Origin of the sequence: Ureaplasma urealyticum serovar 8 str. ATCC 27618 (assembly GCF_000169535.1) — a bacterium.
Classification (GTDB): Bacteria; Bacillota_I; Bacilli_A; order Mycoplasmatales; family Mycoplasmoidaceae; genus Ureaplasma; species Ureaplasma urealyticum.
This window is the reverse complement of sequence record NZ_AAYN02000002.1, coordinates 576,712-634,382: the sequence shown is the minus strand read 5'-3', so window position 1 is coordinate 634,382 and position 57,671 is coordinate 576,712. Positions and strand designations below refer to the sequence as shown.

Here is a 57,671-nt window from a genome sequence, read left to right as displayed (position 1 = left end):
ACAATAAAAACGTAATTAATTTTACTTTAGATAATTTAAAATCAAATCAATTATATAGATTAGTTGATGTTTATTATATTGATGATAATAATGATACTATTAATGACAAAAACAAAGTACCAAAAGCAAATAATGTTACTCGAATAATTGACATTGCACCTGGTAAAACAACAATTAGCAAATCAAATAATACTTGAAATACTACATCAACAAGTTCACAATTTGAGTTTGTAATTAATAGTGATGATGGTAATGAAGTTTTAGATAATTTAGAAGCAACAATTAGTTTTAAAAAAGGTCAAACTCTACTAACACCAATTAAAGTTAATATTACTAAAGAAAATGATAAATATTTAATTAAAGGCCAAATTAGTGATTTAGAACCAGAAAACAAGTATGTGCTTGAATCAATTCTATTAGCTAAACCAAACAAAACAAACAAGCCATTAGTAGTTGAAATATTAAATAAAGACGATATTTCATTTCAAACACAAGCTGGTAATTATAAAGTTATTCAAATTAAATCACAAAATCCATCAACAGTAGATACAAAACAAAGAATTAAGTTAAAACTTGATGGTATACAAAATGCATGAAATCAAAAACAATTAGAAATAACTTATAGTGCAAACGATAACTCAACAAAAACCGCTATAATTAAATTAGAAAAAAATAAATTAGAATATGAGTTTGAATTAACTAATTTAGATAAAAACCGAACTTATACATTTACTAAAATTGAATTAATTAATGATAATAGCACTAAAACACCATTTAATAAAAGTGATTCGATTCAAGATAAATTTATTGTTTTAAGTAATAATCAAGTTGGGGTTGGTAATATTATTGAAATTCAAGATAGAGATGTAAATCATTTAAATAGTGCAAAAATTCGGTTTGAATTAAATGATTTAGATAATGTTTTAAGTAATGATGAACAAGCAACTATTACTTATAATAATAATCAAACTACTAGTGCAAAAGTAATTACTGATCAAAATCAAAAATATTTAGAAGCAACTTTTAGTAATTTAGTCTTAAACAAAGATACTATCATTAATAAAATTGAATTTAATACAAAACCTAAAAATGCAAGTAAGAATATTGGTATTAATGATACTAATGTTATTTATGATGCTACTAATTTAATAATTAATAACGATTTAAAAATCACTGGCCCACTTCATACACTAAAAGAGTTTGAAGCTAATAATAAAACAAATATTTCAGTTTCATTAGAATTAAATACAAATAATCATATTAGTAAAAACTTATATTTTATTGCAAAATTTGACAGTAATGATGGTCAAAGCGTTTTAACAAGTCCAATTGCTGCAGATAACATTGTTACAAATAATAACAATAATAAAAAAGAATTAACATTTAATTTAACTAATTTAACATCAAATCGTCAATATATTTTCAAAGGACTATATTATGTAAATTCATCAAATCAAACTAATATTGATGAAAATAATAAATTTGAGAAGAATTCAAACGTTGATTATAAAATAACTGTTAAACCAACGATTACTACGATTCAAAAAAATGGTAATTGAACATTCCCACAACCAAATGCTCAAAAATTTAAGTTTAATATTAATTCAGATGAAAATGTTGATTTTAGTACTGATTTAGAGGCAACTATCACTTTTAGTGACCAACATGATACTAAAAAAACAATTACAACAAAACTAAAACAAAAAGATAATCAATGGTATATTGAAGATACTATTAGTGATTTAGCTTATAATGATACATACAAATTAGATGACATCTCAATTACTAAACCAATGAATGCTTTTGCTAATTTAAAAATCCAAATTGAAAATAAAGAACAAATTAGTTTTACAACTCAAAGTGGACCAACACAATTAGTTAGCATTACGTCTCATGATTTAACGTGAAATGATCAACCTAATGCATCAAATCAACAAATAATTACTGCTAAAGTATCAGGAGTTAATGATCTATATAATAATCGTAAGATTAAGTTAGTCTATGAATATAGAAGTAATAATCAAAAAAGCTTAGTTGAATCAAATGAACTAACTCTTCAAAAAGATCAAACACAATATACTTTCACACTGCCAATTAGTGTTGCTAATCGTCAATATTCTTTTAAAGAAATAAAAATAAAAACTTCTAATAATAATTTTGAAACACTTAATAATTCAACAAATGTTACGAATAACTTTAATGTAAGTGCATCAAAGACACAAATAGTCATTGAAAATAATAATTTAGCAACAAATATAACAAGTACAAGTGCAACAATTACATATAAATTAAAATCTAAAGATCACGTATTTCAAATGGGTGATAGTATTATTACTTATTTTAAATCTAATGATGATGAACGTCAACAAATACCATATACAAAAACGATCACAAGTGTAAGTAGTGATGGAAGTGAGGCAACAGTTAGTTTTAATACTGATCAAACACTAAAAGAAGAAGCAAATTATAAACTAATAAAAGTAAGCTTTGTTAGAAAACCAACATTAGCTTACACTAATATTAATAATGATGCTAATAATATCGTTTTTGAAAACAACAATTCAAATTATAATTTTAAAACCTTAATTGTTGATCATAAAGTAACAAATGTTAGTTCTAATGATTCTATAAATACTACAACACAAACAGTTAATATTGATATTGATGGAATTCAACGAACTTGAATTAATAAAAAAATTCAATTGGTATATACTTCAAATGACGGTGAAGAAATTTTAAGTGATCAAAAAACATTGCTTTGAGCCAATAATCATTATAGTTTCGAATTGTCTAATTTAAAACATAATCGTAAATATACACTAAAAGAAGTAAGAATTATTGATGATGATAATAAAACACCAATAATTTTCCATTTAAAAAATGGAATAGCTGATTGATTTATTGTTAATAAAACACAATCGATTAGTATAAGTTCAATAATTGAGCCAATTGCAAGAGCAAAAAATAATTTACAATCAACACAAATTAGATTTATATTAAATGATCCTGATAATGTTTTAAGTAATGAAGAAGAAGCAATCATTAATTATGGTGAGAATTTATCTGTAAAAGCAAAAGTTAAAATTGTAGGGAGTCAAAAATATTTAGAAACAACATTCAATAATCTAGCATTAAACCAAGATACTATTATTAACAGTATTACTTTTATTAATAAACCAATAAAAGCTGCTACGAATATTGGAATAGATAATAGCAATAAAATATATAACAATACAAACAATATAAATCCATTAAAAATTGATAATAATTTTAGTGTCATTGGTCCTGTTCAAAGTGATACTAATAAACGTATTACTTTAGAATATAATAATAAAACTAATGTAAAAGTTAATTTAGAATTAAAAGCTAATGATAATATTTTGCAAAATTTATACTTTATAGCAACATTTAAAGATCAAAATAATGAAACCGTAAAATCAAGTATTGTTTCTTATAGTTCAATCAAAAAAGAAGGTAAAAAACAAATTATTGAACTTAGAATTCCAAATCTAAAATCAAATCGTTTATATCACTTTGATAATTTATATTATTTATTAAATCAAGACGATCAAGATCTTATAGATAATAATAAATTAATAAGATCTAATAATGTTGTTAATGAAATTGAAGTTAAACCCGGTAATACAACTTTTAAAAAAAATAATGTTGAATGACAGATCAATTCAAACAGTGTAAATTTTAAATTACAAGTTGAATCTGATGATGAAGACATATTTGATAATAATGTTATGGCTGATGTTATCTTTTCATCAAAATCAAATCAAAATGATACAAAATTTGTTAACAATGTAAAATTAAAAAAAGAAGGAAACATTTGGTTTATTGAAGGTATAGTAAATAATTTAAAACCAGAAACAGAGTATGAGTTAAAGTCTATTGTATTAACTAAGCCACTAAATGCTAACTCTAATCTTAAAACTATTAATCCAACTAATATTTCATTTAAAACAAAACCTGGTAATTATGGAATTATAAATATTGAATCAAATGAAACACTAACAAATTCGCAAAATGTTAATGTTACAATTGATGGAATTCGTAGTGAATGATTTAACAAAGAAGCTAAATTAGTATATATATCTAATACAAATGATGAAGTAGAGGCGAAAGTTAATTTAGAAGAAGATAAATTAAATTATGTTTTTAATTTTAATAATTTAAAATACAATCGCAAATATACTTTGAAATCCATAAAATGATTTGATGGTCAAAATTGAATTGATTTTCCAAATAAGCAAAATCTTCAAAATTCATTTATTATTAAAGGAAAAACACCAATTAGTGTCAATAAGTTAGATGAGATTAGTGATCGAGTAATAAATAATTTAAATGTAGCAAAAATTCAATTTTCATTAAATGATCCTGAGGATGTATTAAGTAACAACGAAATTGCTGAAATAACATATGATACAAATAAAAAAACAAATGCAAAAGTTATTACAGTAAATAATGAGAAATACCTAGAAGTTAGTTTGTCTAATCTTGAATTTAATCATGATACAATTATCAATAAAATTGAATTTATAACTCGTCCTAATAAGGCAGTTGATAGTGTTGGTATTAATAATTCGAATAAAATTTATGAATTAACAAATTTAACAGAAGAAACTAGAAAATTAAAAATTAACAATGATTTTAGAATAAGTGGTCCATTATCATCTAATAATTTACATCTTGAAATTAAAAATTATAATGATAAAGAAAGTATTAATTCATCAATTGAATTTACAATAAACAAACATATAGCTAAAAATCTTAAATTTAAGCTTAAATTTAGAAATGAATTTGGTCATGAAGTATATAGCGAATTAATTGATGGTAATGATATTAATAAAACAGGCAAACAAGAAGTTCTTTTTAGTGTTAAGGGGTTAAAATCAAATCAATTATATAAATTAGTTGATGTTTATTACTTAGATAATATTCATCAAAATATTGATGAAACAAGAAAAATATTTAAGGACCATAATGTATCTAAGGAAATTGAAATTAATCCAGGTGTTACGATGATTAGTAAACATGGAAATTGAAAATCACCTACAGATACAACAGCTAATTTTGAATTTAAAATTGAAACTCAAGATGATAATGATGTTTTAGATAACATTGATGCAACTGTTAAATTTAAAGATGAACATAATAATATTAAGCAAAAAATAGTTCGTATAATTAAAGAAAATAATGATTGATTAATCAAAGGTCAAATCGATAATTTAAATCCAGAAACTAAATATAAATTAGAAAATATTGAATTAAGTAAACCATTAAAAACTCACACTAATTTATCTGTATCGATTAATGATAAAGAAAATATAAGTTTAATTACTGAAACTGGAAATCCGGTTTTAAAAGTTATTCAAACTCAAAATGATGCTATTAATGATACTCAACAAACTATTAATGTAACGTTATCAGGAGTTAACTCTAAATATAATGGACGTCAGATTAAAGTAGTTTATAAAGATAATAATAATGTTATTTATGAAAGTTCTTTAATTACATTACAAAAAGGTAAAAATGACTATCAATTATTGTTATCAAATTTAAATTCAAATCGAGAATATAGGTTTGAAAAAATTGAAATAAATCATATTTCTAATACTAATAATTTTGAAGATCTTCAAAAATTAAATGGTGTGTCAAATACATTTATTACTCAAACAAAAAATACTACAGTTCAATGAAATGATAGTAGTGCTACAATTGTTGGGACACGTGGTGTTAATTTTAATTTCAAAATTAAATCAGAAGATAAAATTTTAGAAAATAATCAACAAGTAGTTGCATGATTTGCTCCTAAAGAAACAATTAGAGATACTAATACATGGTTACAATACACAAGACCATTAAAAGATGTAACTAGTGATTTCAAAGAAGGAACTTGAGCGCATGATTTAAGTAATAGTGTTAATTTTAAAGAAGAAACAACTTATAAATTAGTTAAAATCCAATTTGTTAACAAACCAACAAAAGCCAAAAATAATATCAATAATAGTGAAAATAATGTTATTTTAGATAACACAAATTCTATTAATTCAAATTATGAATTTACAACGAAAGTTGGCGACCACAAATTAATAAATATTACATCAAGTAATAGCGTTAACACAAATTCGCAAACAATTAATTTTACACTTAGTGGAGTTAAAAAATCATGAGTTGGAAAGAAAATAAAACTAAGTTATAAATCAAATGATACTAACGAATCAATTTATACTAATGAGGTATTAATTGAATCTAATAAAACACAATATAATATATTGTTAAATAATTTAAAACGTAATCGGACATATACCTTAATTGATGTAAAATTGATTGATAATAATAATGTTTCAGATTTCCCAAAAGAAGGTAATTTAACAAATAGTTTTATTACAACAAGAACAAGCGCCATAAATGCATTAAATATTGAAGAAATTAATAATCGAGTCTCAACTAATTTAAAATCTACTATTATTAAAATTAATTTAAATGATCCAGATAATGTACTTAGAGATAAAGATCAAGCTACTATTGTTTATGGTAATAATAAACAAGCAATGGGATTTATTACTGTAAGTGGTAATATCAAATATTTAACTGCTACTTTAGTTGATTTAAATTTTAATGATAAAGTAAATATAGTAAATATTAGTTTTAATAATAAACCAAGTATAGCAGCTGAAAATATTGGAATTGATAAATCTAATAATATCATTTATAATAATGATTCAATGCCTAAATTAGAAATTAATAACGATATTATTGTTAATGGTCCAATAAATAAAGAAATAGTTGTTAAAAACGCTAATCAAAAAAACAATATCGATGTAGATCTTGGATTGCAAATTAATCCTAAAATAGCACATAATTTAAGATTTATAGCTAAATTCAAATCAACAAATAATGATATTATTGAAACTAATGTTATTAATGGGTCATCTTTAGTAAATAATGACGGAAAGACATCAATTAGATTTACTTTAAATAATTTAAAAGCTAATAAGTTATATTCATTAGTTGATGTGTATTATTTAGTAAATAATAATTCAAATACAATTGTTGAAAGTAATAAATTACCAAAATTAAATAACATTAATTATCAAATTAAAATAAACAAATCACACACTATAATTTCTAAAAATGGCGAATGATTAAATCCTTCAGATACAAGTGCTGAATTTAATTTTCTTCTAAAAACAGATGATAATGATGGAGAATTAGATGCAAATGCAACAGCTACGGTAACATTTAATAAAAATGGTGGTACTTTAAAACAAGTAAATGTTAACTTATTAAAAGAAAATGGGAAATGATTAATTAAAGGTAAAATAAATAATTTAGAACCAAATTCAACATACGTATTAAATTCAATTAATATTACAAAACCAAGCAATGTTTATGAAGATTTAGATGTTTCTATCGAAAATAAAAGAAATATTTCATTTACAACCCAATTTGGACCTACAATTTTAAATGAATTGTTATCAACGAATGAAATTAGTGTTGATTCTCAAACGATTAATGCAACATTTTCTGGAGTAAATGATCAATATAATGGGCGCCAAGTAAAATTAATTTATCGTGATCAAAATAACGAATTATATGAAAGCAATATAGTTAATTTAAAAAAAGGTATGCAAAAATATAGTTTTACTCTAAGTGGTCTGATAGCTAATAGAAATTATACTTTTGTTAAAATACAAATTAATGATGATAAAAATAATTCTCAATATATTGATTTAAAAAAACAAAATACTGTAAATAATAGTTTTAAACGAAACCCATCAACAACAAGCATCGAATGGAGTGCTCCATTAAATATTACGTATAATAGTGCTGAGTTAAATATAAAATTAAAATCTGTTGATCAAATATTTGAAACTAATCAATCAGTTATCGTATATCTTGAAAATAAAAATAATGGTCAAATAAGTCAATGGACTAGAAAAATTAGTGAAGTTAATTCTAATAAAACTGTAGCTACAATCAATGTTGAAACAGGGGCCACATTAAATGAGCAAACTGAATATAAATTATTAAAAGTTGAATTTGTTCAAAAACCACGTTTAGCATATGAAAATTTATTACCTGGAAATATTATTATTAATAATAATGAAAATTATAAATTCAGAACGATATCAGGACCAACAACTATTGTAAATATTACTTCAAACGATAATATTAATAATACAACCCAAACAATTAAATTAACTGTTTCTGGTGTTAATGATAATTATGCTGGTAGAAAAATTAAATTAGCTTATAAGGATAATAATGAGGAAATTGTTTGAACAAAAGAAGTTACATTGGAAAATAATAAAAAGATTTACGATTTAGTTCTTGATAAGGATTTGATTACTAATCGTGAATATAAATTATTTAAAGCTCAAATTACTGATTCAAAAGATACTAATACAGTGTTTAATGATTTAAGTATTAATGGTGTTAGTCATAAATTTGGTATTAATCCTTATAATACAAATTTATCTATCGATTATTCTAATTGGGTAACAAATTTAACTGAGAATAGTGCTACTATAAATGTAAAAGTTAATTCAACTGATCAAGTTTTTGAAAATAATCAAATTGTTGAAGCCACATTTGTATCTACATCAAATCCATCAGAAATTAAAAAAATTGATGGTGTATTAAGCGAAGTAAGTGCAAATAAAAATAGTGCTAAAATTAAATGAAATTTAACTGATTTAAAACCAGAAACAGAATATAGATTCACATCAGCTAAATTTAAAAATAAGCCAGATTTAGCTAAATGAATGTTAACAATAAATAAAAATAATGTAATATATGGAGGTAACTTAGATACTAAATTCAAAACATTAATTGATAAACTAAAATTATTGAAATTAGAATCAAATAATGATATTTATTACAATATACAAGAAAATGCTGTTAATCCTAATAGAGTGATAGGAACAATAAAAGCAGAATTTTCAAGAATTAATTCTAATTACATTAACAAAAAAATTAAATTAGTATATGAAGATAATAATCATCAAGAATGAGAAACTAATGAACTAACTTTATCAAACAATAAAACTAGTTATAATTTTGATATTAGTAAACTAACTCCTAATAGAAAATATTCTTTCAAAAAGATTTTAATTTCAAATAATAATATCTTTGAAGAATTGCTAAATTCAAATAATATTGCTGATTCATTTATATATCATCATGCACCAACTGCAGTAACATTTAAAACAGAAGGCGATGAAAATCAATTGTGAAAATCAAATATTGGCATAACTACTGCTAAATTTAGATTAGGTTTAGAATCATTAGATAAAATTTTAGAAAATGGTGATAAGATAAGTGTAACTTTTGCTAATAAAAAATATCCAAACAATCAAGATAAAATGAAAGTTTATACAATGTCAATCATTGATTCAAGAAATGATGGATTATACGCAAATATTAAACATGATTTAGTAAATCTTGATGAAGGAAATGAATATTACATAAAAGAAATAAGAATGATTAAAAAACCAAACAAAGCTTATGAAGATGTAAATGGTAATAAAATTATTTCACCAATTAATGATGCACAAAGAAGAACGTTAGAGAATATTAATTTTAAAACAAATTGAGCAATATATAATGCAAAAAAATACGGAAATTGGGATCAACCAACAATTAATAGTGCAAAGTATGCTTTTGAAATTACAACTACTAATGATGGAACAATGTTAAATACAAATTCTAAATTCCAATTGGTATTTAAAAAAGTTAGTGATAGTACCAAGACATTTATACAAACAATTAATTTAGTAAGAAAAGATAATAAATGGATTCTTGAAGGAGAAATATCTAATTTAGAGCCAAATACAGAATACATTTTATCTTCAATAAAATTATCAAGACCAACAGGCAATGATCTATTTGATACAGAATTAAACACAAACATTAACATTATTGAACAAAATCAAAATAAAATTTTAACTAAAGGTATTGATCCATATATCGAATCAATTACTTATGAAAAAACTAATGATTTAAGAAGAAGAATTATTAAATTAAAAATTAAGGATATAAAAGATTACAATGATGGTGATAGATTAGTATTAGAGTATAGATACAATAATTCAACTTCTAAAAAAGAAGTAAGCTTAACTTTAAATAAAAATCAAGAAGATTATAGCGTTAATATTGAAAATTTAACTTATAATCGTGAATATACTTTAAAAAATATTATTAAAATAAATCATAATACTAATAATATTACTTCAATAGATATTAGTAAATTAAATGGTAAAACATTTGTTGTTGAACCAAGTGTGACAAAATTAACTAATTTTAAAAATATTACAAATTTTGATGAAAAAAAACAAATTTGATCAAGAATAATGGAATTTAATATTACTAATGATGATGAGTGATTTTCTCAATCATTATTAAATTCATATAAAATTCGTGCTATTGTGGAAAATTTATCAACCAATAAAATTGATGATAACCCAATAATTAAAATTGTAAATGACAATGGTAAACCTAAATTACAAATTCATATTAACAATATTGATATAAATGATCAAAATAATGAATATAAATTAAGAATTGTAAAATTTGAAAATAAACCAAATTCTTACCTATATAAAGACATAAATAATGATTGAGAAAATATTTTTTATGATACTAATAAAAATGGTTCAGTTATATACAAAAGTTCTAATACAAGTAATTATGCTGGAATAGTAGATATTACGAATGTTGATCATAACATTTATACTACAAATAATGCAAGTTATACTTATGTTAGTTTTAGTGGAAGTGTTAGAAAACTTATTTTTAATAATATGAATAATCAAAATGATTCTATTTTTGGTGAAGTTATGTACAAAAATTTAGATAATGGTCAAATTTATAATACAACAGTTGGAATAATTGAAAATAATGTTAACAAAAATTATAATACTCCTGGACAATTTCAACTACCTTTAGATAAAATGCCAAGATCTTCAAGATATCAATTTTATGGTATTAAATATTGAAGAGCAAATGATAAAAAAGATAATGCAAAAATTGCATTAGTCCCAAATAATAAAAAAACAAAAATAATTTGATTGTAACAATTATTCAAAAATAAACATTAAAAAAAACATAAATTAAATTGTCTACCTTTTATAAAAAGAAGGTAGACTTTTTATTTATAAATTATAAAATCTGTTTTAATTAAAAATTAAATTTGTTCTTTATTGAAGTGCTACAAACATTTTAAATACGCTTTTATATAGTATTTTAAATGCTTATTTACTAAAAATGGATTTATATAACACAAAAATCCAATACCTTAAGTATAAAGGTATTGGATTTTATAAAAATTAAAAATGATTTATTTATACTGAATATATTTTGTTAATAGAATAATTTTATTAAAATTATATATAAATGTTAGATGATTATAATTTTGGAATTTTAATACCATGTTTTGCATAAAAACCTAACATCCCATCATAACTAATTTCAGAATATCCTCCATCTTTAACATTTGCGCCTGCGAAGGATAAAATTAAACCAACTAAACGACGTTTGTCATCATCATTTTTAGCTTTATCTCATATTTCTTTAAAAATAGTTGAGGCATTTTGTGCAGTATATGTTGATTTAGCAACAGGATAGTAATAATATGAACCATTTGCTGCTTTATAAATGGTTCCCCCATTTACTTCTGGACTAATTGTTTTTCCATTTATTAATTCACCTTCATTACCCCTAGCGTTAGCAAGATTTTTAGGGTTTATATATCCATCAATTTTAGGATCTTGGTTTAAACTTTTAAATAAAGGATCTTGGATCATTTTTTGAACTAATTGGTCATATGTACTTACTTTATTAGTTTCATCTGTTTGTGCTAGATTAAAAGCATCAATTAAATAGTGATAAGCAGATTCTGAGATTCCTACTACACCATCAACTAGTGAACCTACAGTGTTTACACCTAATTTATATTTATCATGAACATCAATTTCATCACCAATTTTGTTAACATGTCCTTGAAATTGAGCACCATTTACAGCGTTTTCTAGTAATTTTTCAATTGCTACTCCTAATCGTTTAACAATTGAAAAACGAATAACACCGTTTTTATTTCCGCTTATATTAGTATTTTTAAAAGTATTTGCTTCTTTATTAATTGTCTTATCGTTTTCTTGTTCAGTATCTACGCCTATTATTGCTACTTTGTGTGAAGTTGTACTAATTGCTTCATTAACTGCTAAACTCATTTGGGTAATTGCTACTGGTAAAATTAAATCAGCTTTTTTAGAAATTAGTTCCTTAAGGATTTTTTTAGCATTTTCATTGTTTTCATCAAATCCTCCAGCACTACTTTGTGAAGCTTGAACCTCATTTACTTTGATCCATGTTTTAGATTCACTACTTCCTTCTTGTAATACTTTTTTGTTTGCTAAATGCTTGTTTGCTCATTCAATACCCAAGGCAAATCCTGCTAAATAATTAGTAGTGTTTTTAGCATTTAAAGCAACATATCCTCCCCAGTTAAGTTGGCCATCTGTTGCAAAAATGTTTTGGTTTGTATTTAGCATATAAGCGGCAGCAATTCCACCTAAAAAAGCAGCATCATCAACTTTAAAATAAACACTTGCAACACGATTTGCACCATCAAATAAAGAAGGATCATTATTTGCATTATAAACTGTATCTAATAAAAAACCAACAGCATTTTTATCAAATTTAGCGTTTTTTATTGCGTCTTGTAGATAATTGCTTTGTGAAAACCCTGGTAATAAAAATGCACGTTTTCCATCTTCGACCATACTTTTATGGATTGTTTGAAAACCTTCGCTTGTATCAGATTTAGGCGCTTTTCAATAATAATGTGAATCATTTAATTCACTATTAGAAGAACTTATTTCATTTTTAACATTAACATTTGGTTCATTATTTTTAGTAACAGAATTATTGTGTTTTGCACAAGCTGTTGTTACAACTGTTGTTGTGATGAACGCTAGTGTACTTAAAGCTCCAATTACTATTTTTTTAATATGTTTTTTTATCATATTTCTACTCTCCCTTTATTTATTTTTAAATTCCAACAATTTTACTTTTTTTTAAATTGTCCAAAAATACTGTATAAATGATATCATATTTTAAATTTTTAACTTCCCAACACAATTTAAAATATTAGATTAGCACTATTATTTAAGCTGAATTATTGTTTACTATGCTTTTGCTTAATATTTTTTTATAAAAGGGTTTTAGTGTAGCAATTTATGAAATATTGGTATTTACACAAAATAAATTCAAAAAAAAAAAAAAAAATGTGTTTTAATTAAATTATGTTAAATCGTTTTAGAAAATAAATATTAATATGAAAATGAAAAATAATAAGAAAATACATTGAAAAAAGCATATTAAAATTGCTTCTTTTTTAATATGCTTAAATCTATGTTGATCAGCTGTCATAGTCGGAATTGTTTTAAGATTTTATGATAAGGAGAATTCAATTATTTTTGTAGATCAAAATAATGATTCTTATTGATTAAAAATTCATGATAAAAAAGATCTTAAAACTGAGATTAATAACCATTTACCACAAGGTAATGTTTATCGATTACAAAAAAATAAATTGTCTAATTCCATAATTGGTTTAACTTTATCTAAAATAGATAAAACCAATGAATATTCAAATACTGGTGATATTGTTATTAAAGTTAATTTAAAAAACAAAGCTAAAAAGAATCCGCAAATTATGGGTGTTTTTGTTGATGAAAAGTATCAATATCATTACATACAACCAACTATTAAAGATAAAGTTGCTTATTTTAATACATCAAAATTAGTAAATAATCATGATTATCGTTTAGTAAAAATTCTTGACAAAACTGATTACAATCACGTTTTAATTCAACAAAATGAGTTAGCGATTGAACATCAAATTATGATTAGTAAACCACCTAAAACAGCTTCTTTTATTAACCAAAATAATCAAAAAATATACCGAATAAATGTAGGAAAGTGATTATTTAATTCTTCTCTTAGTTTGCAACTAAAAGATTTAAATAATCAAATTTATAGTATTAATGCTAAAGTAGATGCAGAAGGAAATGTTGATTTTGATGTAAGTAAATTAGCAAATAATAACTTCTATGAATTAGTTAACATTTATAAAAATAACACGCATCCTTTAGTTAAAGTTATTAATCCAATTAATATTTCATATCATAATAAAACTATTAACAATTTAAATGTTAATAGTTTAAATCAACCATATCAATATACAAAAAATGGTGATATCAATTTAATTGCTAAAGTAGCGCCATATTATGTTAACCAACAAGTATATGGGATATTTAAAGATGAAAATAATAAATTGCATAAATTATTAGCTAAAGTTGATAATGATGGTCAGATTTGTTTTGATATTGGAAAATTAGTAAAACCAAACCAGTATCGATTAGAAAAAATTGTTTCTGCTAGTGATGAAAATATTGAATTAGTACACAATTTTGATTTATCTAATAATCAAAAACAAACTCTTAATAGACCAAATATAGTGGTTAATTATTTAAAAAACGGGGATTATACAATAAATTTTAACGATGCAAATTTAATTAATAAAAAGATTGAACTTAAATTCAAAATTGATAATACTAATGAAATAAAAACAATACAAGCAATAGTAGATGTTAGCAAAAAAATAACACTAAAGACAAATGATAATACTTTATTTGCGCCAAATCATAAATATACATTAATTGGAATTGTTGATAATAAACTAACAGTCAATAACAATATTGCGAATTTAGATGATATTTTAGAAATTAACAAAGTGATTATTAGAAAACCCTTAGTTAAAGTTTTAACAAGTTCACTAGTTGAAGAACCGCGATCAGCAAATAGTATTAATTCAACAAATATAAAGTTTGAAATTAGTGATGAAGCCAATGTTTTAAATACAAATATGAGTGCAACTATTAATTATGATAATAATAAAATTGCAAAAGCTTATGTAGTGGTTGAAAATAATAAAAAATATTTAACAGCTCGATTAGATAATTTAGAATTAAATAAAACATCTTTTATTAATAAAATTGAATTTGATCAAAAGCCACCTAAAGCAATTGTAAATATTGGTTATTTAGATACTAATATTATTTATGATGATACAAAAGAAGAAAAAAATCAACCTTTAACAATCAATAATGATTTTGCATTATTACCATTAGAAAACCAAGAAGATTATTTTCAACGTAAAAATGAAGCTAATATTAAATTAAAAGTTGAATTAAAAGCCAATCCTAATATTCTAAAAAACCTTACATTTGCTGCAACTTTTAAATACAAAGACAACAAGATTGTCAAAAAAATTAAAACTAACGCTATTAGTTGTACACCAATTAAAAATGAAATAAATAAGTGAATGATCGAATTTAATTTAAAGTTTGATGACATTAAAACTGCTACATTATATGAACTAGATAATATTTATTATTTAGATAAAAATAATCCAAATAATTTAGATGAAAAACATAAATTAAATCAAATTACTTATAATTTTGAATTACAAAATCCTTTATCAATAGCTTTGATGGAAAAATATCCAAAAAACACACTTGATGTTGATAAAAAAACTAATCATCCAGTTTGTGAAGTGAAATTATTTATTTTAAATGTTAAATATCCTTGATTAGTAAATAAAAAAGCACGTTTTGTTTTTTCTTATACAACAGTTGATGGCACAAAAAAAGAGTTTATGGCTTATAGCAATGATATTGGTAGTATTGATCAAATAATTAATAGAGAAAATCTTTTATTTAAATTAAAAAACCGTATGTATGTTAAAATTCCATTACCAATTGCTAATCGAGAATATAATTTTGAACGAATAGAAGTTTTAAACGATGATAATACTTGAACAATTTTTAATCAAAGCTCTATAACAATTCGTTGTCGTCCAAGTCAAAACACGATTTTAACAACTGCAAGTGATTTTAATGAAAATAAAGAAAATAAGTATATTAGAAACATTTCACCAACCCAAGTTAATCTTAATTTAGAATTAATTTCCCACGACCAAGCTTTTCATGATGGTTTAGTTGCTAATTTAGAATTAATTGATGATAAAGGAAATATTAAAGGACCTTATCAAATCACACTTTCGAAAACAGATAAAGAATTTGATGGATTAATTAAAAATCATGTTGACCCTAATAAACATCAAGAATTACAAACAGGTTTAACATCATGATTAATATCAGAAAATAAAATTAATAATTTAGAACCGAATACAAAATACTATATCAATCGTATTTACTTTAGTGAAAAGCCAAATTATTTAACTTATAAATGAAATTTTGCTAATAACAATAACGAAATTTATAATCGTAATCAAGCAAAAAAAGATAATCCTCAACACAATGATTATTCATTTACAACAACTAATTAATATAAATTCAAAAACTTTTAGTGATTATAAATTTACTAAAAGTTTTTTTTAATTGTTAAAATAACTAAATTTTGGTTAATAATGATATTTAAGTTTATCTCAGCATCATTTATAATATAAATTAGATTATATATTTAATTTATAAAGAGGATTTATGATTAAAGATTTAGATAGTTATTTAAAAGATATTGATGAAATGAGCAAGAGTTCATTAAATGAGGATCAAAAACAATTAATTAAAAAAATTTTAGAAAAAACTGATCCCCAGGATTTAGATAATGTGTTTCAATTATTAATTCAACGTGTTAAGATAGGATTTAGTTTTGATGTTGCTCCAAGCGTGCACCAAACTCAAATTGCGATATTAGCTAAAAATGAGCAATTATCATTCATGAATGATGCACATAATTTATTTAAAAATGATACTAATAGTTTAATCATTGGTGAAAACTATGATGTACTAAAGAATTTATTAGTGTTAGAGAGAGAGAGAGAGACTAGTGGGCGCGACGCTTACTATGATGTAATCTATATCGATCCTCCTTATAATACTGAAGCAAGCAAGACTGATGGCAATAATTTTAGCGAAAAAGATGATGTAGCTGCATCTAAGTTTGTTTATCGTGATAAATTCAGTCGCAATGGGTGACTAAATATGATGAATGAACGTTTAAAATTAGCGAAAAACTTACTTAAAAATGATGGTGTAATTTTTGTATCTATTGACGATAACGAACAAGCATACTTAAAAGTTTTGATGGATGAAATTTTTGGTGAAGAGAATTTTACTTGCAATTTTGTTTGAGAAAAGAATTATGCACCAAAAAATAATAATAAATTTGTTTCTGTAAATCACGATTACATATTGTGTTATTGTAAGAACAAAATACTTAAAAATAAATTTAATCGAAATCAACGAACAGAAAAAAATAATAGACTTTATTTTTATAAAGATGATAGAGGTTTTTATAAATCGTCAGATTTAACTAAAAAAGGTTCAAACAATATTTATGATATTATTTGAGATGGCAAAAAATACTTATGTCCTAAAAATTCTAGTTGATTATATAACGAAGAAAAAATGTATGAATTAATAAAACAAAATAGAATTTTTTTACCTGAAAATGAAAATAATAGACCCTTTTTAAAAAAATATTTAAACGAGGTAGATGATGTTATTTCGTTATCAATATTAAAATATGAAGTTGTCAATCATACAGATGGATCAAAAAAACAATTAGATTCAATATTAGATAATCATAATTTTAATACACCAAAACCTATAGAACTTATAAAATATCTTATTAATATAGCTTCAACAAACAACGCTCGCATTCTTGATTTCTTTGCAGGCTCTGGAACAACTGGACATGCAGTATTAGCATTAAATAAAGAAGATGGTGGAAATCGAACATTTACAATAGTGACAAATAATGAAAATGAAATTGGCACTAATGTTTGTTATGAACGTTTATATCGTATTAATAATGGTTTTGGTACTAAAAATGAAACTGATTTTGATTGAATCAACAAAAATAAACCATATTTAAATAATCTAAATGTCTATGATCTAAAATACTTTGATACAAATCCAATCAAAATTGATAATAATGAAATTAAAGAAGCATTTACTAAAATGCTAGTTGATTTTAATGACGCAAGTCAATCAAATTTATTTGACAGTAATCAACGTGAATTATTAATTAATTTAAGTACACTAAAGTCAATTAATAATAAATAATAATTTACAAAATTTAAATAACTTTAAAATAAAATCATTAACTAAAGTATATACTTTTATATTAAAAACAGTTTAATTGTATTAAATGATTTATATAGCATCATTTATAATATAAATTAGATTATATATTTAATTTATAAAGAGGATTTATGATTAAAGATTTAGATAGTTATTTAAAAGATATTGATGAAATGAGTAAGAGTTCATTAAATGAGGATCAAAAACAATTAATTAAAAAAATTTTAGAAAAAACTGATCCCCAAGATTTAGATAATGTGTTTCAATTATTAATTCAACGTGTTAAGATAGGATTTAGTTTTGATGTTGCTCCAAGCGTGCACCAAACTCAAATTGCGATATTAGCTAAAAATGAGCAATTATCTTTCATGAATGATGCACATAATTTATTTAAAAATGATACTAATAGTTTAATCATTGGTGAAAACTATGATGTACTAAAGAATTTATTAGTGTTAGAGAGAGAGAGAGAGAGACTAGCGGGCGCGACGCTTACTATGATGTAATCTATATCGATCCTCCTTATAATACTGAAGCAAGTAAAACTGATGGTAATAATTTTAGCGAAAAAGATGATATAACTGCATCTAAGTTTATTTATCGTGATAAATTCAGTCGCAATGGTTGATTAAATATGATGAACGAACGTTTAAAATTAGCGAAAAACTTACTTAAAAATGATGGTGTAATTTTTGTTTCTATTGATGATAGTGAACAAGCGTATTTAAAAGTCTTAATGGATGAAATTTTTGGCGAAGAGAATTTTATATGTAGCTTTATTTGAGAAAGAACAAATCATACAAATCAAGGAAATAATGGAAAGAAGATTTTTAGAAATTCAGAATATATTCATACTTATTCTAAAAATATAAATAGCATAAATTATATTAATGAAGGCGATAAAAAAGAATTTGATACAGCACCTTTAAAAAATAATTCAAATAAAGAAATTTTAATTAAATTTGATAAAAATCAAATTTTTGTTAAAGAAAAAAATCAATTAAATGATAAACCTCTTGAATTTTTTATTAGAAGTAGATGAACACAAAACAGAATAGATCAAGAATTATTTTTAGGAACAAAATTCATATTAACAAATCAAAAAGATCAAATTATTAGAGTTAAATATAGTGATAATAAAAAAGGATTTTTAATACCAAAAGCACTTTTGAATACTTCTAAACTATATTTAGAAAAATATTTTAAATCAACAACAGAACACGGAACAAAAGAGCTTAATGATATTTTAGAAAATAATAATTTTAGTTATCCAAAACCCAAAGAGTTAATATGTTATTTATTAGAAATAATTCAAAATAAAAATGCTCGTGTTTTAGATTTTTTTGCAGGATCTGGAACAACTGGGCATGCAGTATTAGAATTGAATAAAGAAGATGGTGGAAATAGAACATTTACACTAGTAACAAATAATGAAAACCAAATTGGTACTAATGTTTGTTATGAACGCTTATATCGTATTAACAATGGTGTTGGTACTAAAAACGAAGCTGATTTTGATTGAATCAACAAAAATGAAGCTTATTTAAATAATCTAAATGTCTATGATCTAAAATACTTTGATACAAATCCAATCAAGATTGATAATAATGAAATTAAAGAAGCATTTACTAAAATGCTAGTTGATTTTAATAATACAAGTCAATCAAGTTTATTTGAAAATAAGCAACGCGAATTATTAATTAATTTAAGTACACTAAAGCCAATTGAAAAAAAGGAATAAAATCTATGAAATTAACCAAATCACAACAAAAAGCTTTTAGTCAATTAGTTAATTGTTATTTAGAAAGCGTGAATAACAATAAAAAAGAAATTATTGATTTTCAAGCACCAACAGGATCTGGTAAAACCTTTATTATTACCAATACTATTAATGAAATTATTAAGACAAACAAAGCTAATGGTAGTCCTCAAAAATTAATTTTTGTAATTGCGACTTTATCATCAGCTGATTTACCATTTCAATTAGAACAAAATATGAATGAGTATAAATATTATATTAATGGTTTATTTGATGTCGAACTTAAAGAATCACCATCTTCTAAAAGTGCTAAAAAAGATAGTTCTTACAATATTTTAGCTGAAGAAAATAAAGTAATTATTTTTGGGTCTTCTTCATTTGGTAAAGGAAGAATCATTACAGAAGAAGGAATTTTAGATGCTTTTTTAGATGAAATTAAATCACAAGGATATACATTAGTTTATATCCGTGATGAAGCTCATCATGGCGGTAATGTTAATAAAACAAAAATATTTGAAGATTTTGATGAAAAAATACACAAAAATTCTTTTAAAAAAGAAGAAACACGATTTGAATATAAAATTCAAGAAGCAGCATCTTTTATTATTAAAATGACAGCAACTCCTAAAGGAATTCATAAATTAGTATTCATTGATGAAAAAGATTTAATGGATGATGATACAAAATTGTTAAAAGATGAACATGTTTATAATCTAGAAATTAAAGAACTAAAAGAAGAAAACATTGATGATGAACTATTATTAACAACTGCTTGTGAGCAATTTTTAAAAATCAAAGAGCAATATCCAAAAGCAAAAGAGTTAAAAAATATTCGTCCAGCCATGTTAATTCAAGTTGAAAATGAACCTAATAAAGAACCACAAAAAAGCGAATTTTTAGATAAAATTGAAAAAATTATTAAAATTTTGGAAAAACATAATTTATCATGAGTTAAATACTTTTCTAATGATAAAGAGGTTCAAACTAATATTTTAATTAATAAAAAAAATAATAAAATTTCTCTAAAAGAAATTTCTAAAAAGACTTCAAATGTGGATGTAATTTTGTTTAAAATTGGTCCTGCAACTGGTTGAAATATTCCGCGTGCTTGCATGTTAGTACAATTGCGAAACGTTTCTTCAAAAAATTTATCAGTACAAACAATTGGAAGAATTAAGCGTTTTCCAAATCCTAGCTTTGACAAAAACGAAATTAGCTATAATTCCATATCAAATCAATATTTTATTTATTCTAATATTATTTCAGAAGATAAAATTCGTCAAACTTTGATTTTAAAAGACAAATATAAAAATGACAGATTTTTTTATGGCGAAATTAATCAAGAGAAAGTTAATAACTATTTAAATGGAGAAACTTATAGAGAAGAAATAGTAGAGGAGTTTGAAGATTCAATTAGTAATTTTGAATACCATGTTAATAAGATTTATGAGAAATATGAAAAAAATAAATACTTAGAAGGCGAAACTTCAAAAATTGAAGGTAAAACACGTGTTTATACTAAAATTAAAAATTCAATCGAACTTGAACTTTATATTATTGAACAATTAAGAAAATACAAACATCTATTTCCTCAAAAAATTATTGATTTTCTTGAAACGAAGTTTAATGAGTGAGAAAAAAGATGAAAATTAAACATAAGAATCAACATGTATTGATATGTTATCATTAAAGAATATCTTGATCAAATTGAAAAAATATATAAAAATTCATTAGAACAAATGAAAAAAGATAATCATGAATTACTTTTTAAATTGCAAAATAATAAAAATTTACCTAATCAAAATGAAATTTTTATTCCCATTGAAAAATATAAAAAATGTGAAAACATGTTAGATTTAAATGTTTGTGATAAGTATGCATATAAAGATCTTAAAGAACAAAATCACTATTTTGATTCTTTAACTGAATCTAAATTTGCAAATCGTTTCCTTTCATTATCAAATGATAATGATAAAATTAAAAATAATGTTGAACTTTGGACTAAAAATCCTGTTTTTCATGGATTAAAATATCAATATTTTAATGAAGATGGTCAAATAAGTAATTCATACCCTGATTTTATTTTAAAAATAAAAACACATGATCAAAAAGATCATTATTTATATATTGAAGTAAAAAATTTATATAGTGATTATGATTATGAAAAAACAAAATTATTAATTGAATCATATCAACGATATATTGAAAATAAAAACAATAACGATAATTTAATATTAGATGAATTAGACAAAGCAGAAATTACGATTTTAGTTTGTTATATTAATATGAAAAATCAAAAAGATTTTTATTTTTATGGAGCTAGTTCAAATGATGTTTTAAATAAAAAAGTTAATTTTGATCTTTTAAAAAACACAAGTATTAACAAAACTCCAGAACAACTAGTTGCGAATAAAGCAAAATTTATTATTGACATTAAACATTTATTAGATTTCTTACTTTAAGAATATCTAACTTTAGATCAATCTACTTTAGGATAAAACTAGAGTAGATTTTTATTTTAATAATGTTAAAATATTTAAGCGTTTAATTCGAATAATACTTAAATAACTAATAAGTTAAGCTAGTAATTGAATAATTAATTCTTGGAGTTTTAAATATGAAACACAAAAAATACAAATCAATTTGATTGAAACTAAGTATGATTAGTGCTATACCTTTGTTAGCAACAATAATTACAGCTTGTGCAAAAGTTGATACAAAACAAAAAGCTAAAGAAGAATTACAATCAAGTTTAAATAAAGCTGTTTTATTAAAAGAAATTGTTGATCAATCTTCTTATGAAGATTTTAAAAAAATATATAATCAAACTCTTAAATCAAATTTAGAAAACATTAATAAATTATCAGAGCAAAAATTAAAACAAGAACAACAAACAATTAAAAATTTAATTACACAAGTTAGTGTTTTAAATGAATTAGATTCAATCAAAAACATGAGTGATTTAATAGATGTTGTTGAATTAGAAAACACTAAAAAACAATTACAAGATTTTTTAAATCAATATGAAAAATTACTTAATCAAGCAAGTGTTGATACTACAATAATTGATAAACTAAAATCTGATGCTCATCAAAAAAGATTAGACACCAAAGCTTTAATTCAAAAAACAATTTTAGATTTAGCTAATAAAATTAAAAGCCTAATTAAAACATCTGGATTAAATAAAAACATTGTTGAGCTTGAAAATGATATTCAAAAATTAGTTAATAATGACACAAAAGCTAATTTTAAAAAACTATATGAAGATTTTAAATTAATTTACACTAAATTAAATGATATTAATGACTTAATTAACAAAGAACTAAAAGCTTTACCTTTTATTAAAAAATTAGATGATATAGTTAATGTTATTAATACTATTTATGAACAAAATCATCATTTTTTATGATTTGATCAAACTAAGTTAACAAATTTAAGACAAATTTTAATAAAGAATATAAATCATGTATTAAATGCTAAAAAGACATTAGAGATCAAAGAAATTAAAACTTTAACTAATCAACTTTTATTTGACCTTCAAAATTACTTAGAAGGTTTAAAAATGATTGCGTTAGAAAGTGAAAATAGTGTTAACAAATTAATCAGTATTATTGAATCATTACAACCAGATGATTATAATCCTTACTATAGTATTGAAAAACAAGAAAATAAGCAAAAAGATGAAAACAATTCTCAAGCAACATATAATGGTTTAGAACACCAAATTAAAAGTTTAAAATCAATCATTAACTTATTTGATTTTAACATTACTAATTTATCAATTGATGCAATCTATAATCTTAATGATGAATTAATTAAAAAATTTCAAAAAGCTAATTCACAAATTAATGAAGTTGTGATTCAAATTAAACAAACCATTTTATCAAATTTTAAACAAACTTATTTATTTAAGGACTTCATTAAACATTTAAAAGAGTTTAATATTGAATTAAATAATGAAAATGATCCAATAAAAAAAGCTAATCGAATTCAAACCATTCAAGAAGTCTTAAAAAGTTATGAAAAGGATTTATTTTTAAATACTAAAATTAATTTAAAACTTGCTCCAAACGAAGTATTAACAGTAAATAATCTTGAAAAAATTGATTTAACATATGCTTCTGATTCGCTGCAAAAACCACAAGAATTAATCGCTTATTTAGAATTAAATAATAATCAAGAAAGAGAATTTAGCAAAGAACTTGAAAATCTTAGTGTTAGAGTTTTTACTATCATTGATAAAAAACTCTATATTCCCAAAGCTAAAGAATTAATTGATGAAAGCAAAAAAATTATTCAAACAAAAGATGAGCACGCAAATAATAAAACAAAATTACAACGATTAGAAAAATTCACTAGTTTTGTTGAACAAGGAATAAGTAATGAAAATGTTTCTTCTTATACTCTTAATCTTTATATTCAAAGATTAACAAAACTAATTGAAGAAATTAAAAAACGATAGCATTAAAATGCTAAATAATATCAAAACTCCTCTACTAGAAAAAGTTCTTTAGAGGAGTTTTGATATCTTACTATATTAATAAAAATTAATGATTACGAAGCGTAAATAACTCATTTTCAAGAATAATTTTTATCGATAATAATATTGTTATCATCATTAAAAGGTTTAATTACCTTATGTGGTTTTGCACTTTGTTGTTCATTTGAGTTAGCAAGAAATTTAATTTCTTTTAATGTGTATGCAGTGTTTGGTGTTAAGTTATCAAAATGGCATTTTAATATTCCAATATTACCATCTTTATAATCTGATTTAACATCAGAAAGTAAAAATTCCTTAGAAATTTCGGTTTGGAGTGCGTCTACTGACACTAGTGTAACACGATATTTTTGCTTATTTTCAAATGCACAGTCTCTTGAACCTAAATGAAGTTCAAAATCTACATTATTATTATTTCTTTCTTGTTTATCAATATATTTTACAGAAGTTTGAGCTGGTTTAAGTTTGAACTTAGATATTATCTTGTTTTGAGAATGTCAAATTTCATATTTATTGCTATTAGGACTAGTTTCAATTTCAGCATGATCAAAAGTATATTCACGATTGTTAGGAATGTTTCATAAAGAAAAATGAAGACTTGTTTCTGATCTGCTTAACGGAAAACCATCAGTTTCATAAGCAACATTGTTATTGTCATGATATATGAATTTAACTTTTCGGTTAGCAAAATCATCATTAACTTTGTTTGTTGTCATTGAAAATTCTGCAATACCTTCGTCTCCACTATTAATTACACCATCAGCATCACAATGATCAAATTTTATTGATTCTAAAACTGTTGGTGCACTTTTGGTTGTAAACTTATATTCTTTAGTATCATTGGCTTTTCATTCATAAATTACTTTATTATCATTTGCTTGCGCATTTCCATATTGTAAATTATCGACAAATGCAATTTTATAAAGATAGTATTGGGTCCCTGCTTTAAATCCACTTAAGTTATTTAATTGATTAATAATCGCTTCTGATCCATCACTATTAACCTCCCAAGTTCCCCGTGTTCATTTAAGTGCATCATTTGAATCTGTATGGGATTTAAATCACACAATAACCTTAACATTATTATCAAGCGTTTTATCTTCTGAAAGAATTTTAATTTTTAATGATTTTAGGGTTGTTTGACTAATTTGATCACTAGTTGGTTGTGTTCATTCAAATGTTGTTTTTCCAGGGCTAACTACAAATGAATCTGTTAAGTTTATCTTTTTATTTAAATCCACATAGTTATTTAAATTATTGCGTTCTTGAATTAGAATTTTTTTGAAAATATATTTTCGGTTAGGAACGCTAATTGGTAAATTTATTTGATAAATATTTTGGTCTTTTTTAAGAGTAACTAAATCAGATTCAACTGTTTTGATATCACCCCGATAATTATATTCATAAACCAATTTAACATTAAGGTTATCATAATTAGCACTTACATGAGAAAAAGTTGCTTGAATTGTTTGGTGATTGTTTTTACCATTGTTAGTAGAATCCCATTTTAAAACTGCACTTGTGGCTTTTAAATCATGCAAGATTAAATTAGGCAATTGCGTTTTAATATCCACTTGTGGAAGTGATTGAATTTTTAAATTAGTATATGCTTTATTTGGTTTTGCTATTGTTATTGATTTTAGATGGTAAGTGGTTTGTGGTTTCAAATTGTTTAAATTAAAATCAATCACCCAATCATTGTTAACTTTTTTTAGTTTTGTAGTGTATGATTGTATATCATGAGGATCATTAGATTCATAAACAAGTGTAGCACTTAAATCCTCACTTAAAATATCACCATCATTACAATTAATTTTAAAAATGGCCTTTGATCCATTAGTAATTGAATCTTGATCTCAATTACCATATTTTACAATCGTACTATCATTAGGGGCGACAATAATTTCGGATTTAACATTTGGTTTGATCATTACAACGTTATGATCATCTAAAGGTGCTGTTTTTGAGGTTAAATAATAAATTGTTTTTAATTTATATTTACGATTAGTTTGTAAATTACCTAAACTAAATTGGATTCTATTAGCAACTATATTAGTTGCACTTAAAATATCACTATAAATTGCTTCTGATGCGTTATAAATATTTTCATTACCTTGATTGTCAATAGGGACATATTTTAGTTTAAAAAATAAATTTTTATAAATATGTTCATTGGTATTAAAGTCAAGGGTTAAATTAATTGCATTTACCTTTTTAGCATCAGATGCATTAATACTTTTTAAACTTTCATGACTTGATGCTAATGGCCCATTAATTTCAAAATTATTATTAATTACTAAAGGAATTGCTGTTTCATGTGTATTTTTATAAATAATGTTATTTGTTTTATCTAACCCAATATTTTCAATAGCACATGTTGGTTTTTGTTCAAATGTAATGGATTTAATTATTGTAGGCGTATTTAATGTTAATTTAGTTAAGGTTGCTATTAGATACTTAACACCATTGTTAACAATAACAGTTGCTTCACTTTTTTGATTATTATCATAGTTAATAATCGCTTTTTGATTAGCTAATAAAACATCATCTGTATCTTTTAAAGTGATTTTAACTTGCGCATTTGTTAAAGCAGTTCCCAAACGATTACTTATTTCACTAATACTTGTTGCTAATACAGCACTAGTTCTTTCAACCATAAAATTATTAGTTAAGTTAGTATCTAATGGTAAATTAGTTTTGCTATTGTTATTTATTAATTCAACCGCCTTTAGTTTATATAAACGATTTGCTTTTAAATTATTTAGTTTTAATACATAGTTTGTTTGATTTTTTTCTAAAACTAAAGGTTGAGTTTGAACATCTGAACCATCTGAACTTGAATAAATAACTTTAATTTGCTTATTAACTCAGTCGTTTTTTATGTTAGATAGTTTTAAATTGATTTCTCTTTTAGTTTTATCAGCATCATTTTCTAGATCACTAATACTAATAACTTTATATTCTTTTAAGAAGATATCTTGTTTTTGATTACTTACTAAATCAAAATTATGTATTAAAATTTGATTTTGATTTTTTGCTAAAACAACTTTTTGTAAATGATATTTTTTATTGGGATCTTTAGTTAAAACTTGAGTATCAAACATTATTGTTCCATCATTTTTATTTACGGCAGAAATTAAATGCTTTTGCTTATTTTGGTCCTCAAAAACACCATAGACTTGTTCATTAGCATAGCGTACTGGTATTTTAGCAATTAAGTTAAGATCACCATTTTTGCTATATTGGTATGGTGTATTTAGTTCATCAATATTTAAATTATTTATGATCTTATTGTTGTATTCAATTTCATTAACATTGACGATTTTAGTTTGGTCTTGTGTTTGTAAAGCAATTACCTCATATAAATTATTATTTTTTAATTGTGAAACATCAAAACTAACTTCTCCCATATCATTTGATTTGGCTGTAATTTTATATACGTTATGCTCTAAGTCTTTTAGTGTTAATTGAATTAAAGTGTTTTTTAATAACGTGTTTAGTTTAACTTGATAAACTTTTTTATTATTAATAAAGTTAACTTTTGCATCAACTGGCTTACTAAAACAAATTTTTTGTTGACTAACTAAAGCATCATTTGTTAATAAAACATGGTTATAGTCATTAGTACTTATAACTTTTTTAAGTTTGTAACTATGGTTTAGTGGTAATAATTTGGTGTTAAATTCAAATTCTTTTTTATCATCAACAAGTGCTTGAATTTTATGTTCTTGATTGCTTTCATCATTAAAAATTCCAAAAACATAATTAGTATTATCATGTGGTTTTAAATAACCTTTAAGAATTAAATTACCGTTTTTATCAAATGAATAATATTCTTTTAAAATAGTATGTTTTGAGTAATTTTTGCTTTTTAGTCTTAAAACAATTCCTGTAATAACGCCTGCTCACACTAAATTTAAAGTAGCTAGCAAAATAAACATATGGTGTTTATATATTTTATTAACTCTTTTTTTCATAATTGTTTTATTCACTTTCATATATATATATATATATAATTAAGAATTTAAGGATTAAACTAGTTTTTTAAAGTTGTAAAGTCATAGGGATCATTTATTCGTAGATTCAAACTATAAATAACATTATCATTATTAAATGGTCTAGCAGCTCTAGTAGGTTTAGCACTAATTTCTTCATTTGGATTAGCAATAAATCGAACTTCTTTTAATAGGTATTTAGTTCCTTTTTTTAGTTTGTTTTCAAAATTACAGCTTAAAGTTGCTATATCTTTGTTCTTATCATTATTATCACCAATTGGGCTATCATCTTTATTAATAGAAGTACCAGCAAGTAAAAAGTCACCAACAACAGCATTGTTTTGATTTTCAGCTTCAACTAATGTCACTCGATATTTTTGCTTATCTTCAAATGCCCGATCTTTTGATTGTAATTGAATATCTAAAATTGCCCCATTATTAGTTATTTTCATAGGATTTTTTCATTGTATTTCTGTTTTACTTGGTGGTGTATAAAATTTGAAAGTCAATCCTCTTTTAATTTCTAAATCGTTTGTTTCGCCACCATATTCAGGATCATCAGGATATGTTGTTTGTATTTCAGCATGATCAAAAACATATTCGCGATTTCATTTTAAATCATGAATTCAAGAATGATATACAAGATCAGAATTTATTTCTTGATTATCAGAAGTATATAATTCATTGTTATTATCACGGCAATATATAGTAACTTTCTTGATTGAACTAGGATCATCACTAGCTTTATTTAGATAAAAATAAAAATTTTGTCCTCCAACGCTGCCATTATCATCTTTTTCTATTTTTTCTAAAATTAAAGGGGCAGTTTTAGTTCTGAATGTATAATTACGTGCAATATTTTTATTATATTCATAAACAATGTTATTACGATTTGGTGGTAATTTTGAATATTCTAATTCATCTATAAACTGAATTTTATAGATGTAATACTCTGTTTGCTCTTTCATACCGTATAAATTATTTAAGTTATTAATGACAGCAGCTGTTCCATTGGCGTTAGTTTGAGATAATTGACCTATAAATTTAAGTGAATTATTATTTGGTTCGGCATCTGATTTAAATCAAACCATAACTTTTTTACCATTTTGTAATGCATAATCTTCAGAAGTAATTTCAATATTTAATCTCTTTAAACCATCATATGTAATTTGACCATCATTTGGTTTTTTTCATACAAAATCTGTTTTACCAGGACCAACAATAAAAAAAGATTTTAAATTTGGATCATGATCTAAATCAATAGATTTATTTGGTTGATTTAATTTTTGAATTACTACTTTTTTAAAATGATATAAGCGATTTGGAATACTAATTGGTAAAAGAATATTGTTATATGTTGTTTTGTTTTTTTCTAATTTGAAAGGTTGTGATGCAATTTCTTTCATTTCTCCACGATAATTGTATTCATAAATTAATTTAACAATATAATCATCAAAATCGTCATTTATATTTTTAAAAGTAGCAGTTATGAATTGGTTTTGATTTGTATTATTTCAAAGAATTAAATCTTTAGCAACTTTTAGTTGTGTTAAGTTAATTCTTTTAATTGGATTTTTATCAACGATTTTATTTTTTAATGGAATTTCATTAATATTAGCAACTTTTTTGTTATTAGCTTCAATTTTTGTTAGTGTATATTTATGATCTGGTGCAAAAATTGTATTATCACTTGTTTTAAAAATAGCCTTTCCATCTAATCCAATGATAGCTTCAATGGTTTTTGTATGATCATCTTGATCATCAACTTTAAATGTTAATTTAATTTTCTTGTTAACTAAATTAGGATTCGTAAAATGCATTATATAATCATTGTTATCATTAATTTGGGCAACCACTGTTGGTTTTTTAAATGAAATATGATTATCACCACTTAATTGCTCTTCACTAATTAGATCAATATTTGGTTGATCATGTTGCTTTAAAACAACTTTTTTAAGTGTGTATATATTAGGTTTAGTTGGGTCATTATTTACTAAATCTTTTGTTGGAATAATAACCTTGCCATTAGCATCAATACTTATATCTATCTCATGTTCTACACCATTTTGGTCAACAACAATTCCTTTGACATTTGCATTATTTAAAGCTTTTTGTTTTAAATCATCATTTAAATCATTTGCTAATTTAGTGTGAATTTCTAAATTTCCATCATTATCATACTCTCAAGTCGGACGAGCAATTTTATGGTCATCTTTACCAAATTGTTTATTAACATTTTTTAAACGCAGAACAATAGCTATAATAACGCCTGCTCATATTAAATTTAAAGAACACAACATAAAAAAAATGCGATATTTCCGTTTTTTTATGTTCAAAAATTTGTAATTTTTATTATTTGATTTCATATAATTTTTCCCACATTTTTATAAAATAAACAGATAAAAACAAAACATTTGTTTACTCATATTTTTCAAAAAAAAAAAAAAAAATACAATAATGTTTTAATAAAATAACACAAACATTTTAACATAAAAACTAAAAATTTACACAAAACAAAACCCATAATAATTGAAATTATTATTAAAGTGATTTTATTTATTTTTTATTTTCATAAAATAAATAACATAATAAATACTTAATTTTTTACAAATAAAAATCTTGCTTAAAACCTACTGGTGTGTTTAAGCAAGATTTCTTAAATTAATATTTTTTACTTTTTATTTACTTTCATCAAAGTATAAAGCAACAAGTGAATGATTATCATCAATAATGCAATCACCATCAACTAACAAGTCAACAAATACAGATAAATCAACAGTATATTCTTTGCCATTTTCTGCAACTAAACTAACTTCACCCTTACGTAATTCATCTTTTGAAGTTAGAATTTTATGTAAATGGTAATGTTTTCCTTCTGGTAAGATTAATGGATGCTTGATAATATTACGAACAATTTCTTTATAAATCATAAATAAACTACTCCTTATTTAACTAACTTTTTATATACGTAAATTATAAAACAATTTAAAAAATAATAGTAGATTTTGTAATTTTAATATTTTTTTACAAAAATAAATTAGTAGATCTCTAAAATTGCTTCAATAATGGATGTTAAATGCTCATTAAATCATTTATCAATTAGTGATAAGTTTTTATTGAACTGTTCTTGATTGGAATTGGGAAGAGTAATATGATCACTAACTAATTTAATACTTACTAGTGGTGTTAGCATCCTTGTGCATACATGAGCAATAGCTGCTAATTCCATATCAACTAAGTCGATTTGTTGATCATAAAAAAATGAGATGTTATCATGGTTAATAAATGTGTCACTGCTTCCAACATTTGCAATTCAACATTTTAGTTTTTTCTTAATTAATTGGTTTTTGATTTGTTGGTTATAATTTTTATCTAAAATAAAAAATTTATCTAAACGTGGTATCTGGTTTTTTAAATAACCAAAAGCGCTAACGTTAACATCTAAATATTGGCATTGATCAATAATAGCAATATCTAAAACTTTTAACTGATCATTTAGTGCACCACAACTACCAACGTTTAAAATCACTTTAGGTTTAAAATTATTAATTAATAATGCAGTAATAAAACTCGCATTAGTTTTTCCTACATCCGTAAAAACTAAAACAAATTCTATATTTTGATGAGTGCACAAGTAAAAATCAATGTTATTGATTTGATAAACTTTCTTTTTAATTTGTTTAAAAAAAGTTTTAATTTCACTATTTAATGCCACAATTAAACTGATCATATTTCTACCTTATTTTCTTTGTCTTTGTTGATATTGATAAACTTCAATAAATGCCTTATCTAGATCTTCAAAAACTAATTTTCGATAATAATCAATGTTAATTTGATCAATTTCTTCCCTACGGTTAGGCTCTAATTTATCAGCACAATATAGAATTTTATCTAAAGTAGTTAATTCACTATAATCTTTAATAAAATCAAAAGGTCTTGTATGACGACGAATAGCATTTAAAATTAATTGATTTTTAAAACCATATTGGGTTTGTAATAAATGTGCACCAAGATATGAATGTAAGATTCTTCAAGAGATAAAATCATCACCAATATTTAATTCACTTTTATGTTCATTAAAATATGCAATACTTTCTTGTTCATCTAAACATTTTAGTATGTCATGATAAATTCCCGCACAATAAGCTTGATCAATTAGTTTTTTATCATAGACATTCATTAAATCAACACACATTTGAGCAACGCGGCGACAATGATTGATGCGTGCAATTTTTTTTTCTAAATTATTAAAATTATCATATGAAATTAAATGTTTTTCTAATAATCACAAAGCATATAAACCATGTTCATTAATATAATCAAGGACTGCTGGATCTATTCCTGATGCTAAATTATGCTGTTTTTTAATTTCAGTAGAACTAATGTTGTAATTAAAATCATTAACTAAAATAATCTCATGTTCAAAAAAATTAAAATTTTCACAATTACATTGATTTTGAAAACAAGTTTTTTTAAGACAAACACCACTTCGTTTAAAACAAATAATCTTAACTTCTTTTAAGATTCGCTCTCAATCCTTTCATTGTTTAAAACGCTCTAAATTATCACTTCCTATAATAAAATAGTATTCGTGTTCAGCACCATATAATTTTTTAAAATGATCAATTGTATTGATAGTATAAGATTTATTAACTTGATTTAGTTCATAATCACTTACTTCAGTATTGACTAAATTTTTAGTTGCAATTTTTAGCATTGCTAAACGATGATGACCATGCGTTAGTTTTGTTTTTTCATATTCTAAATTATCATCTTTATTAATTGGTTTAAAAAATTTAAAATTAGATGGCAAGAAAATTAATTTATCAGCTTTAATTAAATCAATGGCATATTTAGCCATTGCAATATGAGCATTATGAACCATATCAAAAGCTCCACAAAATAAAATGATTTTCATAATAAAACTCTCTTTGTTAATTAATAATTAAATGATCGCATATTTTGCAACTTTTATGCCAACACATTTAGGTAAACGAATACAAATTTGTTCAGCATTAGCATTAATAACTAATAATCCCAATCCTGCAATACAAATGTTTGTTTTTTGGTTTTTATTTAATGCTATTGTATGATCAATAAATTCGATGTCTTGGTCAACATAGTTAAATTTCGCTAATAAGTAACGATTATTAAAATTTGTGATAAAGTTTTCAAGTTTGCAACGATGAATATCTAATTGTGATGAAACATATAGTGTAAATGTCGTTTTTTGACCTTGTAGATATTGAACACCAACAAGTCCAGAAATCATAATTGCTTGTTGGGGATTAATTTGATAATTAATCGCTTTTGCACCATATGAAATCATGATTGATTTATTATCTTCATCACGCACATAATTTAAAATGTTTTCATTAAAACAAACCCCTGGTGCATCAATGATTTGATGCTCTAATAAATTAATTTTATTTAAGTTAATTGTTGTGTTAGTATAACTACTAATTGTAAGTTTAGTTTTAATTTTATTTAATGCTAATAAAGCATTAATTAGACTTGATTTACCAACATTAGATTTACCTAAAAAAATAGATTTTTGTTTTTTGTTAGTAGCGTTTTTAATACAATCCATAACTTTTTTTAAACTCGTGTTTGAATGTGTTGAAACATAAACAATTTGGGGATTATTAAATCCGTGATCAACAAGTGTTTTAATCACATTTTCATTAACTAATTCACTATTGTAACGATGTGGTAATAAATCAATTTTATTGACTAAAAAAATAATTTGTTCTTGATATTTTTTTAGTTCATCAATAATTGTATGTTCTAGATCTAAAATATCTAAAACCATAAAAATTTGTAAATTACTAAAATCTAAATTATCAATTGTATTTTTAATGTTTTGGTTTAAATTAGTATGCACTTTTTCAAGTTTATTGTAATGAATTAGTTTAAAACAACGTTGACATAAATTTGTTTTTGTATCATTTAGTTTTGGTGTATAGCCAATCGTGTTAATTTCATCATTCAAAAAAGCGCCACAGCCCTTACATTTCTTATTTGTTATCATTAATCATTTTCTTCTTTCTCATTAATTAATTCTAATTGCAAATCATCTTGCTCTTGATTTTCATTAGTTTTTAATAATTCACTATCAAATTCATTTGCATACATACTAATTTTTTTAAAATCACTTATAACACTATCACTTAAAAAACTATCTTTAACAACATCAGTTATAATAAGATCATTTTCGTATTTATTAATTTTAGAATCTAATTTTATTGGTTTTAGATTTGGTAAATAGTATGGATTTATTTTTTGTTGTTCATCTAATAAATAGAAAACATTTTCATTACCAACTAAAAATGCTGCTAAAACGCTTTGTGCTTTTTTTGTTGGTAAATAAAGTGGTGATGGTGTCATTGCACGTTTTGATAATTTTAGCTCACTAATACTAAAACACTTATTACCTTGATCTAAAAAAAGTTGAATACTATAACCATTATTAGGAACGATTAGAATTGAACTAATTTCATCATTTGGTTTTAATTTCATGATTTTAATCCCTTTTGCTAAACGATTTAAACAATTAATTTCATGAACTAAAAACATTAACACTAACCCTAGTTTAGAAATTGCAACAACAAATTGATTATGATCTTTTTTAATTAAATTAGCACTAATTAAACCATCATTTTCATTTAGTTTCATAATACTAATTTGTTTGCTATTTTTATTTAAATCTAACTCATTTAATTCAATTCTTTTAATTAAATTTAGTTTTGAACCTAAAACTAATTGGTGTTCATCAACTTTAAATTGTTCATTGCATACATAAACTGCTACAACTTTTTCATTAGCATCAAATTTAGCATAATTATTTAAATGTTCACCAACATCTTTTCAACGCATACAACTAATTTTATGCGCAATTAAATTAATTAATTTTGCTTTTGATGTAATAATTAAAATTCGATCATGCGAATTAATTACATTATGATAAAAAAGAAGATCATTAGTTTTTAGCCCTAATTCATCATATTTTGAAGATTCAAATGATTTTTTAGAAACAGTTTTAATATATCCATCACGACTAATAACTAAATTTAAACTTTGTTTTTCAATCATTTGATCTTCATTAACTTCAGCTTTTATAAACTCATCAAATAATTTTGTTTTACGTTGATAACCAAATTCTTTTTTGAATTCAATCATTTTTTGTTTTAAATAATTTTTGCGAACTTGAAGTGATTTAATTCGCTCTTTTAGTGTTTTAGCTTGTTGTTGAAGACTTTCTCATTCATTTCTTAAATCAAATATATCTGTGCGTGTTAAATTATGCAAACGCATCATAATAATTGCTTCAGCTTGATTATTAGTAAAAGCAAATGTTTGAATTAAAGCATTTTTTGCGTCTTGGCGTGAATCACTAGCCCGAATAATTTTAATAATTTCATCGATTAAATCAACACATTTAATTAAACCTTCAACAATTTCAATACGTAATAAAACTTTATTTAAATCATATAAATCAACTTTATTAATAACATCAAGACTATGGTTGATTTGCGCATCTAGATACGTTAATAAACTTACAAGTGTTGGTGTTCGATGAACAATTGCAATAAATTTTGTATTATAACTAATTTCCAAACTAGTTTTTTTGTATAAATAATTTTTAACATTTTCTAAATTAACATCTTTTTTAGTATCAATGATAATGCTAACACCCTTAGCATCTGATTCATCACGAACTTCGATTAAACCAGCAACTTCTTTATTGTAAATAATATCTTCAATTTCTTTAATAATTAAAGCTTTATTTGTTTCATAAGGAATGGAATTAATAATGATTTGATTAATTTTTACTTCACTTGTTTTAAATTCAATTGAAGCTCGGATTACAAATTTACCTTCACCAGTTTTGTGAGCATTTGCACATCCATTTAAATCATGAATTTCTCCCCCTGTTGGGAAATCTGGCGCTGGACAAATTTTAATTAATTTTTCAATACTACAATCTGGATGATCAATTCGATAAATTAAAGCATCAAAAACTTCATTAGGATTATGAGGTGGAATACTTGTTGCATATCCTGAAGCAATTCCTGTTACTCCATTAATTAATAAGTTAGGAAAAAGTGATGGTAAAATTGATGGTTCTTTTTCACTATCATCAAAGTTTGGACTAAATTTAACTACATCTTTTTTTAAATTAGTTAGCATTACACTAGCAATTTTTGATAAACGTGTTTCTGTATAACGCATCGCAGCAGCGTTATCACCATCAATCGAACCTTTATTACCATGCATATCTAATAAGCATAAATTATTTTTTCAATCTTGACTCATTCTTACCATAGCTTCATAAATTGATGAATCACCATGAGGGTGGTATTTACCAATTACTTCCCCAACTGTACGTGCTGATTTTTTGTAAGGTTTGTCATGAAAAATTCCTAATTCGCTCATGGCATACAAAATACGTCGTTGAACGGGTTTTAAACCATCACGAATATCTGGTAAAGCACGATCTTGAATAATATATTTTGCATATTTAGCATAACTTTCACCAACAATGTTGTCTAATGGTGTATTAATAATTTTTTGTTGATTTACACTCATAGTTTTTATTTAGACTCCTCATTATTGATTTGTAATTCATCAATGACACTAAAATCAATATTATTATCAATTCATTGTCTTCGAATACTTACATCATTACCCATTAAAGTATTGATTTGACGTTCAGCTTGTAAAATATCATTGATATTAACTCTTAATAATAAACGCTTACTTGGATCCATGGTTGTTTCAAATAGTTGATCAGCATTCATTTCACCAAGTCCTTTATAACGTTGAATTTCATAATTTTTTTGTTCTTTTTTTAGTTGATCTAATTCAACATCATCCCAAGCATAAAAGAATTTTTTGTTATTTTTATTTGTTAATTTATAAAGTGGAGGTAAAGCTATGTAAATATTACCATTCTCAATTAAAGGCCGCATAAAACGATAAAATAAAGTTAATAATAAAACTTGGATGTGACTACCGTCGGTATCTGCATCGGTCATAATAATAATTTTGTGATATTTTAATTTTTTTAAATCAAATTCTGCACCAATTCCTGTTCCTAAACAAGTAAAGATTGATGCTATTTCTTCATTTTTTAAAACATCAACTAAACGAGCTTTTAAAACATTAAGAACTTTACCTCTTAAAGGCAAAATAGCCTGGTATTTTTTATTTCGTCCTAGTTTAGCTGATCCACCAGCGGAATCACCTTCAACCAAAAATAATTCATTTAAAGTTGGATCTTTGCTTTGTGCTGGTGTTAATTTTCCACCCATTCCTCGCTCTTCTTTAATTTTTTTAACTTTTTTAGTTTCTTCACGAGCACGCTTTGCAGCCAATTTAGCATCACGTGCAAGAATTGCTCGATTAACTAAATCTAAAGCTTGTGTTTTATTTTCTTCTAATCAAAAACTAAAATTATCTTCAATTGTTTTTTTTACTGCTTCATTTGCTTCTGGTGTGAATAATTTGTTTTTGGTTTGACCCTCATAGCTAATTAAGCTTTCAGGGATTCGAAGTGAAATTACACTTGATAAACCCTCACGTATATCATCGCCTTCTAAATTTTTGTCTTTTTCTTTAAGTAAATTATGTTTTCTTGCATAATTATTAACAACATTTGTTAAAGCGTTTTTAAAAGCATTTTCATGTACACCACCTTCACTAGTTTTCACAGAATTAGCAAATGAAACCATAATTTCATTGTTTTGATCACTATATTGAAAAGCAATTTCGACATCTATTTTGTTAATGTTGCTTTTAAAATAAATAACATCAGAAAAGGTCTTTTTAGTTTCATTAATAAATTTAATAAAATCAATTAAACCTTGATTATTAATAAATTCGTACTTTTTTTTATTAATTTTATCTTCAAAAATTATTTTTAAATCTTTTATTAAAAAAGTTGATTCATGTAGACGCTCTTTTATTATGTTAGGATTAAAAACTAAATTTTTAAAAATTAGAGGATCGGGTAAGAAATGAATTAATGTTCCTGTTTTTTTAGTTGTTCCAATTACTTTTAAAGATTGATGAATATGACCTCCATTAATAAATTTCGCTTGGTAAATTTTTTGATCACGATAAACTTCACAAATTAATCAAGAACTTAAAGCATTAACTACTGATGAACCAACACCATGTAAACCACCAGCAGTTTTGTATGCACTTTCATCAAACTTACCTCCAGCATGCAAAATTGTTAGAACAGTTTCAACAGTAGAAATTTTTGTTTGAGAATTAATGTCAACTGGTATACCACGCCCATCATCTAAAACACTAATTGAATTATCTTCATGCAAAATAACATTAATGTTTTTTGCGTTGGCATTCATAACTTCATCAATTGAATTATCAACAATTTCTCAAACTAAATGGTGTAAACCAGCACTACTTGTTGATCCAATATACATTCCAGGACGCTTACGAACAGCTTCCAACCCTTCTAAGATTTTAATAGCATTCCCATCGTATTTATTTGCCATAAGATTTTATCTTCCTATCTTTGTTCAACTAGGTTCGGCATAAAATGGTTGCTGTTGATTGATATTGTCATAATATAAACCAGCATCTAAATGACCAATTTCATGCTGGATGCAAATTGCAATAATACCACTAAATTCTTGATCAATAAATTGTTCGCTAATTAGATCATATTCTTTAACATGAACTTTTTTATTTCTAATAACATATCCAGAACGATCATCATCAACAGATAGACATCCTTCGCCTGGATTTAAATAAGCTATTTCGGATGAACGTTTAATAATATGAGGATTAATTAATAAATAATGATGTTCTTTGGCTTCATCATTAAAATGGATATAAGTTGCGCGTTTGTTTCAACCAACTTGATTTGCAGCGATCGCAATTCCTGAACGAATTTTATATTTTTTGGCTTGATTATGATAACAAACATCAATATAACGGACCATTTTTTTAAGATAATAAATATCATCTTTTGATAATTCATTACCTTCTATATCTTGAGTTACTTCGCGTAAAATGGGATGTGGATCTTTAAAAATTCATTGAGGGTTAGGCTTTAAATTTGAATTTAATAAATCTAAAAATTTAATATTGTACATTTACTTACTTCCTATTTTTTGAAATGAAATCATAATTGATTGGTTTTTATTTTATTAACCATGTTTTAATAATAATTATAAATGATATAAAAGTTTATAATGTATGATTGTTACTAATTAAATAAATTATTTAAACTCTATTAACATTCTAATAAATATTTATTAAACCATTTATCGATTAATACCAAATTTTTATTGAATTGTTCTTGATTTGAACTTGGATGCATAATATGATCGCTAACCATTTTAATACTTACTAAAGGGGTTAACATACGTGTACATACATGTGCAATTGCAGCTAGTTCCATATCAACTAAATCGATTTGTTCATCATAAAAATTGGATGCATTAGTTTGGTTGATGAAACTATCACTACTACCAACATTAGCGATTCAAAATTTTAATTCTTTTTTAACTAATTCTTTTTTGATTTGCTCAATGCATTTTTATCTAAATTAAAGATTTTGTTTAAGCGTGGAATTTGATTTTTAAATAACCAAAAGTAATAACATCAACATCTAAATATTGGCATTGGTTAACAATTGCGACATCTAATAGTTTTAGTTGATTATTTAATGCGCCACAACTACCAACATTTAAAATAACTTTAGGATTAAAATTTTAATTATTAAACTCATAAAAATAATCAATCGTTTTTAAGGTTCAATTTAACTCAAAAAATTGACAAAAACCACCTAATTTACACGAAAAATTTACACAGAACAGTTTTTGTTACATTTTCTTACCTTATTTTATAAGCATATTATGCTGATTTTTAGTGATTTTAAAGGTGTTAATCTGAATAGCGAGCGTTTTTTTTTTTTTTTTTGCTATCATTGTATAAGCATTTTTTAGTTGCAGTTCTTAATGTTATAAAAATAGTATTTTTTATGTGTGCAAGGAGTTATTTATGGATAGTAAAAAATCAAAAAAAGTCCCAATAACAAAAAGCGAAAATAATAAGAAAAATCGCAAACAACGCCTTTTCTTTTTACTTGCTAGTTTAAACTTAGCATGAGCTGGTGTTATTACGGGGATTGTTTTACGTTTAAAAGATAGCGATCAATTAAGTGATAATGATTTCTATGGTTTTAATGATGATGGAGATTTAATCATTAAAGGACAATTACCAAAAACATATGCTAATAAGTATGTTTATGGTGTTTTTGTTGATGAAAATGGCAAAGAACATAAAGTTGAAGCTAAAGTTGATCCTTATGGCAAATTCGAATTTGATACAAAAACTTTACCAGTTCCAGGTAAATACAAATTAAATAAAATCGTTGATTCAAACAATAATGTAATTCATGAAAACGATAAATTAAGACCAGAACAAAAAATTAGTATTTCAAAACCTACATTAGTTAATATATACGAAGATCAAAAAGATGAAAAACACATTGAAGCAAAAGTAAACAAAGTACTTGTTAATAAAACTTTAATTGCAAGATTTGTTGATCAAAACAACCAAGTCCATACTATTGAAGCACGTGTTGGTTTAGATGAAAAAGTTGATCTTGATACAAGTGGGTTAAAAGATGGAAATGTTTATCATTTAACTGACATCATCTTAAAAGATTCTAATCCAATTACTAAAGTTGTAAATACTAATGATATTGATCCAAGTTTTAAAAAAATTGACAAGACACATACTTACAATAAAGATGGTAATGTTGTTTTAAAAGTTGATTTAACAAATAAAATTAAAAATCCAGCATTATCAATTGCTGTTTTTAAAGATGAAAACGGTAAAGAACATTTAATACCTGCAACAAATGCAAAAAATGGTGCAGCACATTTTGATACTAAAAAATTACCACTAAATCACAAATACAAACTAGATCGAATTATTGATAATGTGGATTTAAACAAGGTTTTAGTACCAAATAATGAATTAGTAAATGAACACAAGTTTAGTATTGAAAAACCTACTAAAGCTGGTGTTAAATTTGTTGAAAATAAAAAAGTGTATGAAGTTGATTTAGGAACACAACTAAAAAATACACCAATCGAATTAACACTAAAAGATTTAAATAACAAAAAAATTAAAATTAACGCAAAAACAGATGAAATGGGACGAGCTGTTTTTGATGTTTCATCATTAGGTGATAACAATTTATATGAAGTTGTTGGTATTAAAAAACCAAACCAAGTTGGCGTTACTAACCTTCAAGATATACCATACCACAACAAAATAATTAATAATTTAAACTCTGATGAACTAAACACACCATATCAATACACAAAAAATGGTGATATTAACCTAATAGCTAAAGTAGCGCCATATTATGTTAACCAACAAGTATATGGAATTTTTAAAGATCAAAATAATAAAGAACACCAAGTTTTAGCAAAAGTTAAAAAAGATGGTACAGTTGAATTTGATACTGGTTTACTAAAAAACCATGACAATTATTCATTAGATAGAATTGTTTCAATTTCAAATCCAAAAAATGTATTAGTTTCAAACTTTGATTTAGCACGTAAACAAAAACAATTAATTAAAAAACCAGCAGCTAAACCAAGTATTGATGCAACTAAAAAAGCACAAATTTTAGAAAATTTAAATGATGATTTAATTAATCAAAAATTAATTGCTACTTTTGTTGATAACAATAACAAAGAATACAAAGTGATTGGTGTTGTTGATCAAAATAATAAAATTGTTTTTGAAAGTGATAGTTTACCAAAAGGTTATATTTATCATTTAAGTAAAGTTGAAAACAATGATTTAAATAAAGTTGTTAATACAAATGATTTTGAACTAAAAGATATAACAATTGATAAACGTTATCCAAGTTCACCAACTTCACGCCCAAGTTTTGAATACGATAATGAAGGAAATTTAGAAATCCACACTGAATTACCAAAAGAATTAAGTGATGATTTAAAACAAAAAGCACAAACAAATGGTAGTACAAAAGCTATTGTTGTTGATCAAAATGGTGTTGAACACGAAGTTGAAACAAGTGTTGATACAAATGGTAAAGTTATTGTTAAAACAAAAAATTTACCAAATGGTGATCCATCAAAACCAAATACATATACACTAAAGAAATTAGTATTAAAACAAAATGGTCAGCCAAATACAGATTTAATTGGTGAAAAACAATTAAATGGTGATAATCATACTTCATTCCAAAAACCAACAGTAGTTGCTAAAGTTAAAGAAAATAATGATTATGAAATTAGTTTTTCAAATCCTAATTTAGTTAATAAAAAAATTAAATTAACATTTAAAACTGATGATAACGATAGTAATACAAAAACTATTGAAGCAACGATTGGATTAGATGGTAAAGCTAATTTTAAAACAAGTGATGATACAACTTTTGAACCAAATCACAAATACACACTAACAAAAATTGAAGCTGATAATAAAAACGTTGCTAATATTGAAGAAATTCCATTAGTAGATCGAATTATCAATAAACAAAAAAATGGTAATATTAATGGTGATAATAAACACGAGTTTAATATACCAAATCAAAAAAATAAAGATTTAATTGGTATCTATAAAGATAAAAACAATAATGAAATTCATGTTCCAATTAAACCCGATGATAAAGGTAAAGCAATTGTTGATCCAAACAACAGTCCATTTGATTCTAACAAAATTTATGAGTTTGATAAGATTATTGATCCAAGTCAACATCCAAACAAAACTATTTTAGATAAAAATGGTATTAACAAAGATGTTGGTACAATTAATGATGATCTAACTAAAGCACGTAAGATCGTTTTAAAAACACCGACAATTTCTAATTTAACACCAAATGCTGTTAATCTTCAAATAAGTTTATTTGATTTAAATAAACTATCTCATAATCGTCAATTTGCACTAACAATTGCTAAAGTTAGTGATTTAAGTGATACACAAAAATACATTGCCACTTACGATCCAGAAACTAATAATTACAAACTAAACTTTGATTTCACACATTTAGATGCAAATACAAAGTATAAAGTTGTTGATGTTGAATTATTAGAATTAAACAACAAAGAAAAACCAATTAAACTAGTTAAAGATGATGTTTTAAACTTTGAATTTACTACAAATTCAATAATTAGAATTAATGAACCGATTTGAACTAAATTTAATGCTAATGTAAAAGCCAATAATGACACAACTTTAACGTTTGAAATTAATGACGAACATAATGTTTTAAAAAATGATCAAAAAATTTATGGTGAATTGAGTTTATTAAATAATAAACTTGAAGATTTAAATGAACCAACACTAAGTATTAGTTTTAATAAAACTAATGGTATTGTTGAATTAAAAGGAACTAGTTTAAAAGGTAATAGTAAATATAGTATTAAAAACTTATATTATTTAGATGAAAACAATAATAAAGTTTATTTATTTAAAAATGATGTAACAAAATATGAACAAAGCTTTATTACAAACCAAAATGCAATTGATGTAAGTTTTGATAAGAATAATAGTAAACAAGAAATTTTTGCTAATAGCACTAATCTTTTTGTTGATTATAATGATCAAGATCAAAAATTACAGATTGACAATCCAATCCAATTAGAATACGAATATCTTGAAAATGGTAAACCAATTATTCAAATTGCTTATGGTAAAGTAATTGAAAATAATCAAATTCAATTTAGTTTATTTGGTTTAAAAGAAAAAACAGTTTACACACTAAAACGTTTTAGTGCTTTAGTAAAAAATCCAGATAGTATTAAACCTTATATTTTTAATGAATTAGATACTAATGCTAATAGTTTTGAGACTGCTTATGCAAAAACAACATTAGTAAATTTAGTAACTAAAGATCATTTTGCAAACAATGAAAAAGTATTAGGTCAAGCTTTAATTAGTATTGGAACAAACTTTAAAGATAATCAACAAATTCAATTAATTTATGAATCAACTGATCATAAAGAAATTAAATCAAAACCAATTACATTACTAAAAGATCAAAAATCTTATAGTTTTGAATTTGAACAATTATTAAAAAATCGTACTTATAATTTTAAAAAATGAGTTTATGTTAATAATAATAATGAAGATGGTTTAACACTATCACACATTAAAGATAGTTTTAGTATTGATCCAAGTAATAATGCAGTTAGTTTAGCTAATAATAATTTATCAATCATTAATCGTTCATTAGAAAATAATACAAACTCATCAATCATTGCGAAACTTGAAATTAATGATGTTGATGATATTTTAACTACAACAGATCAATTTGATGTTTTCTATAAATCAACTAATTCAGCTAATGATCAAGAATGATTAGGAATTGAAACCCAAATTATTGTTGAAAATAATAAAAAATATTTCCAATTTAAACTTAGTGGATTAAGCATTAATCAAAATTATGCTATTTCACGGATTGTATTTAAAAATAAACCACAAAAAGCTTTATTTAATGTTGCTAATAACAAAAATAATAACGTTATTTTTACAGACGATACACTATCAAAAATTAGCTTTAAAAATGAAATTAATGGTTTAAAATACACACCTCAAAGTATTGATGAAACTAATAAATCAGTACCTATTCAAGTTGAAATTCAAGCAGATGATTATTTATTAAATAATAAGTATTTACGTATACAATTCAAACGTTTAAGTGATAATGAAATTGTTTGAAGCGAACCAACATTATTTAACAAAAATAATTTAACAATTAATTTAAATAATTTAATCAATAACCGTGCTTATGAGTTTGTGGGGTTATATTATTTTGACAATAATACAAGCGCAAATGCAGTTGATGAACAAAAAATTAATTTCACATCACAAATAACACCAAGTAATATTGTCTTTAAACCTTCAACAACAAGAATTGATGTACAAACCAATAGTTTTGCTACAAACACTCAGTCAGATTATGCATCAGTGAGCTTTGATTTAGTAAGTAATGATCAAGTATTTGAAAATGATCAGGTTGTTATGGCGACATTTGAAGCCGTTAATGGTGATAAAACTCAAACAATTGAGCAAGAAGCAAAACTTGTATACAAAAACAATAAATCAAATGTTATTTATAATTTAAGTCAACTACAAGAAAGTACAAAATATCGTCTAACTAAAGTTTGATTTAAAACAAAACCAACCAAAGCTTATACTAATTTAAACAGTGATACAAACAACGTTGTTTATGAATACAAAAATAATGCTGTTGAACATAGTTTTACAACAATAAGTTATGGTCACCAAGTAGTTGCTATTACAAGTAATGATGAAATTGCAACAACAAGTCAAAACATCCAAGTTAAAATTAGTGGACTTAAAAAAGAATGACGTACTAATACGAAAGCTAAGATTATTTATAGTTCAAATGCAAGTAATGAAAATGATGTTGTTTCACAAGAAATTACATTAGATAGCACTACAAACACATATACATTTACTTTAAATAATTTAAATTATGGACGTAAATATACATTTAAAAAACTTGAATTAAGTTTTGGTAATCCACAACAAACAATTGATTTTCCATTAAGTAATAGTGTAAACAATAATAAAGATAGTTTTGAAGTACTATCACAAAATACAATTGCACCAATTAATTTAGTTGAAACACAAGATCGTGCATTCAACAAATTAAATGAAGCTAAAATTAGAATCCAAGTTAATGATAATGAAAATTTATTATCACAAGACGAAGTTGCAACAATTACATACGATATTAATCGTAGTGTTGATGCTAAAGTTATTGTTGAAAATAGCAAAAAATATTTAGAAGCCACATTTAATAATTTAGTATTAAACAAAAATAGTGTAATTAATAAAATTGAATTCAAAACAAAACCTAAGAATGCACCAAGTGCAATTGGTAAAAACAAAGACAATGTTATTTACAATAATGCATTAGTTTCAAATTTTAATTTAGTTATTAACAATAATTTAAAAATTACAACATCTACAACAATAGCTAACCCTCAAGAAGTTACTGTTGCTGAATTAAGTAATAAAACAATTAATTTAGAAGGTTTATTTAATCAAAAAATTGCTCAAACACTAACATTTAAAGCTAAATATGTTAATGTCAATGATGAAACTGATGTTGTTTACAGTGAAATATTACAACCAACTGATATTACATATACAAATGGAGTAAGCAAACTTCCATTAGTTTTTAAAACTTTAGTAAGTAATCGATTATATAAATTAGATAGCATATATTATTTTGACAAAAATGCTACAAGTCAAGATTTAAATGAAAGCCACAAAGTTTTAATTGATACAAATAATCAAGATCTACAAATTAAAACAATTAAAGGTCAAACATCATTTACTAAAAAAGGTTCTAATAATTGAGTTAATGCAGTTCCAGATACACAAGTTGCAACATTTAAATTTTTATTAATTTCACAAGATCAAGATACTTTAGATGCGCAAACAAGAGTTAAAGTTAATTTTAGTAACAACAAATCATTTGAAGCAAATCTAAAACAAGAAAATGATCAATGAGTTGTTGAAGGATCAATTACAGATTTAGTACCAAGTACAGAATATAGTTTAGAATCTGTACAAATTATTAACAAACCTAAAAAAGCTAATGAAGTACCTGTTGTTGAAATTCAAAATAAAGATCAAATTAAATTTACAACACCAGCTAATAAAACTGTATTAGAATCAATCACACCTAATAAATTAACATTACAATTAGATAACAATAGTTCAAACACTAATAAAACTGTTGATTTTAGTATTGTAGTTTCTGGCGTTAATAAACAATATGCTAGTAAAAAAATTAAGTTAATTTATGCATATGGTAATGGCAATGATGAACAAGGTACAATTGAAACAACAACTACAACATTAGTTGAAAATCAAACAAATTATAATGGTTTAACACTAACTCCATCAATTCCTAATCGAATTTATAAATTCAAAAAAATTCAAATTGAAAATAGTGTTGGAAGTAATAAATTTATTGATCTAGAACATGATAGTAATTTAGAAAATTCAATAACTTATGCTCATTCAAAAACAAATATTGTTGTTGATAATAATAATTTTGCAACAAATCAAACTGATAATAGTGTTACATTAACTTTTAAAGTTACATCACATGATCAAGTGTTTGAAGATAATCAAAAAGTTAAGATTACTCTAACACCTGATGAAGGTCAAGTAATTACTCAAGAAATTAATTTAAGCAATGTTACAAATAATAATGAAGTTACATTAACAACTAATTTAACTGGTTTAAATGCTGAAACAACTTATAAATTAACAAAAGTTGAATTTGTACAAAAACCAAGCAAAGCTTATGAAGATTTAAATAGCGGAAATATTGTTTATGAAGATCCATCTTCAACACACACATTTAAAACAAACAAAGCTAATAATAAAGTAATTAGTGTAACATCTGATCCAATTACAAATACTAGTTCACACGAAATCACAATGACAATAAATAGTATTGAGCGTGATTGAAGAAATAAAAAAGTTGAATTAGTTTATAGTTCAAATGTAAGTGGTGAAGAAGATATTAAAACAAGCGTACATCTTGTTAATAACAACAATCAAGATGTTATTTTAAGTGACACAAAAAAAGAATATAAATTCACTTTATCTAATTTAAAACCAGGACGTCGTTATAGTTTAAAACAAGTTAATGTTTTAAATGTTAACCAAAATCAAAGTGTTGAGTTTACAAAAGATAGTGGTGTAACCAATAGTTTTGATGTAAACTTACAAAATCCAATTAGTGTTAAAAATATTGAAGAATACCAAGATCGTGTTGCAAACGAATTACAAAAAGCTCATGTTCGTTTTGAACTAGAAGATATTGATAATATTCTAAAAACAAATGATATTGCTGAAATTACATATAATAGTAATGTAAAAGCAACAGGAACAGTTGTAGTTGAAGGTAATAAAAAATACTTACAAGCTACATTAAGTGGTTTAGATTTTAATCAAAATGCAGTAATTAATCAAATTGAATTTAAAACAACTGCTCAAACACATACTAAAGTTGGTGCTAATAATTCAAATATTGTTTATGATAAAACAACTCAAAATGCTAAAGTATTTGAAATTAATAATGATTTTAAAGTTATTGGACCATTATCATCAAATTCTAATACCACACAAAATATGGTGGCTAACAATAAATATATTGTTTCATCAACATTAGAATTTAAAGTTAATCCTCATATTAGTAAAAATTTACGTTTTAAACTTAAATTTCAAGATAATAATGGCAATATAGTATATAGTTCTATTTTACCTTCTAATTTAATTACTAATAACAATGGTCAAGATTTAATTAATTTCAAATTAACTAACTTAAATTCAAATCGATCATATACTTTTGTTGATTTATACTATTTAGATAGTAGTGCAAATGATAATATTGATGAAAATAAAAAAGTAGAAAAAGCTAATGATATTAAACGTGTAATTGAAATTGCGCCAGATACTACAACAATTACTAAAGCAAGTGATGGATGAATAGTAAGTGATGATTCTGCAAGCTTTAAATTTGAAATCAATAGTTTAGATGGTAATGATGTATTAGAGAATTTAAGTGCAATAGTAACATTTAAAAATGGTAATCAAAAATTATTACCAGTTTCAGCAATTGTAACTAAAGAACAAAACAAATACATTATTAAAGGTAATTTAAATAATTTAAATCCTAATACAACTTATACATTAGATAGCATTACTTTAACAAAACCACCTAAAACTTATTGTTCATTGCTATTAAATGATTATAATAATCCATTAATTACTATTAAAACTGAAGTTGGACCAACAACATTAGTATCATTAAATGCTACATCACCAATTAGTACACAAACTCAAACTATAAATGCTGTTGTAAGTGGTGTTAACTCAAAATACACTGGTCGTAAGATTAAATTAACTTATGTAAGTAATAATAATGGTAATGAATCAATTAGTGCTGAACAAACTTTAGCTAAAGATCAAGTAAATTATAGTTTTAGTTTCAATAATTTAATTACAAATAGAAATTATAGACTTCATAAAGTTGAGATTGAATCAAGTGTTGGTTCAAATACTTTTAGTATTCTTACAACTAGTGTAAGCAATAATTTCATAACTCAACCTGGATCAACAACTTTTGAATACACTAATCCAACTGATAGTGAAATCCAAACAAATCAAGTTAGTTTACCTAAATTAAAAATAAAAACAACTGATCGTGCTTTAGAAAATGATCAAGATATTAGAATTTATTTCAAATCTGATACTGATAATCAAAGACAACTTGTTTGAACAAGAGATATTGTTAATGTAGTTAATAATGGTAATGAATCTTCAATTAGTAATCCTGTTTTTGATAATTTAAAAGATGAAACAACATATTACATTTGAAAAGTAGAATTAGTATCAAAACCACGAAAAGCACACACTAATGTTAATGATAGTGCTAATAATATTATTTACGAATACAAAACTGGTATGCAAAAACATGAATTTACAACAAAAGTTGCAGATCATAAAGTTAATAATATTACATACACTACTCAACCAACACCTACAAAAACACAAAACATTAATGTAACACTAAGTGGTATTAAAAATGAATGAGTTAATAAACAAATTCAATTAACTTATGTCTCAAGTGATGGTTCAAAAGTCACAACAACTCCACAAAATTTAGAAAAAAATAAACTAAGTTATGATTTAATAATTTCTAATGGTTTAAAATTCAATCGTTCATATACATTAGAAAAGATTGAATTAATAAATGGTCAAGATAAAGTTGAATTACCAAAAAACAATAATTTAAATAACTCATCATTTAATATTAATACAACTAATACTGTTAGTGTTAGTGGCATTGAAGAATATGAAGATCGACAAGCTAATGTTTTAACAACTGCAAAAGTGCGTTTTGAATTAAATGATGCTGATGATGTATTAAGTGATAATGAACAAGCAAGTATTACATATACAACAAAAGATAATAATAATTTAATTACAACTGGTACTATTAGAAAAGATACTAACTCAAATAAAAAATATTTAAAAGCAACATTAACAAATTTAGAATTAAATAAAACTGCTTCAATTAAAACAATTACTTTTGCTCAAAAACCAGCTCGTGCTGCTTTTAATATTGGTAATGCTAATAAAATTTATGATAATACAACTTCAAATGCACAAGCATTATCAATTAGTAATGAATTTAAAGTTAGCGGACCAAACGCTAATGATTTAGATGCTAAAAAAGAAATAAATTACAATGAAAAAGATAATGTTAGTTCAACAATTGAATTGACATTAAACAAACATATTAGTAAAAATCTAAAATTCAAATTAAAATTCACTAATACTAAAGGTGATACTATTTATAGTAAAGTTGTTAGTGATGATCAAATCACAAAATCAGCAACTGGAACTAATAAATATACACTAACTTTTAATTTATCAAACTTATCATCAAACCAACTATATACTTTTGCTGGTTTATATTATTATGTTGATAATAATATAAGTGCTAATCCAATTGATAAAAATAAAGTTATTAATGATAATGATGTAAATCGTACTATTCTTGTTAAACCTGGGGCTACTACAATTATAAAACAAGAGCCTGGTTTAACAAATACATCAACTAAAGTATTCTTTAAATTTAAAGTTGATACACAGGATTTAGGTGTCTTAGATCAAAGTACACCTGTTACAGTAGTTTTAGTAGATGATAAACAACAAGAGCATTCATTAACAACAAATATAAGTCAAATAAATAATGAATGAATTATTAAAGAAAGTATTGATCATTTAGTACCTGAAACAACTTATAAACTAAAATCATTAACAATAACTAAACCAGACAAAGCTGCTTTAGATTTAAATGTTAAAATTACAAATCAAGACCAAATTACATACACTACTGCCCCTGGTGATTATAAAGCAACAAAAATTAAAGCAAAATCACCTTCAATTAGTAATACAACACAAATAGTTGATGTAACAATTGATGGTCTAAGAAAAGATTGAATTAATCAAAAACTAAAATTAACTTATAAAACAAGTAATAATGAAGTTGCAAGTGGATTAGTAACTTTAGAAGCAAATAAATTAAGTTATGAAGTATCATTAACTAATTTACAACCTAATCGAACTTATACATTAGAAAAAATTGAACTTGTTAATGAAAATACTGTTGAAGCATTTACTAAAGATGCAAGTATTAGTGATTCATTTACTGTTTTAGGACAAAACCATGTTGGTGTTGTTAATGTTAGTGAAATAGCTGATCGTGAAGCAAATAATTTAACTACTGCAAAAGTTCAATTTGAATTAAATGATAATGATGATGTTTTAACTAATGGTGAACAAGCTGAAATTACATATGATAATAATCGAACTACAAATGGTATTGTAAAAACAGTTAATGGTAAAAAATATCTTGAAGCAACTTTAAATAATTTAGTAGTAAATTACGAAACATATATTAATAAAATTGAGTTTAAAATACAACCAAGCAAATCTGGTTCATATATTGGTTTAAACAATTCAAATGTAATTTATAATGATTCTAGTTTAAGAATTAACAATGATTTAATAGTTAGTGGTCCAAGTTTAAATCAAAAACAAACATTTGAACCAACTCAAAAAAATAATGTTTCTACAACATTAGAATTAAAAGTAAATGATCATCTTGCAAAAAACTTACATTTTGTTGCTAAGTTTGTTGATAACAACAACGATGAAGTGTGAAGTACACCAGTTAGCTCAACTGCAATTACAACAAGTGGTGATAAAAAAATAATCACTTTTAGTTTGTCTAATAATTTAGAATCAAATCGTTTATACACATTTAAAGAACTATACTATAGTCCAACTAGTCCAACAAACAATAGTAGTTTAACAACTAAATTCTTAAAATTAAATGCAAATCGTTTTGTTGAAATTAAAGTTGATAAAACAATTGTTACAAAAGAAAATAGTTGAAATCCACCAAAACACAATAGTGCTCACTTTAAATTTAGTGTAACTACAAATGATGGCGATGTTTTTGATAATAGTTTAGATGCAACAGTTACTTTTAAAGATTCTCAAAATCATTTAAAACAAAAAACTGTAAAATTAAAAAAAGATGCAAGTTCAAACAAATGAATTATTGAAGGTAATGTAGATAATCTTAATCCAGAAACAAAATATTCACTTGATTCAATTACAATTAGCAAACCTTCAAAAACAAATAGTGGTTTAAAAATTGAAATTACTAATAAAAATCAAATCAATATTACAACTGCACAATCAAATACTGTATTAACACAAGTTAGTGCAAATGATTTAACGTGAAATGATAATAATCAAAATCAAACACAAAGCGTTAATATTACATTATCTGGTGTAAATAGTGATTATGCTAATAAAAAAATTAAAGTTGTTTATACTTATGGAAACGATAATGTTGAAATCGAAAGTCAACCAATCGCATTGACATTAAATCAAAAAACATATAGTTTAATACTAAGTAATTTATTACCAAACCGTCAATATACTTTCAAAAACATTAAGATTGAAAATACAGCTAATAGTGGTACTTATATTGAATTACAAAAAGAAAGTAATGTAAGCAATTCATTTGTTTATAATCCATCAACAACAAGTATTGAATATGGTACTAATGCAGCTAAAGAAATCACAGCTAATATTGCTAAAGTAAGTTTTAAAATCAAAACAAATGATCAAGTATTAGAAAATAACCAAGTTGTTAAAGCGACTTTTGTTGCAGTTAATAATGCAAATGATCAAAAAATTGTTGAAGCAAACTTAAGTAGTGTAAATAGTTCATTTAATGAAGGTCAATTAGAATTTAGTCTAAGTGGATTAACTGAAGAAACACAATATAAACTAATTAAAGTTGAATTCGAACAAAAACCAACTAAAGCATACAAAGCTTTAAATGATCAAAACAATGTTGTTTTTGATAATGCTAATTCAACACATACTTTCACAACAACACCTTTTGCTCATCAAGTAACAAACATTAGTTCAAATGATAGTATTAATACAACAAATCAAACTATTACAATGACTATTACTGGTATTCAAAATGCTTGAATTAATAAAAAAGCTTATTTAACTTATACTTCAAATGATGGTCATAGTATTACAACTGATGAAATTAGTTTAGAAAAGGGTAAACAAACTTATAATTTTACAATTAATAATTTAAAACGTAATCGAACATATACTTTAAATGAAATAAAAATTAAAGATGTTAATGCACAAGACATTAGTTTTGACAAACAATCAAATGTAAATGATACATTTACAGTAACTGCTAGCGCAAATCCAATTAGTGTTATTAGTGTTAGTGAATCAACTGATCGTGCATTTAATAAATTAAAAGAAGCAACAGTGAAGTTTGAATTAACTGATACTGATGATATTTTAAGTGCTAATGATCAAGCAACTATTACATATAGTAGTGATGGAACTAATAGTTTAGAAGTAAATGCTCAAGTTGTAATTGATAGTTCTAATAACAAAAAATATCTACAAGCAATATTGTCTAATCTTGTATTTAATAAAGATACAATTATTAAAAAAATTGAATTCAAACAAAAACCAACTAAAGCAATTAATAATGTTGGTGTAGTTTATGATAATACTAACGCTAATAATAATCAAACATTATCAATCAACAATGATTTTAAAGTTGTTGGACCTACAAATAATCAAATTCAAGATGTAGAATACACAAATAAAGCAAGTGTAAATTCAACAATTGAATTAAAAATTAATAAACACATTAGTAAAAATTTAAAATTCAAATTGAAATTTACTAATAATAAAAATGATGTTAAATATAGTGAAGTTGTTCAAGATAGTGCTATTGTAAAAGGAACAAGTGATAATCATACATTAACATTTGTACTATCAAATCCTGATTCAAATCAATTATACACATTTAATGAAATATATTATTTGGATAAACAAGCAAATAATGATAATGTTAATGAACAACAAAAACTTGAAAAAAACAATAATGTAGTTAAAAAAATTCATGTTAAACGTGGTGCAACAACAATTAGTAAACATGGAAATTGATCAAAAGCAGGAGTTAATTCAGCAAACTTTAAATTTAAAGTTGAAAGCCAAGATACTGGTGCACTAGCCAATACAATTAGTGCAACAGTTAGTTTTGAAGCAACTAATAAAAATATTAAAACAAAAACTGTTAATTTAGTAAATGAAGGTGGCAATTGATTAATTAAAGGAAGTATTGAAGGTTTAGAACCAGATACTACATATACACTAAAAAATATTACTTTAACTAAACCAGCAAATACGCAAACTGACTTAAATGTAAATATTAGTGGCAAAAATTTTATTAGTTTAACTACTCAACCAGCTGATACTGTTTTAACAAGTATAAATTCGACTGATTCAATTAGTAATCCATCTCAAACAATTAATGTAACGGTTTCTGGAGTTAATGATAAATTTAATAATCGTAAAATCCGTGTTGTTTATAAATATGGAAGTAGTTTAATTAATTCAAGTACTACACCATTATCAAATACAACAAACGATTATACATTATCAATTACTACTGGTTTAATTCCAAACCGTAATTATGTTTTTGAACGAATTGAAGTTGAAACAGCTGTTGGAAATAATAATTATGAAAAACTAACACATAATCCTGGTTTAAATGATAGTTTTGTTTATGAACCTAGTGTTTCAAGCATTGAATGAAATAAATCAAATGCTGTGACAAATATCAAAGCTAAGGGTGCTAACATTAGTTTTAAAATTAAAACAAACGATCAAGCGTTAGCAAATGATCAAGAAGTTGTTGCTGTATTTAAAAAAGCTGATGGCACTGGTCAATTAGAATTTACAAGATCATTATCATCAGTTAATGTTAATGGAACTGAAGGTACAGTTACTTATAATTTAAGTAATGAAAATCATTTTGATGAAGAAACAAAATACCAATTATTTGAAGTTAAATTCAAAACAAAACCAGCAAAAACTCACAAAAATTTAAATACCACAGGAATTATATATACTAAACGTAATGGTGATGATTATTCATTTACAACAATTGCTGGTGATCATAAAGTAACTGCAATTAGTAATGCTAAAGTTAATAATCAAAATACAAAACAAAACATTACTTTAACACTATCTGGTGTTAAAAATGAATGAGTTGGTAAACAAATTAAAGTTATTTATTCAAGTTCTGATGGTTCAAGTGTTGAAAGTCAACCTCTTAGTTTACAAAAAGATAAGACAAGTTATACACTTCAATTAAATAATTTAAAACCAAATCGTTTATATACATTAAATGGTATTAAATTAGTTAATAATCAAACCATAACTGATTTCCCAAAAAACAATAATTTAACTAATAGTTTTATTATTGAAAGAACTAATGCAGTATCTGCTACAAGTATTATTGAAACAAACGATCGTTTAGCAAGTGCATTAACAAGTGCACAAGTTAAAATTACTTTAGTTGATCCTGATAATGTTTTAGTAGGAAATGAACAAGTAACAATTACTTATGATAATAATCAAACTGTTGATGGAACTGTAATTGTTGACAATGGTAATAAATATTTACAAGCAACACTAACAGGTTTAGTACTAAATACTAATACAACAATTAAAACAATTACATTTAAACAAAAACCATCTTATGCTGGTGAAAATATTGGAATTAGTAAATCAAATAATATTATTTACCAAAACACTAATAGTAGTGCAACTCCTTTAGTAATTAATAATAATTTTGAAATTAATGGACCATTAGCATCAAATAATGCTGAAAGTGTAAAAAATGTAAGCGCAACAAATGCTAAAAATACTAATGCTATTAGTTTAAATCTTAATTCAAACATTAATACACATATTAGTAAAGATTTATTCTTTAAAGCTAAATATGTACCAATTAATGATCAAGGTAATGAAAGTATTTATGATGCATCTGAAGCAGTTTATAGTAATGTTTTAAGTGCGGACGATATTGCTAATAATAAAATTAGTTTTAATTTAGGTAATTTACAAACTAACCGTAAATATAAACTAAAAGCCGTTTATTATCTAACATCAAGAGATACAAATGTAAATGAAAGTAATATCGTTACATTAAAATCTAATGTGAAATCAGAAATTATTGTCGCACCTGGTAATAGTACAATAGAAAAATATGGTGATTTATCACAAACACCACTTGCAAATAAATCTACAAAAATTAGTTTTAAATTAACATCTGCTGATGGCAATGTTTTAGATACTAATATAGTAGCAACAGTAGTTTATGAATCAACAACTGGTAATCCAAAAGATACAAAAACATTAACAACTAATTTAAAACAAGTGGGTAATGATTGAATTATTGAAACTGATTTAAGTAATTTAAAACCACAAACAACATATACACTAAAATCAATTAGTATTTCAAAACCATCAAAAACACATACTAATTTATTAATTAGTACACTACCAAGCATTGATATTAGAACCCAAGTTGCAGATACTGTTTTAAATGAATTAAGTGCAACATCACCATTAACTTGAGTATCAAATAATGCTAATAATCAAACAATTAGTGCAACATTCTCAGGAGTTAATGATAGTTATGCTAACCGTCTTGTTAAATTAGTTTATCAATACAATTATCGTGGTAGCATGGTTCAAGTTGAATCAAATGCGATTACATTACAAAAAGATCAAACAACTTATAGTGTTAGTTTACCAATTAGTGTTCCAAATCGTGTTTATAGTTTTGTTAAAGCAAAAATTCAAACAACAGTTAATGGAACAGATTATGTTGATTTAAATACAAAAGCTAATTTAGCAAACTCATTCACTGTTAACCCAGGAAAAACAAGTTTTGAATTTACACAGCCAACTAGTGACCAAATCACATATCAAGGTTTAAATTCATTAAGCATTAAGATTAAATCAGAAGATAAATCATTAGTTGATAATAAAGAAGTAACTGTTTGATTTAGATCAGATAATGATTCTAGAGTAGATACAATTAAGTGAACAAGAAAATTAGCTAATACTAATGGTGATGGAAGTGAAGCCTCACTTGCTGATTTAGTAAATTTAAATAGTTTTAAAGAAGAAACTGAATACTATATTTATAAAGTAGAATTCCACAATAG

General features: G+C 24.4%; 20 protein-coding genes (2 of these 20 only partly in view). 8 read left to right on the top strand and 12 right to left on the bottom strand.

Annotation, left to right across the window (positions count from 1 at the left end):
• Positions 1-11,087 carry the 3' portion of a DUF1410 domain-containing protein gene (locus UUR8_RS02640; protein ID WP_004025925.1) on the top strand. Its footprint begins 6,178 nt before the window's first position, so the window shows 11,087 of its 17,265 coding nt (coding positions 6,179-17,265); the start codon falls outside the window, past its left edge; it ends in the stop codon at positions 11,085-11,087.
• A 330-nt stretch (positions 11,088-11,417) separates the two neighbouring features.
• Here the strand turns inward: UUR8_RS02640 and UUR8_RS02635 are convergent, their stop codons facing one another.
• The gene (locus tag UUR8_RS02635; protein ID WP_004026206.1) at positions 11,418-13,037 is read right to left on the bottom strand and encodes a BMP family ABC transporter substrate-binding protein; all 1,620 of its coding nucleotides are present in this window, start codon (positions 13,035-13,037) and stop codon (positions 11,418-11,420) included.
• 311 nt (positions 13,038-13,348) lie between these two features.
• Between UUR8_RS02635 and UUR8_RS02630 the strand changes: the two genes are divergently transcribed.
• The 6 genes from UUR8_RS02630 to UUR8_RS02605 all read left to right on the top strand — a co-directional run bounded on the left by UUR8_RS02630 (position 13,349) and on the right by UUR8_RS02605 (position 24,406).
• Positions 13,349-16,426: a DUF1410 domain-containing protein gene (locus UUR8_RS02630; protein WP_004026129.1), complete on the top strand. Its 3,078-nt coding sequence runs from the start codon at positions 13,349-13,351 to the stop codon at positions 16,424-16,426.
• A gap of 154 nt (positions 16,427-16,580) precedes the next feature.
• Positions 16,581-18,167, top strand: a complete 1,587-nt coding sequence (locus UUR8_RS02625; protein WP_004026030.1) for a site-specific DNA-methyltransferase — start codon at positions 16,581-16,583, stop codon at positions 18,165-18,167.
• Between the two features lie 149 nt (positions 18,168-18,316).
• The gene (locus UUR8_RS02620; protein ID WP_004026143.1) at positions 18,317-18,691 is read left to right on the top strand and encodes a hypothetical protein; all 375 of its coding nucleotides are present in this window, start codon (positions 18,317-18,319) and stop codon (positions 18,689-18,691) included.
• Entirely contained in the window at positions 18,634-19,926 is a 1,293-nt protein-coding gene (locus tag UUR8_RS02615; protein WP_155105088.1) for a site-specific DNA-methyltransferase, read from the top strand. The genes UUR8_RS02620 and UUR8_RS02615 overlap by 58 nt, the downstream gene beginning before the upstream one ends.
• Before the next feature lie 5 nt (positions 19,927-19,931).
• Entirely contained in the window at positions 19,932-22,406 is a 2,475-nt protein-coding gene (locus tag UUR8_RS02610) for a DEAD/DEAH box helicase family protein (protein ID WP_004025961.1), read from the top strand.
• A gap of 155 nt (positions 22,407-22,561) precedes the next feature.
• Positions 22,562-24,406, top strand: coding sequence for a hypothetical protein (locus tag UUR8_RS02605; RefSeq protein WP_004026008.1), 1,845 nt, complete (start codon positions 22,562-22,564; stop codon positions 24,404-24,406).
• Between the two features lie 92 nt (positions 24,407-24,498).
• On the opposite strand, the gene UUR8_RS02600 is transcribed toward UUR8_RS02605, so the two are convergent.
• The 11 genes from UUR8_RS02600 to UUR8_RS03870 form a co-directional block, all read right to left on the bottom strand.
• Positions 24,499-28,419 (bottom strand): DUF1410 domain-containing protein, encoded by a 3,921-nt coding sequence (locus UUR8_RS02600; RefSeq protein ID WP_020476676.1) that lies wholly within the window; start codon positions 28,417-28,419, stop codon positions 24,499-24,501.
• A 59-nt stretch (positions 28,420-28,478) separates the two neighbouring features.
• Positions 28,479-30,737 (bottom strand): DUF1410 domain-containing protein, encoded by a 2,259-nt coding sequence (locus tag UUR8_RS02595; protein WP_004025908.1) that lies wholly within the window; start codon positions 30,735-30,737, stop codon positions 28,479-28,481.
• Between the two features lie 378 nt (positions 30,738-31,115).
• Complete coding sequence (locus tag UUR8_RS02590; protein ID WP_004025561.1) at positions 31,116-31,367, bottom strand: urease accessory protein UreE N-terminal domain-containing protein; 252 nt, start codon at positions 31,365-31,367, stop codon at positions 31,116-31,118.
• Between the two features lie 107 nt (positions 31,368-31,474).
• Positions 31,475-32,167, bottom strand: coding sequence for a 5'-methylthioadenosine/S-adenosylhomocysteine nucleosidase (gene mtnN / locus UUR8_RS02585; protein WP_004025671.1), 693 nt, complete (start codon positions 32,165-32,167; stop codon positions 31,475-31,477).
• A gap of 9 nt (positions 32,168-32,176) precedes the next feature.
• On the bottom strand, positions 32,177-33,355 hold the full coding sequence (locus UUR8_RS02580) for a nicotinate-nucleotide adenylyltransferase (protein ID WP_004025558.1): 1,179 nt from the start codon (positions 33,353-33,355) through the stop codon (positions 32,177-32,179).
• A gap of 27 nt (positions 33,356-33,382) precedes the next feature.
• The gene (gene yqeH / locus UUR8_RS02575; RefSeq protein ID WP_004026067.1) at positions 33,383-34,468 is read right to left on the bottom strand and encodes a ribosome biogenesis GTPase YqeH; all 1,086 of its coding nucleotides are present in this window, start codon (positions 34,466-34,468) and stop codon (positions 33,383-33,385) included.
• On the bottom strand, positions 34,468-37,026 hold the full coding sequence (parC, locus tag UUR8_RS02570; RefSeq protein WP_004025651.1) for a DNA topoisomerase IV subunit A: 2,559 nt from the start codon (positions 37,024-37,026) through the stop codon (positions 34,468-34,470). Before parC ends, yqeH begins: the two co-directional genes overlap by 1 nt.
• 5 nt (positions 37,027-37,031) lie before the next feature.
• On the bottom strand, positions 37,032-38,960 hold the full coding sequence (gene parE / locus UUR8_RS02565) for a DNA topoisomerase IV subunit B (protein ID WP_004025582.1): 1,929 nt from the start codon (positions 38,958-38,960) through the stop codon (positions 37,032-37,034).
• A gap of 6 nt (positions 38,961-38,966) precedes the next feature.
• Positions 38,967-39,563, bottom strand: a complete 597-nt coding sequence (gene def / locus UUR8_RS02560) for a peptide deformylase (RefSeq protein WP_004026185.1) — start codon at positions 39,561-39,563, stop codon at positions 38,967-38,969.
• Between the two features lie 140 nt (positions 39,564-39,703).
• A complete protein-coding gene (locus UUR8_RS03850) occupies positions 39,704-39,886 on the bottom strand; it encodes a phosphorylase family protein (RefSeq protein WP_253255943.1) in 183 nt (60 codons plus the stop codon).
• 145 nt (positions 39,887-40,031) lie between these two features.
• Entirely contained in the window at positions 40,032-40,139 is a 108-nt protein-coding gene (locus UUR8_RS03870) for a hypothetical protein (RefSeq protein ID WP_253255942.1), read from the bottom strand.
• Between the two features lie 334 nt (positions 40,140-40,473).
• On the opposite strand from UUR8_RS03870, the gene UUR8_RS02550 reads away from it, so the two are divergent.
• A protein-coding gene (locus UUR8_RS02550) for a DUF1410 domain-containing protein (RefSeq protein ID WP_004026037.1) crosses the window boundary here: on the top strand, positions 40,474-57,671 show its 5' portion. 12,112 nt of this gene lie beyond the right edge of the window; 17,198 of the gene's 29,310 nt are visible here — the first part of the coding sequence; its start codon is at positions 40,474-40,476; its stop codon lies off the right edge, out of view.